Source organism: Paraburkholderia sp. Ac-20336, from assembly GCF_017105025.1.
GTDB lineage: Bacteria > Pseudomonadota > Gammaproteobacteria > Burkholderiales > Burkholderiaceae > Paraburkholderia.
The window spans coordinates 1-40,476 of the sequence record NZ_JAAGPS010000067.1; the positions used below are offsets into that span (position 1 = coordinate 1).

Sequence of the window (40,476 nt, forward strand, 5' to 3'; positions counted from 1 at the left end):
TCAACGACCGCGCCGCGGCGGCTCGCGAATCCGGCGACGCCGCCTTGCCCGATGAGCCCGACGTCGATCTGCTGTGCGGTCGCTTCGTCTACGCGCCGGGTTCGTCGGCGCTGCTGCTCGACGCGCTGCCCGATCCGTTGCACGTATCGCTCGGTGGCGCGCGGACGCTCGGCACATTGCAAACGGTGATCGCGCTGATGCGCGGCGAGGCGGAGCGCCGTCAACCCGGCGCGTTCGCGATCGTCACCGCGCTGAGCCACGCGCTCTTCGCGATGGCGTTGCGCGTATACGGCGAGCATGCGGCGCAGAGCACCGGCGTGCTCGCACTGCTGACCGACGCGCGGCTTGGCGCGTCGGTGCAGGCGATGCTCGATGCGCCCGAGCGTGCCTGGACGATCGCCGAACTCGGCGAGCGCGCGGCGATGTCGCGCGCGACCTACGCGCGTCGTTTCAACGAGCGCGCGGGCGTGACCGTGATGGACTTTCTCACGCGGATTCGCATGACGATCGCGAGCGATCTGCTGTTGCGCACGCGCCGCAGCGCGGCGGAGATCGGCGAGGCGGTCGGCTATCAATCGGAAGCGGCATTCGGCAAGGCGTTCGCACAAAGCGTCGGCATGACGCCCGGACGCTACCGGCGCCGCGCGCAAGCGGACGATGCTTCGGAAACCTGATGAGATGCCGCTGGGCGTCAGGGCATGCCGCGGTGCCGATGGCCGGGTTCGCCGCGAACCTCGCGGCGGCGCTGGCGTGCAACGCTAGCCGGATTGTCCGGATTTGCCGAACGCACGCCGTTCGAGCGAGGACATGAGCCATGCGACCAGCAATGCGCAGACGGTGCCGAGCGTCACTTCGGCGAGCCGCAGAAACGCTTTGTCCCACACGGGCCCGATGCCGGGCACGAGCAGCATGATCGTCGCGGTGACGCCGCCCAGCCGCGCCGCGCTGCCCACGTTGACGACCCAGCAGATCATGATCGCGACGGACACCGTTGCCGCATAGACCGCGAAATGACCGCCGCCCGCGAGCGTGCCGAGGAGACCGCACACGCCGCCGACCATTGCGCCGATGAACTGGTCGCGCGAGAGCTTGCGCGTGTCGATATAACTGTGCTGGCTGACCGCGATCGCGGTGATCGCGGCCCAGAACGCCTGTTCCGTATGCAGCGCGCGGCCGATCGCGAACGCGAGACTCGCGCCCGCCACCGCCTGCACGGCCATGAAGCCGCCTTCGATGAGCCGGTCGCCGAGCGGCAGCGTCTTGAGGAAAGCGAACAGGGCGTCGGCGGTGGACGTACGCGCGGATTGCCGTGAATCGTCGGAGGGAGTCATCGAATGAAGGCGCCTTGCCGCAGCATGGAGGTGCCGTATTCTAGCGACTCCGCTTCGGGGCGCTCAAGCTTGAGTTTGTGCGCGGGCTCGTGCGAAGGCGGCGGGCAGGGTCGTGGCGAGGTCGAGGTTCCGATGAGCCGCATATGGAGCGTTGGACCGGTGCGGCTCGCAGCCGGAGTGCCTGGTTTGGTGTACCGAGGTGGCTGGCGTGCGGTCCGCCATCAACGAGCAGTGATCCTTATCAAATCCCTGAGCGAGGTGGGTCGATGTGCCGACGATCGGGCAACGATCGCTCCTTCGACGTTCGACATTACCGATGTGCGAAATACACAAGATGCCCGATATCAACGCGGCTTCGATTTCGCTCCGCAATGTGCGAATAGCCCGCATCGCGTGACCTCGCGCGGCAGAACGCCTCGCCGGATATGGGCACGTGTTTTGCTCCCAACGCTTTAGCAAAGGGGGCCGCCATGCAAATGCATAACGAGCAAACGCCGATCGCGCGAACGACGAAGCACAAGGGGTTGCATGAGCGAGAGCGATGGTCTGCAAGCGCCGCCGCTTCGATGTATCAGCATGGTGTGTCAACAGGGAGAAAATGCATGACATTCCGGTATTCCCTACAAGTGTTGACGATGGCGCTGGCCGTGGCGGGCATCGGCGTCGCATCGACCGGCACCGTCCATGCGCAGGCAAGCGAGGCCCCGGCCGGCGCCGCGCCGGTTGGCGGCACGACACTTTCTCCCGCCGATCAGCAGTTCGTGCTCGAAGCTTCGACGTCCGATGCGACCGAAATCGCCGCAAGCGAAGTCGCGCTGAAAAATTCGCACGATCCGCAGGTCAGGAAGTTCGCAGGGCAAATGATCGTCGACCACACGAAGCTCTCGCAGGGCATGGCGGCGCTCGTCGCGAAGAAGGGCTTCAAGTTGGCGCCGTCGGCGGATTCGGCGCTGGTCGGCAAGCTGCAAACGCTAAAGGGCACTGCGTTCGATCAGGCTTACGTCGAGCAGATCGGCGTGGAGGCGCATCAGCGCGCGGTCGATCTGTTCCAGCAGCAAAGCGCGAGCGGCACCGATGCGCAACTGAAGGCCGCGGTCGCGCATGCGCTGCCGACCATCCGGCATCACCTCGACATGGCGCGTCAGCTCGCCGGCAAGATGAAGGGCTCGTCATGAACGCGACCCTGCCGCGGCCTGCTTATGAGGATTCCTTTATGCAGATCATTTTCCCCGATGAGCAACCCGTTTTCGACGGGGCGAATCTGACGGTTTGCTTCATCGCGCGCGTGCATGGCGAGCCGGTCGTGTGCGCGATTACCGCCGAGGCGCTCGAAGATCATTTCGGTGCCGATTCGGCGCTCGAACCGGCCTTGATGGAGGCGTTCGACAGGGGGCGCCAGCGCATCCGTTCGGTCTGCGCGGAAGCGCTCGACCAGAACGACGGAGAAGGCGTAGTGTTGCATAGCGGACTGTTCCGAGTCGAAGGCCTGGAGCCGGATCGTGGCGCTGCGGCATAGCGCGCTCGCGTGCCGCAGCGCCGTGCTTTCTCGATGCGCCATGCAAAGGCGCGGACAGGGGCCGCGAACGCCTTTCATCGATAAGGAGGCGATATGTCACTCATCGTTGCAGCACGCTTTACGACTTTTCCCACCGCGGAAAACGCCGCGCAAAAGCTCTTCAATACCGGGTTCGTCGAAGAAGACGTGACGCTGTTTTTCGTCAATCCGCGCGGCCAGCACGCGCATCATCCGATCGGCGGCAATATGGGCACCGACCCCGGCGCGCGCGACGCGCCCAAAGGCGCGGGAATGGGCGTGACGATCGGCGCGGTGATGGGCGCAGTCGTCGGCGTCGCGATCTTCGCGGCGTTTTCGGCCCCGCTGCTCGTTTCGCTGATCGCGGCCGGGGTCGGCGCGTATGCCGGGTCGCTGGCGGGCGCGATGTCGCGCACGCGCGAGCACGCAAAAACGGGGTACAGGGTGCCGTATCACGAAGAGTTGCGCGATTCCGGCGTGCTGGTCGCCGTGCACGTGTCGCAGGACAATCAGCTCGAAGCCGCGCGCGTGTTGCGAGAGGCCGGGGGCATGGCGATCGAAAAGGCGACCGGGCGCTGGCAGCAGGGACGCTGGGCCGATTTCGATCCTTCGAAAACGCCGGAGCCGTTCAATGAGTTTGTGGAGAAGCGGGCGTAGGTTGGGGCGGCGGTATGAATAGAACGGCTCGATGGATTCGGGCCGTTTTTTTGTGCAGCTGGGTGGTAGCTATCGCACGAATTAACTTATTGCCATCTCGTTAATAAATAAAAATGATGATCTTGGTGGGTGCATGAGATTTGATGATGTTTTCTTGATTTTAATTGTTGGAGTGTCTGATATTTATTGTCGAATTTTTATTTAATTGTATTTTTAAATGTCAATCGGACAATTCCTATTTGTATTTTTATTTTCTGATTCGTGTGCAATTAACTTTTATTAAAAGAATGAAATTGATGTATGCGGTATTTTGAGGCGGTTAAAAAAACACGCTTCCTAAAGATGAACAGGAATACTTTTCGGCTCGTCTATAGCCGGCTTCGGGATATGCCCGTTGCAGTTGCAGAAACGGCCATTGGCCACGGCAATGTATGTCAAGGGGAAACTCTTCCGTCCGTCTCAAATCGACGCATGACTCTTTTCGCGATGCGTCACGCAGTTTTTGCCGTGCTCGTGCTGTCCGGATTTACGCCCGAGTTTTCGAATGCGCAGATCGTGCCCTCGGGTGCGCATGCGCCAACGGTCATCCAGACGCAGAACGGTTTGCCGCAAGTCAATATCAACAAGCCGGGTGGCGCGGGGGTTTCGGTCAACACGTATTCGCAATTCGACGTGCAAAAGCCGGGCGTGATTCTGAATAACTCGCCGACCATCGTTCAGACGCAGCAGGCGGGGCAGATCAATGGCAATCCGGATCTGTCGCCGGGACAATCGGCGCGGATCATTCTGAATCAGGTCAATAGCAATTCACCGAGTCAATTGCGTGGTTATCTCGAAGTCGCCGGCAATAAAGCGGAAGTGGTGGTGGCGAACGGCTCGGGCATCGTCGTCGATGGCGGCGGCTTCATCAATACGACGCGCGGCATTCTGACGACCGGCACGCCACGGCTCGACGCCAGCGGCAATCTGACCGGCTTCGACGTGGCGGGCGGCAACATCACCGTGCAGGGTGCGGGGCTCAATACGCGCAACATCGATCAGGTCGATCTGATTGCGCGCGCGGTGCAGGCGAATGCCGCGATTTACGCCAATACGCTCAATGTCGTGACCGGCGCGAACCAGGTCGATCACGACACGCTGGCGGCCACGCCGATCGCGGCTAACGGCGCATCGCAAGGCGTCTCGATCGACGTGAGCCAGCTTGGCGGCATGTACGCGAACCGGATCGTGCTCGTCGGCAATGAGAAGGGAGTCGGCGTGTCGAACGCGGGCGTCATCGAGGCGCAGGCGGGCGACCTCACGCTGACCACGCAGGGCAAGCTGGTGCTCAGCGGCACGACGGGCGCAAGCGGCAATCTCTCGGTGTCGGCGGCAGATGGAGTCGACAACAGCGGCACGACCTCGGCGCGCCAGTCGGTGTCGATCAATACGTCCGGCGCGCTTGCCAATAGCCGCACACTGGCCGCGCAGCAGGGGCTCACGGTAAGCGCGGGCAGCATTGCGTCCACCGGATCTCTCGGCGCGGGCATCAACAGTGACGGCTCGGTTGCACAGTCGGGTGATCTGAATCTTTCTACAAACGGCGCGCTGTCGGCGACGGGCCAGAACATGGCGGGCGGCAACGCGACGCTGCGGGGCAGCGATGTAATGCTCGCCGGCAGCCGGACCATCGCCCATGGCGCGCTCGATGTGTCGGCCGCGCAAACGATCGATACCAGCGCGGCGACGCTCGACGCGGCGCAGCTTTCGCTCAGTGGTACGAACCTCGTCAATCACGGTGGCACGATCACGCAGACCGGCACCGGTGCGACAGTCGTCAACGTGTCCGGCACGCTCGATAACACCGGCGGCACGCTTCAGACCCATAGCGCGGATCTCGCACTTGAGCCCGTGACGCTCATCAACGATAAAGGCACGCTCACCAGTTCGGGTAGCGGCACGCTGTCGGTGCAGGGTGCTTCGCTGTCGAACAACGGCGGTACGCTCGCGACGAATGGCGCGCTCCGGGTCGATGTCGGTACGCTGGCGAATCGCGGTGGAACGCTGGCGGGGCAGTCTTCTGCTGCGCTCGCCGTCACTTCGCTCGATAACAGCGCGGGCGGTTATGTTGGCGCGCGCGATGTGTTGATCGCTGGCGCGGGCGTGCTGGACAACGCGGGCGGCACGATTCAGGCAGACGGGCAGCTTGACGTGTCGGCGCAGACGGTGTCGAACGATGGCGGCTCGATTGCGAATGGTGGGACGGGCGCGACGAATGTGAGCGCCAGCGGTGCACTCACCAATACCGGCAACGGACAGATCGGCGGTAACGGCGACGTGTCCGTGGCGGGCGGCAGCATCGACAACGCAGACGGCAGGATTGCGGCTGGTGGCGCGACGAACGTTCAATCTGGCGGCACGTTGAAGAATGCGGCAGGCCTGATCCAGGGGAACGGCGCAGTCACGGTCTCCGCACAAGGCGCACTCGATAACACCGGCGGCCAGATCGAAGCGGACGGCGTAGCGGCGACACTCACGGCTGCCGGCGCGTCGGTCGATAACACGAACGGACGTATCGCCAACGTCGGCACCGGCGCAACGACCATCGACGCGGCAACGATCACGAACGCGAACACGGGAGGCGTGAATGGCGCTGGCGTAATCGGCGGCAATGGCGACGTGACGCTTAACGCGCAGGCGTTGTCGAACACTGACGGCGCACAAACGCTGTCGGGCCATGACCTGACGCTGAGCGTTGCACAATCAGTCGATAACCGCGGCGGCTCGCTTTCTGCTACCCATCACCTCACGCTCGACCAGGCGGGCGCAACGGTTCTGAACCAGGGCGGATCACTTCATGCGGACGGCACGCTGGCCCTGAACATTGCGTCGCTCGATAACACCGCGGGCCGCATCGGCAACGACACAGGCAGCAGCGGCAGCGTTGCGATCCATACCGGCACGCTCGCGAACCAGAACGGCTCGATTGGCAGCGACCAGAACCTCGACGTCACGACGACCCGGCTAACCGGCGACGGCCACCTCGTCGCGGGCAACGACGGTGCCATCACGATCAACGGCGACTACACGCAGAGCGCGGCAAACCTGATCCAGGCGAATCACGACCTGACGTTCAGCGTGACCGGCGACTTCACGAATCAGGGCACGCTCGGCGCGGTCAACGCGTTGACGCTCAATGCCGCGAACATCGACAACCAGGCAGGTGCGGAACTCAATTCATCCAGCACGACCGTCAACGCTGCGAACGCAATCAGCAACGAAGGCCGCATCGAAGGCGATACGGTCACGACGAACAGCACGACGCTGACCAACACCGCAGCGATCATCGGCAATACGGTCACGCTGAACGGCAGCCAGTCGATTGTGAACACCGGTGCCGCCGCGATCATCGCCGCCGCTTCCGAGCTGAACCTGTACTCGCCGGGCGACATGTCCAACACCGGTGGCGCGAACCTGTTCAGCCTCGGCGACATCAACATCGCCGCCGACGCGACACGCGACGCGAATGGCCTGCTCGCGAACCGCAGCCATTCGCTCACCAACGATCAAGCGACGATCGAGGCACAGGGCAGCATCGAGATTGCCACCGATACGCTGACGAACTCGCGCCCCGCACCAACGGTCGAGACGGTAACGACCGATGTCGATACGGTCCATCAGACCAAGCGCAGCAAATACATGGCCTGCGCAACGGGCAATAGCGACAAGGGCTACTGCACGCAGCAGATGTGGGACAACGGCTACAGCGCGCCCGTCGATGCAACATACGCCAGCTCGCAGATCGTCTCGCAGACTTCGGGCCCGAACGCGACCGACAACGTGCTGGTCGTGAACGTCGACGGCCAGCCGCAGACGATCTGGTACAACGCGATCACGGACAACGGCAACGGTACGGTCACGGTCAGCTACTGGGACGGCTACGATCCGAACGTCAACTATCTGCCGTCCACGGAGTACGCAAGCCGCAGCGACGGACACAAGGGTTACCAGCGCGTCGAGATCGCGCGCGACACGACCACCACCACGCAGCAGGATCAGGTAACGGGCGCGCAGGCACAGCAGGCGCAACTGTTCGCGGGCGGCAACCTGACGCTCGCGAATGTCGGCACGCTGAACAACAGCTACAGCGCGATCGCGGCGGGCGGTTCGATCCGGATCGGTGCAAACCAGCAGGATGGCGAAATAGGCAACGGGACCGGCAATTATGGCGGCACGACGGTCAATAACACCGGGCAGACGCTGTACCAGTACCAGCGTCAGGACATCGTGTCGACCTATGCGTGGAACGAGAACATCACGCAGGATGTAGGCCAGGTTGTCGAACCGTCGATCGTGCTCGCGCCCGTGGCGATCGGCGGCACGGGCGGGACCATCATTGCGAACAACGCGGTGCAGATCAGCGCGACGGACGTGAATAACACCAACGTTGCGGCCGAGAACTCCGCGACCGGAGCGACGGGTGGCACGCTCGGCGCCAACCAGCTGATGAAGGGGACCCAGGTCAAGGCACCACAGACGGTTGCGGGCAGTAGCGGCTCGTTGAACCTGAGCCTGCCGAAGAGCGGACTCTATACGTTCGCGAGCGCACCCGATGCGTCGTATCTGGTCGTAACCGATCCGCGTTTGACGAGCTATACGGGCTTCATCTCGTCGGACTACATGCTCGGTCAGCTTGGCCTGAATCCGCAGAGCGTGGAGAAGCGTCTCGGCGACGGCCTGTACGAAGAACAACTGGTGCGCGAGCAGATCACCCAACTCACCGGGCGTGTCTATCTGCAGGGTTATACGAACAACCTCGACGAATATCAGGCGCTGATGACGAACGGCGTGAACGTCGCGCAGCAGTTCGGGCTCGAACCGGGCATCGCGCTGACGGCCGCGCAGATGGATGCGCTGACAAGCGACATCGTGTGGCTCGTGAACCAGACCGTCACGTTGCCTGACGGCACGACGCAGCAGGTGCTGGCGCCTGTCGTGTATCTCGCGCAAACGCATGCGGATGATCTTCAGCCGGGCGGCGCGCTGATTGCGGCGGATGACGTGGCCATTCACGCCACGGGCAGCGCGACGAATAGCGGCATCATCAGGGGCGGCACGCAGACGGTGTTGAGCGCGACCGACATCCTGAACCGGGGCGGCACGATCGCGAGCAGCGGCACGAACGGGACGACGATCGTCTCCGCGACGAACGATGTCGTGAATGCGTCGGGGCAAATTGCGGGCAACCGCATGGCGGTGCTGGCGGGCAACGACATCACGAATACGACGCTGGCCGATACGGTGGGCGTGAGCAACGCGGCCGGTAACAGCAACGTCAGTCAGACGCTGCTCGGCGCGCAAGGCACGATTGCCTCGACCGGCGACATGGTGATTGCGGCGGGTCACGATCTGACGGTGCATGGCGCGAATATCGCGGCGGGCGGCAACGCGCAGATCACCGCCGGCCACGACATCACGGTCGATGCGGTGCAGTCCGCCACCTCGCAATCGCTCGCGCAGAATGACCGGCATCACTGGGAAGCAGACAGCGTTACCCACCAGACCAGCGCGATTTCGGCAGGCGGCGACCTCGCGATACAGAGCGGCAACGACTCAACGTTCAAGGGCGCAACGGTGACGGCGGGTGGCGACATGGAGGTCGTCGCGGGCGGCAACCTGACGGCGACCACGGTGACCGATACCGCGAAATTCGACAACGTCGCCGCCGATGACAGGACCCGCCAGGAAGTCGACCATACGTACGACGAACACGCAGTCGGCACGACCTTCACGGCGGGCGGCAATGCGACGTTGGGGGCTGTGAGCAGTGACGCGAGCAAGGGCAACGTCACATTGACCGGTTCGTCGTTGACGGCAGGCATGATGGATGGCGTGGACAACGGCAGTGGTACGGCGACCATCGCGGCAACCGGCAACGTGACGATCAACGAAGCCCGCGAGGAGCACGATAGTTATCAGGGAGTCGAATCGAAGCGCGGCAGCTTTGTCAGCGGTTCGACGACAGATATGACGCAGAACTCGCAGGCCAGCATCGGTGTCGCGAGCACGGTGTCGGGCAACACGGTGACCGTACAGTCGGGCCGTGACCTGACGATTCAGGGCAGCAACGTGGTCGGCACGAACGACGTGAAACTCGCGGCAGCGGGCAACGTGTCGATTACAACGTCGCAGGACACGCTGAATTCACAGAGCACTTACGAGAAGCGCGAATATGGCTTCCTGTCGGGCCTCAATCCGCTGAACCAGCTCGATGGCGGCCTGCAGGGCTACTCCATCGGCACACGCACCACCTCCGACGCACAACAGGCCACGCAGGTGGCGAACACAGGTAGCCTGGTCGGCTCGCTGAACGGCAACCTGACCATTACCGCAGGCAACGACCTGCATGTGACCGGCAGCACGCTGCACGCAGCCAACGACCTGAATCTCGCGGGCAAGACCGTGACGATCGATGCGGCGCAGGACATCGCCACGCAGAACGAACAGCAGTCGTTCAGACAGACTGCGATTTCCGCGGGCGTCAGCAACCCGGTCATCGCGGCCGTGCAGACCGCGAACCAGATGCGCAAGGACGTCAAGCAGACGAACGGCGACGCGCGGCTCGACGCGCTCGCCGCCGCAACGACGGGACTGGCGGCAAAGAATGCTTACGACGCGGTCATGAGCGACCCGACGGCGGTCGGCGGCGTGGGAATCAACGTATCGCTTGGCACGAGCCACAGCAACAGCAACTCGACGGCATCGTCGAGTACGGCTGTGGGCAGCACTGCGTCGGCGGGCCATAACCTGACGATCGCGGCAGCCGGCGCGGGAGCGGACAGCCACATCGATATCATTGGCAGCAACCTGAAGGCAGGCAATGACGCCACGCTCAATGCCGAAGGCAACATCAATCTTCAGGCCGCGCAGAACACCGACAGTCAGCAGAGCACGAATAGCGGATCGAGCGCGAGTATCGGCGTGACGTTCGGCGTCGGAAAGGAGAACGGCATCTCGTTCCAGGCCGGCGTGTCCGGCACGAAGGGCAATGACAACGGCAGCGATACGACGTGGACCAATACACATGTCGACGCGGGCAACACGCTGACGCTGCAATCGGGCGGCGATACGAATCTCAAGGGCGCGGTAGCCGATGGCCAGCAGGTGATTGCCAACGTTGGCGGCAACCTGAATATCGAAAGCCTGCAGGACACGAGCACTTACGACTCGAAGCAGCAGAGCGGTGGCGTATCGGTGAGCGTGTGCGTGCCGCCGATCTGCTACGGCGCTTCGAGCGTGGCGGGCAACCTCGGCCAGCAGAAGCTGAACAGCAACTATGCGAGCGTGACGGAGCAGTCGGGCATCAGTGCGGGCGACGGCGGCTTCCAGATTAATGTGAAGGGCAATACGGACCTCAAGGGGGCCGTGATTTCCAGCAGCGATGCAGCGGTGCAGAACGGAGCGAACAGCCTGACGACCGCGACGCTTACGCATAGCGACATCGAGAACAGGGCTGACTACAGCGGGCAGTCGGTCGGGATCAGCGGCGGCTATGGCGGCGACATCGGCAAGAGCCAGGGCGGGACGGCGAACAATACGAATCCGGTGCCGGGTACGACGCTGCCGAAGAGCGGCGGGCTCGCGATGGCGCCGCCGATCGTCATGGGCGCATCGGGCGATGCCAGCGGCACGACGAAGAGTGCAATCAGCGGCGGAGCCATCACGATCACCGATGGTGCGAAACAGCAGCAGCTTACCGGACAGACGGCGGATGAAGCGGTGGCGAACATCAGTCGCGACACGTCGGACACGCTGGGCTCGATTGCACCGATCTTCGACAAGGACAAGATCGAAGCCGGGTTCGATATCACGAGCCAGTTCATCAATCAGGTCGGGACGTTCGTGAACAACCGCGCGAAGGAAGCGGACGCGGCGAAGGCGGCGGCGAATGATCCGAACCTGACGCCGGAACAGCGCGCGGCGGCGCAGCAGCAGGCCGATCAGCTGAATGCAGAGTGGGGGCCGGGTGGGTCGTATCGGCAGGTGCTGACTGCGTTGAGCGTGGCGGCGGGCGGGAATGTGACTGGCGGCATGGGCCAGTTCGCGCAGAGTGCGACGGTGGCGTATTTGCAGGAACTTGGCGCGAATGGGGTCAAGCAGATCGCGGACAGTCTGGGTAGCGAAGAGGCACGCGCGGCCCTGCATGCAATCGTCGGTTGTGCGGGCGCGGCGGCAAGTGGCCAGAGTTGCGGCGCGGGTGCGATGGGGGCTGCGGCGAGTTCGGTGCTGGGCAGCCTGCTCGCGCCAACCGATGGGATGTCGGCAGAGGACCGTCAGGCACGGGAGAATCTGGTGACGAGCCTGGTGGCGGGGATCGCCACGGCGTCCGGGACGAATGCGGCGACGGCGACTGGTGCAGCACAGATCGAAGTGGAGAATAATCAGGTTGCGCCGCCGCCACAGATGGCGCTGCCGCCGCCCTGGTTGTCCGGATTCAAGCTGCCCGGTTTCAAGGGCGAGACGGCGAGCAAGGGTGACGGGGTCATTGCGGACCCGGCCACGGAGCTTGATCCAACCATCAAGCCAGATGGGTCGTTGGTCTATCCGATGCCGGACGCGAAGCAGCTTGGCGACTGGATCACGGCGATCATTCCGGATCAGGTCAAGGGGCTGGTTGATTACATCACTACGGCGGCGGGTGGTGGCGATTCGAGCAAGGCCACAAACACCGTGAGCGGAGCGGATAGCGCCGCGAATGCTGCTAACAGCGGGCTGCTGAACAATCAACTTGCCGCAGAACAGATCGCGAATGGTCATGCGTTCGACAAGCACGTGATCGATCAGAATGAGTTTGGTGGTTCGATCACGACGCAACAGCAGTTTGCCGATCAGATAGAAAATATACTCAACAACCCTTCGGCGACGAAGCAACTGAGCAACGGGCGTTCCGCATATTGGGACGATTCTTCCGGTATGGTTGTTATCCGGAACCCGAATGCGGCGGACGGCGGAACTGCGTTCAAGCCGACGAATGGGAAAGCGTATTTCAATAACTTGAGGTGAGGTAACTATGAAGCTCAAACGAATTGCCGAGGATACTGAGATCGAGCTTAGTCTCGATGAGTTACTTGTTCTCAACGCGGCTCTTAACGAGGTTTGCAACGGCATTGACATGTTCGAGTTCGAAACACGGATCGGTGCCCCACGAGCTAAGGTAGAGCGTCTGTTGGCGGAGATTCAAGCCGCGCTTGATCAGGTCGAGAAGAGATAGAGGGTTCGTAAGCTGCCGGTGGAGGTGTTCGCGCACGGTCGAAATTTGTTGCCACAAACGACGGGACTGCAAACGACGGCAAAACAACTGCGGGTTCGGGTCGCAAAATCAACGTAAAGTGAAAACTATGGAACTCAATCGGATCAAGTTACTTCTTCACGGATTGGCGCTCTCGCATGGGCTGACGGACGCTGATTTGCATGCGTATAACCATACAACGGACGACTTCGAGTGGCATATCGACTGGAAAAAGAATTTGACGGAAACATTTGAAAGCAAGACGAAACGTCTTAAGGCCGCAATCAATCTATACGACGACGCAATGGCTAAGGGTGACTTGCTTACCGCAAGAGCGGGGTTAGTTCGTGCAGGAATCCAACTTCAAAGCTTGGCGAGTTTTTTTGATGGTATGACGCACGACGTGAAGAAGGCATATGGAGAACCCCACTTCAATTGGCCTGAGTTCCCTGACGGCAATTGGAAAATTCCTCCCGAGTACGATTTTAAAAGCTGATGACAACGGCGCAAGACAAACTTCTCCCATGCTCCCGCTGTAATAGCTTGAACCTTAGTAGTCTTGGGAACTATGAGATTTTTGACGTGCGCGGCTGGGAAGATGACCGGGTGCAGTCAGATTCTCCGACATTGCGGGTGGTACTAACCCGAACAGTTTGAATGAGGTGCGCGCCCTCTGGCAAGCAGGAAGGGCTAACTCAATGCAGGACTTGGTAGGTCCCGCATTGCGTGACATCAAGGCGGCCGGTGCGGGAGCTGCAAGCAACATCGATGTCGCCGGCAGAAACCTCACCGCAGGCAATAACGCCACGCTCAATGCCGAAGGCAACATCAACCTTCAGGCTTCGCAGAACACCGACAGTCAGCAGAGCACGAACAGCGGATCGAGCGCGAGTGCCGGTGTGACGTTCGGAGTCGGAAAATCGAATGGCATCTCGTTTCAGGCCGGCGTGTCGGGCACGAAAGGCAACGGCAACGGCGGCGATACGACCTGGACCAATACCCAGGTCAACGCGGGCAACACGCTGACGCTGCAATCGGGCAGCGATACGAACCTGAAGGGAGCGGTGGCGAATGGCCAGCAGGTGATCGCCAATGTCGGCGGTAACCTGAATATCGAAAGCCTGCAGGACACGCGCACCTACAACTCGAAACAGCAGAGCGGGGGCGTGTCGGTAAGCGTGTGCGTGCCGCCAATCTGCTATGGCGCGTCCAGCGTGGCGGGCAATATCAGCCAGCAGAAGCTGAACAGCAACTATGCGAGCGTGACGGAGCAATCGGGCATCAGCGCGGGCGACGGCGGCTTCCAGATCAACGTGAAGGGCAATACGGACCTCAAGGGGGCCGTGATTTCCAGCAGCGATGCGGCGGTGCAGAGCGGCGTGAACAGCCTGACGACCGCGACGCTCACGCACAGCGACATCGAAAACAGGGCTGACTACAGCGGGCAGTCGGTCGGCATCAGCGGCGGCTACGGTGGCGACATCGGCAAGAGCCAGAGCGGCACAGCGAGCAATACGAATCCGGTGCCGGGCACGACGCTGCCGAAGAGCGGCGGGCTTGCGATGGCGCCGCCGATCGTCATGGGCGCATCAGGCGATGCCAGCGGCACGACGAAGAGCGCAATCAGCGGCGGGTCGATCACGATCACGGATGAGGCGAAGCAACAGCAACTGACCGGGCAGACAGCCGATGAGGCCGTCGCGAGTATCAGCCGCGATACGTCCGATACGCTGGGGTCGGTTGCACCGATCTTCGACAAGGACAAGATCGAGGCTGGGTTTGATATCACGAGCCAGTTCATCAATCAGGTGGGCACGTTCGTGAACAACCGGGCGAAGGAAGCGGACGCAGCGAAGGCGGCGGCGAACAATCCGAACCTGACGCCGGAACAGCGTGCGGCGGCGCAGCAGCAGGCCGATCAGCTGAATGCAGAGTGGGGGCCGGGTGGGTCGTATCGGCAGGTGCTGACTGCGTTGAGCGTGGCGGTGGGCGGGAACGTGACCGGGAGCATGGGGCAGTTTGCGCAGAGTGCGACGGTGGCTTATTTGCAGGAGCTGGGCGCGAGCGGAGTCAAGGCCATCGCGGACTCTCTGGACAAGGACAGCACGGCGGCTGGCGAAACGGCACGTGCGGCCCTGCATGCAATTGTCGGTTGTGCGGGGGCGGCGGCGAGCAGCCAGAGTTGCGGCGCGGGGGCGATGGGGGCATCGGCGAGTTCGCTGCTCGGTACGTTGCTCGGGTCGACGGATGGGATGTCGGCTGAGGACCGTCAGGCACGGGAGAATCTGGTGACGAGCCTGGTGGCGGGGATTGCCACTGCGTCGGGGACGGATGCAGCGACCTCGACTGGTGTGGGGCAGATCGAAGTGGAGAATAATCAGGTCGCGCAGACGACATCAATGGCATCGCCGCCGCCGTGGTTGTGGTTGACGCACGGCACACCGGTCATCTCCCGACTACGGCGCAGCAGCGCCCAGATACGCCGGTAGCCGTAGGTTGGCAGATACGCCACATGTCCTCGAATTTCCTCGACCAGACCGGCATCATCGGTCACGCGGGCACGGCGACCATCCCGCTAATCGGACGGACGACTCCGCTTCACCGCCACGGCAGAGCGCGCCACGCCGAGAACTTCGCAGACCGTCTTCATCGGTCGTCCCCTGGCAGCAAGGGCGAGCGCGCAATCAGGTTTTTTGACCGGCCCCAATCCACGGCTTCTTTCAGGATTTCGACCTCCAGCGTCTTCTTCCCGAGTAGCCGTTGCAGTTCCTTGATTTCCTTGATGGCGGCGACCAGCTCAGATGCCGGCACAACGGTTTCGCCCGCCTTCACCGCCGCCAGGCTGCCTTCCTGGTATTGCTTGCGCCAGCCGAACACCTGGTTGGCGTTGACGCCGTGCCGACGTGCCACGGCCGACACCGATGCTCCCGGCTCCAGTGTTTCCTGCACGATGGCGATTTTTTCCTGCGCCGTGCGCCGACGACGGCGCTCCGGCTCGGTCAGAATTTCGATGCTTTCCACGTAATGACCAGGCTTATTGATAGGCACAAGACTATCCCTTATTTTAAGAGAGTCCTTGTGTCCTCAGATACGTGGGGCCGCTCCAGTTTGCTTGTTCGCTGCATTCGTTGTCGGGTTTGGGGCATTCATTCTTTCGGGGATTTGTCGAATTTTCTTGTATCTTGGAGACAACCAGTCCATGCGAACAATAAATGAAACTGTTGAGCGATTCTCCAACGAAGTTCGGTCCGTGGTTTAAGCGGTAGGGAGAGGCCTGAGTACTGGGGCACCTCCTGTTTGTGGCTGGCTATGCGGTCGCTGCCATAGTCGCCATATTCGCCAGTGTCTACGCGTGGCGCAGAGTGATCCGCCCGCGCTTTGTCGTCAACGGATGACTACCGCATCGTGCAGGCGTGCTGCGGGCGAAAGGCCACGATAAATAAAATAACTCTCGGCCGCCCGATCCTATTCGGCCGCGACCTTCAGATGGTTCTTCACGCCCGAGACACCCTTCACGTTCTGCACGACTTCCGCGGCCGCCGACTTATCGTCTGCCGAGGGCACCGAGCCCGTGAGCCACACGACGCCCTTGCGCGTCTTCACGTGGATATGCGTCGACTTGACGTTCTTCGCCGCGAGCAGATCCGCCTTGACCTTGGTCGTGATGGCGCCGTCGTCGATGTGCTCGCCGATGGTTTCCGATGACGCGGACGGCGCCGTCGTCGCGGTCTGTGCGGTGGCATTCAGGGCGAATGCGACGACAGCGATGCTGCTCGCGGTCTTCAGAAGCTGGATCGTCTTCATGGTTTCTCCTTCGGGTGTTGATGAGAATGGACGGTTTTGTTGCTGGTGACCGATCGTGGCCGAAATCGCTGATGATCCACGTAGAGCCGTTGCCACGACGACTCCATCGGGGCCTGTTTTTCGCCATCGCTCGACACCGAATGCGACGCTTGCAGGGACTTTTCTATTGGCCGAAGCTCACATCCGTCATGCCGAGTCGGGCCGCAAGCAGTGTGCCAACCACGTTCGTGCAGACGACTCATGCACACGTATCGCTGTCGAAAAAGCGTCGCGGCATCGGGTTCGTGGCCGAGGATGAGTGCATGAACGATACGCGTCGAGTTTCGCGTGGTCGTCCGATAACGTGGACCGGAAATTTCAGGGCGCTTGTAAAAAAGGGCGTCTCCCGCCTATGCAGATACGCGAGCCCGAATAGCCAAAGCGTAAATAAAACAGCAGCTTGAGAAACCTGGTACGACAGTTGCTCCAATGAGCGAAAGCAGCTTTCCTGGCCCTTGGCTGTTACGGCTATCAACGAACGGAATCTCACGCCAATGCCTTCCATCGAATTACGTACGAGGCAATCGCTTGCACTGACGCCTCGGCTTCAGCAATCGGTGCGCCTTCTGCAACTGTCGGCGCTGGAGTTTCAGCAGGAATTGCGCACGGCACTCGATACGAATCCGTTCCTCGAATACGATTCGTCGGAAACGGAAGACGTCGCGCTAGCCACGACGTCGCCGGCCGAAGAAGCGGGCGCGCTGCCCGCGGCCGATACGCTCGCCGCCGAACCCGGTGCGTTGCCCGCCGAAAACGCCGATGGCGACACGCTGGAAAGTACAGGTCAGGACGACATGCCCGGCGATTTTTCGGGCGACTACGGCGCTCGCACGTCGACACGTCAGAACGGCGATGCCGATGGCAGCGATCCGGCCGATTGGGCCCGCTCGCAGCCGACCTTGCGCGAGCAGTTGCACGATGCGCTGCGTCTTTACCGGCTCGACGACCGCGACCGCGCGGTGGCGCGCTTCATCATCGAGGCGCTCGACGACGACGGCTATCTGCGGCAATCGCTTGCCGATCTTGCCGACAGCGTGGCCGATAGCGTCGAACTCGAACCGGCCTTGACCGAGGAAGACCTGCTCGTCGCACTGCGTCTCGTGCAGTCGCTCGATCGCCCGGGGCTCGGCGCGCGTTCGCTGTCGGAATGCCTCGCACTGCAGATCAACGCATTGCCCGACGATACGCCCGGACGCGAGGTGGCGCGGCAGATCGTCGAGCATCATCTCGAACGTCTCGCGCGCCGCGAGCAGGCCGAATTGCAAAAGCAGATCGGCTGCGGCGCGGAAGAGTTGCGCGTGGCCTGCATGCTCGTGCGCAAGCTCGATCCGAAGCCCGGCAATTGCTATGGCCGCGCCGAGGACAACTACGTGGTGCCCGACGTGATCGTGCGTCAGGCGCGCAACAAGTGGGTCGTGTCGGTCAATCCGGCCGTGCAGCCGCGCGCGCGGATCCATCGCATGTATGCGCGGCTTTTCGCGCAGTCGGCGGGCGCGAGCCGTTCGCCGCTCGCGCAGCAGTTACAGGAAGCGCGCTGGCTGATCCGCAATGCGCAGCAGCGCTTCGATACGATTCAACGCGTCGCCGAGTGCATCGTCGCGCATCAGAAAGCGTTCTTCCAGTACGGCGAAATCGCGCTGAAGCCGATGGTGTTGCGCGACGTCGCGGACGAACTCGGTCTGCATGAATCGACGATCTCGCGTGCAACGGGCAACAAATACATGGCCACGCCGCGCGGCATTTTCGAATTCAAGCATTTCTTCCCGCGCGAACTCGGCACCGAAAGCGGCGGCACCTGTTCGGCCGCCGCGGTGCGCGCGCTGCTCAAGGAGATGATCGCCGCCGAGAACACGCGCGATCCGCTCTCCGACGTGACGCTCGCGAAGATGCTGGCCGATCAGGGCGTGCTCGTCGCGCGGCGCACGGTGGCGAAGTATCGGCATTTGATGAAGGTGCCGCCGGCGGAATTGCGCCGGCAGTTCTGATGGCAGGTTCAGGCGCAACGCGCCTGATCGCGCGTTCCTTACTATCATCGTCGGCTCGCGCGTGAGCCGCGCCACTCAGACTCCTCGTCATCCATCGTGCGCGCGAGGCCGATGCGCTCCCAGCCGGGGCAGCCCCAGACAGCCACAAACTCGATCTCGAAGCAGATGAGCTGCCACCCAAAAAGCCTGGCACGATGCCATGCGACCCAGTTCGCGAACAGCAGAATATAACGGCACTCTTCCTGCATGACCGGTTCGAACGCATCGATGAGTTCGGGCGGAAAGGAACCGGAGCGGCGTGCGAGTTCGAAAAATCCGAATGCAAAGAATCTGTCCACGCATTCGCCGTAGCCGGTCACGAGATAGGCTCACTCGGCGTCTTTCAATAGACATAGGGCGGCTCGCTGGCAAGCGTGATGCCGTATGCCCGCACATGCGCGATAGCACCTCTTTGCGGCGGCCTTCTTCCCATGCGTTGAGCGTGAGCGCGTTGGGCTGTTCCTGCGGCAGGTGCGGTACGCGAAAGCCGGGGCGGCAGCGTGGCATGCATCCTGTACCGGTTGCTCCATGGGCAACGCTCGGCAAGACGGCATCTTCGATTCTGCACGATGCACGACATACGTGCGAGGTCGCGGCGCGGCAGAAGCCATTTGTAATGTCGAACCCGTAACGACAGGACGGTTGACGTCGCGCGGACTTGCGTCAAGAATCGAGCGCCGGGTGCGTTCCTGAAGCGGATTGACGAGGCCTCATCCGGCGCTTCTTGCAGCGCTGCTTTCCGCACTTCTGCCCGCGCCTCATCCGGCAATTCCGGCGCGTCTCGACTCGTGGTTGGGGAACTTCATGATCCTTCGTTTCCGTGTTTCGTTGCACCGCTTCCATGCGGCGGGATGGCCGGTCGCGGCGCTGGCGGCGACGTTTTCCATCGTCACCCTGGCGTCGTTCAGTGAACGAAGCATGGCGGCCACCCCTGGCGATTTGCCGAATGCAACGCAAAGCGCGCAGGCGGTGGAGCGCGCGGCGTCCGGACCCGCCGCGAATCAGCCCACGCCCGGCAATGCGGGCGAGCCGAACGCCACGACCTCGCGCACCGGTACGGAGCCGCGCAAACATTCGGCTTCACAATGGAATACGCAAGCAGCAACGAATGCCTCGGACGCCACGGCAACATCGCATGCCACGGATACCACGGATGCCACACAACACGACGGCAAACCATCGACGCCCGCCATTCCCGTCCCGCCGGAAACCACGAGCGTCACCACGCATTCGCTGCGGCTCGATGGCCGCAAGCTCGACTACACCGCGACGGCCGGCAATCTGCTGCTGCATGACAAGACCGGCGCGGCCAACGCCAGTGTCTTCTATGTCGCCTACACGGTGCCGGGCAAAACGCCGGCGACGCGACCCGTCACCTTCCTGTTCAACGGCGGCCCCGGCGCCGGCAGCGTGTTCCTGATGATGGGCTCGTTCGGACCGAAGCGCGTACGCACCGCGAGTCCCGCGAGCACGCCGCCCGCGCCGTACACGTTCGAAGACAACCCCGACAGTCTGCTCGACACGACCGACCTCGTCTTTATCGACGCGGTCGGCGCGGGCCTGTCGAGGATCGTCGGACATGGCACGGGCAAGGATTTCTGGGGCGTCGACGAAGACCTCAACGCGTTCGCGCAGTTCATCGATCGCTATCTGACCGTGAACCAGCGCTGGGATTCGCCGAAGTATCTGCTCGGCGAATCGTATGGCACCGCGCGCGCCGCGATGCTCGCGTACAAGCTCGGGCAGAACAATATCGCGCTGAACGGCGTGATCCTGATGTCGTCGGTGCTCGATGCGTCGGCGTTCTCGCCGGGCTTCGATTTAAAGAGCGAGAGCTATCTGCCGAGTTTCGCGGCCATTGCGTGGTATCACGACAAGATCACGCCGAAGCCCGCGAGCTTGCCGGCGTTTCTCGACGAAGCGCGCGCGTTCGCGCGGGGACCTTACGCACAGGCCCTTGCGCGCGGCGATGCATTGCCCGATGCCGAGCGCGATGCGATTGCCGCGCGCGTTGCGTACTTCACCGGGCTCGACGTGGGCTATGTGAAGCGCAATCGTCTGCGGCTTTATCCGTCGCGTTTTCGCAGCGAGTTGCTGCGCGACCGCTCGCGCACCGTCGGCCGTTACGACGCGCGTTTCGAAGGCATCGACTTCGACGACGCCAACGAGCATCCCGACTTCGATGCGTCGGTGAGCGGTATCTCGAGCGCATTCGACGCGGCGCTGCATCGGCATTTCGCGGAAGACCTGCACTTCACGCCGGCGGACCGCTACGAGGTTTTCAACGACGACGCGCTGCGGCAATGGGACTGGAAGCATCGCGAGTGGTGGGGCGAGCGCTTGCAGTTGCCGTACCCGGCCGGCGATCTGGCCGAGGCGATGCGGCAGAACCCGCAGTTGCGCGTGATGTCGCTGAACGGCTACTTCGATCTCGCTACGCCGTTCTACGCGACCGAGTATGCGCTGGCGCATCTCGGCATCGATTCGCCACTGCGCGAGAACGTGCGCATCACGTACTATCCGACCGGCCACATGATCTATCTCGACGATGCCGCGCTGCATGTGCTCAAGCACGATCTGGCGGGCTTCTACGCCGCGCAGCCGCATTGAGTGTCCGCACGAAAGCGTGTCGCGCGCATGAAATCGGCGTGGAGTCGAAAGGTATAATTCCACGCACCGTGGGGCAGGCCGCCGCCGCTTGCTCCACCCACCGGTTTCACCGATCGCCGCCCATGCCATTCACCCCGATCCCGTCTTTTACGCGCAAACGCATTTCCGACGTGGTGTCCGACCAGGTCAAGCAACTGATCTCGGAAGGCACGCTGATGCCCGGCGACCGTCTGCCCGCCGAGCGCGATCTCGCGGCGCAGCTCGGCGTATCGCGGCCGTCGCTGCGCGAGGCGCTGATCCGGCTCGAAGCGGACGGCTATATCGAAACATCGGGGCGGGGCGGCTTCACGGTGGTCGACGTCACCGCGCCGATCATTTCGAAGCCGCTTGCCGAACTGCTGCTGCAGAATCCGCGTACCAGTGCCGACATTCTGGAGTTGCGCCAGGGGCTCGAAGCGATTTCGACCGTCTACGCGGCGCAGCGCGCGACCGCCGCGGACCTCGAGCGGATCGGCACGGCGTTCGAGGCGCTGAAGGCCGCTTCGCTGTCGCGCGATCGCACGAGCCTCGCCGAACTCGACGCCGCGTTTCACCTCGCGATTGCCGACTCCACGCACAACGTCGCGCTCGCTCATGTGATGCACGGGATTCATACGCTGATTCGCGAGGGTATGCGGCAATATCATCGCTTGATCGATTACGATGACACGATGGAAAAGCAGTTGATGGCTCAGCATCAGGCGATTTACGACGCCGTGATCGCACGCGATGCGCAAAAGGCGCGCAAGGCCGCCGAGCGGCATCTGGCGTTCGTGCGTGAAATCTATAAGGAAGACGCGGCAAAGCCGTCGCCGGCATAAATGCCCGATTCCCCGCGGCTCGCGCGTAGCGGCGAAGCACGCGGGCCAGAGCGCCACGGAACGGATTGACACCGATTGACACCACTCGTGGACTTTCTTATAGTCTTGGTCAGACCAACATGACCAAGTGAGCCGAAGTCGCCACGGCTGCCGGTGGCGGCCATGCCGGCCACGGTCCGATTGGCGTCATCCCCGCCTTTTTAAAAAGCCTATGAAAGTCGCGCTGTTTATCCCGTGCTTTATCGATGCGTTCTATCCGGAAGTGGGCATCGCCACGCTGGAACTGCTCGAACGCTTCGGCATCGAGGTCGACTATCCGCGCGAGCAAACCTGCTGCGGCCAGCCGATGGCCAATAGCGGCGCGCATGCCGACGCGGCCGCCACCGAGCGGCTTTTTGCGCGCAATTTCGCGGGCTACGACTATATCGTCGGGCCGTCCGCGAGCTGCATTCATCACGTGCGCGAACATCTGACCGCGCTCGAACAGACCGACGCAGTGAAGAAGGTGCGGGCGAGTGCCTATGAACTGGTCGAGTTTCTGCATGACGTGGTCGGCGCGCGGGAATTTCCCTGGGCCGAGTTTCCGCATCGCGTCGGTCTGCACAATAGCTGCAGCGCGCTGCGGCATCTGAAGGAGGCGTCGGTGTCGGAAATCAGGGGCACGCCGTTTTCGAAGCCGCGTACTTTGCTCGAAGGCGTGAAGGGCATCGAGTTCGTCAAGCCGGCGCGGCCCGACGAATGCTGCGGTTTCGGCGGCACGTTCTCGGTTACGGAAGAGGCGGTGTCGGTGCGCATGGGGCAGGACAAGGTGCGCGATCATCTGAATGCGGGCGCCGAGTACATCGTTTCGGGCGACATGTCGTGCCTGATGCATCAGCAGGGCTGCGCGGAACGCATGCAGGCCGAGGCGCGCTTCATCCATATTGCGCAGGTTCTCAATGGAGCGCGCGCATGAGCCGCATCGATCACGCCAAGGCCGCGGGCGCGTTCATCAAAAAGACCGAGCACGTCGCGTTTCACGATCGGCGTCTATGGGACTTGCGCGAGAAGCGCGACGCGCAGGCGCACGGCATCGCCGAATGGGAAACGCTGCGCGTGCTCGCGTCGGGCATCAAGGAACATACGCTGTCGCATCTGGCCGACTATCTCGAACAGTTTGCGGCGGCGGCCGAAGCGAACGGTGTGGTCGTGCATTGGGCCGCCACCGCCGAGGAGCACAACGCGATCGTCCATCAGCTGATGTCCGAGCGCGGCATGACGACGCTCGTGAAGAGCAAGTCGATGCTGACCGACGAATGCCGGATGCGCGAATACCTCGAACCGCGCGGTATCACGGTGATGGAAACGGATCTCGGCGAACGCATCCAGCAACTCGATCATCAGGACCCGAGCCATATGGTCGTGCCCGCCGTGCACAAGCTGCGCGCGGACGTGGCCGAACTGTTCGGCCGTACGATCGGCACCGATCCCGACAATAGCGACATTCACTATCTCGCCGAAAGCCAGCGCATGAATACGCGGCCGTATTTCGTGCGCGAAAAGACGGCCGGCATGACCGGCTGCAATTTCGCGGTGGCGGAAACGGGCACGGTGGTCGTCTGCACGAACGAGGGCAATGCGGACCTTTCGGCGAACGTGCCGCCGCTGCATATCGCGTCGATCGGCATCGAGAAGCTGATTCCGAAAGTATCGGACCTCGGCGTGTTCGTCCGCATGCTGTCGCGCAGCGCATTGGGTTCGCCGATCACGCAGTACACGTCGCATTTTCGTGCGCCACGTCCCGGCACCGAGATGCATTTCATCCTCGTCGATCATGGCCGTTCGGAGCGGCTCGCGATGGAGGACTTCTGGTACTCGCTCAAATGCATTCGCTGCGGCGCGTGCATGAATACGTGCCCCGTGTATCGGCGCAGCGGCGGGTTGTCGTATGGCGGCACCTATTCGGGGCCGATCGGCGCGATCATCAATCCGACTTTCGATCTGAAACGCTATAGCGCCTTGCCGTTCGCCTCGACGCTGAATGGCAGTTGCAGCAACGTGTGTCCGGTGAAGATCAATATTCACGAGCAGATCTACAAATGGCGCACGGTGATCGCCGAGCGCCACGAAGTCCCGTTCGTGAAGCAGGAAGTCCTGAAAATGGCAGGGCGTCTGCTCGCGAGTCCGACCTTGTATCGCGCGACGGTGTCGTCGATGGGCGGCGCATTGCGGCGCTTGCCGAATTTCGTGCTCTACAACCCGCTCAATATCTGGGGCAAGCAACGCGACTTGCCGGAAGCACCGAAGATGACTTTTCACGCATGGTACAAAAAGAATCGCGGAGGCGGCGATGACAACGCGTGAGGCTTTTCTCGCGAAAGTGCGTGCCGCGCAACCCGAGGCGCGGCCGCGTCCCGAGGTGCCGCTTTTCGAGTCGGCCGGCGGCGATCCGCGCGCGCGTTTCACCGCTGCATTGGAGGCGATGGGCGGCGCCTGCGTCGAAGCGTCGAGCGCGCGCGAGGTGAGTGCATTGATTTGCGAGCGCTTCGGCGCGACGGCTTCGGTTGCCTCGGCAACGCCCGAGATACCGGGCACGCGCGAGCTTGCCGCGGGCACGGCCCCGGCCTCGCTGCAGGACGTCGAGGTCGGCGTGGTGCGAGCGCGCTTCGGTGTCGCCGAAACGGGGTCGGTCTGGTTCAGCGAGCGCGAGTATGTGGTCAATGCGCTCGGCTATATCGTTCAGCATCTCGTGGTTCTGCTCGATCCGGCGCAATTGCTCGATGGCTTGCAGGACGTTTACCGCCGCGACGATTTTCGCGAGGCACGTTATGCGGCGCTCGTCACCGGACCTTCCGCGACCGCCGATATCGAAGGCGTGCTGATTCGCGGCGCCCAGGGCGTGCGCTCGCTGACGGTCGTATGGATCACGGCGTGAGGTATCGGGTGCTCGCGCCCGTCATGGGGCGCGGCACGTCTCACGCATGCGGCGACGCCGGCCCCGGATTGCCGGCCGGACCCGGCTCGACCGGTATCTGATCTTCCACCGGCGCGTCGCCCTTGCGGGACGCCTTGCTTTCCATCTGCCCATGTCCGGGCTCGTGCGGCGTGCGGGGATCGGTCTTCACCGCATGGCTCTCCGGGTCCCACGTCAGCAGATGGCGTTGCGGATTCGCGATCTCGATGCTGCGTTCGCTGAAGCGCTCGACGATGCGCCGGTTGAATTCGCGCTGCACGCCCCAGCGCGCCGTATCGCGGCATTGCATCTGACCGGCCAGCGTGACGGCCGAGCCGTCCACTGCATCGACGCCCCAGAACGCAAAGTCCGACAGGATGCCGTTCTGGAACTTCTCGTCGGTGCGCAGCGACGCGCCGATTTCCTTGAGCGTGTCGATCGCGCGCTCCACGTCCTGGCCGAACACGATGCTCACGCGCACGGCCGCATTGCCGAGTCCGCGATTGGTATTGTTCACGGTCGACACCGAACTGAACGGCACCGTGAACAGCGAACCATCGCTGCCGCGCAGCCGCACGGTGCGGATCGACAGATATTCGACGGTGCCCGACACGCCCGCGAGCGTGACCCAGTCGCTGACCTGCATCGCGTTTTCCATCAACAGGAAGATGCCGGTGATGAAGTCCTGCACGAGCTTTTGCGAGCCGAAGCCGAGCGCGACGCCGAAGATGCTCGCGCCCGCGAGCAGCGGCCCGATGTTCACGCCGAGCTCGCTCAGGCCGGTCAGCACGACGACGAGCGCGATCACGCAGAACAACGCGCTGCGCAGCATCGGCATCAGCGTGCGCAGCCGCGCGGCGCGCATCAGATCGCCGCGCTCGGTCCAGCTGTCGAGGCGCCGTTCGGCCGCCACGTTGACGGCTTCCCACACGGCCAGCGCAATCACCGCGGCCACGCCGATCGTCGCGAGCGCCGAGGCGAGCCGGTGGCCGATCGTGCCTGTGCGGAACAGATCGACGACGTCCACGCCCCATGCCTGCAACAGCGCGAGCGCGGTGACGATGCCGATGATCCAGCTCACGAGCCGCCGCAGCAGCGGGTAATAGCGGTACGCGTGCTGATGCACGAGCGAGCGCGATGCTTCGTCCTGCACATGAAAAATACGCGCGAGCGCGCCGAAGATCACGATCGACGCGAGCCGCGCGCCGACCAGGATCGCGAGCGTCATGCCGCCGACGTGCATGAGCGTGTGATAGCCGTTCTGCACGTCGAAGGCCCAGACGAACCAGAGCGCCATGACGATCACGACCGTGACCCAGGCCCATGCGTCGGCGAGCGCGTTGCCGAACATCTGCAACGATTCGTTCGTGGAGAAGCGCTGGCGGATGCGCTTGCCGACCGGCTTCGCGCAGCGCAGTACGAGGATCGAGATCATCACGTGGCCGACGAGCGCGACCACCTTCAGCAGCGCGAGATGCGCGGCGTCGTTCATGCCGAGCGCCTGCGCGACTTCGGCGAGCGCGACACCGGCGCCGACCACGCCGACGATGCGCGTGATCCACTGGAGCACGAACGCGGCCCACGCGTCGCCCATGCGCAGCAGCCGCAGACGCGGCGCGCCCGGCTGCAGGAAGCACGCGCCGACGATCACGATGCCGCGGCACAGCGTGTAGACGTCGACGAGCGAATCGAGCGCGCGGTCCTGCGGCGTACCGGTGTCGGTGAAGAACGACATCAGCGCGCCCGCCGCGCCGACGAAGACCGCGAGCGGCAGCAGCCGCAGCACGGTGATGAGCAGCGCGCGCGGCAGGCGTTGCAGCAGCGTCCAGTGATGCGTCGCGTTGCGCTTGCCTTCGGCCTCCTCGGCGGACGGCGTTGCTTCGGCGGCGGCCGGTCCGATGGCGACGGCCTGCGTCCCGGCTTCGAGCACGGGTGGCACCGGCGGCATGCGGGTCGGTACGTCGATCTCCTGCGGGTACGCGGCGCTGTCGCCGCCTTCATCCTGTTGCGTGCGCTCGCGACGCGCCGCGAGCGCCAGGTACGCGCGCCGCAATAGCCGGCGCGTCAGCCATTCGAGCAGCAGCGCCGGGATCAGCGCGGCGAGCAGCGACCACAGGACTTCGAACAGCACCGAGCGGGCCTGCGGATTGGTGAACTGCCAGTTCCACCAGGCGCGCACCGAGGCGACGTCGAGTAAGGCCGCGACCGAGCCGCGCAGCGACTTCGCCAGATACGCGGCCCAATACGCGCCACGGCGCGCGATCTGCGAGGCGAGACCGTTGGTTTTGAACGCGTCGGGTACGAGCGAGGCCGTGCCGCTGGCCGCAGCCGCAGCCGAGGCAGGGGGCGATGCAGCGGCTGGCGCGGAAGCGGGCGGCGCGCTCAGCGCGTCGGCGGCGGCGATCGCCTGCAGCGTAGCGGCGATTTGCGCGCGCCGCTGCGGATCGTCGAGTACCGCGAGTGCCTCGCGCGCCTGCTCCGGCGTCAGGCTGATCGCGGCAGCGGAAGCAGGCGAGGCGGCAGGCGTGGCGCAGAGGGCCGGCGCGGCGCCGGCAAGCAGGACAACGAAGAACCAGAGACGCAATAGTTTTTGCATGGGGTCTGAAGCAGATCTGAAGCGGCCGTAAAGCCAAGGGGATGCAACGAATGCGGACGATTGTGCCGGAATGCGGGACGTGTTTCAGCGACACTGACCAAGGACCGACACCCGCCGGGGCGCACAAGTTCCTCGCGCGGCGGTCCGCCGGACGGCCCGGAGCGCCTGGAGCGGGCAGAGACGGCGTGCTTGCCCGGGCTTACGGGCGAAGTAGCACGAAGCCTGCCCGGAGCCGGTTCAGGTGGAAAACAGAGGGGTGGAAAGGGCGTGGCGCGCTCGGGTAAACGGGCGTGACGGCGGCTCAGCAGCGTGTGGACGACCACTAGCGGATGCCGGCTCGCGGCACGAATCGCTACCCAGGAGTGGGGCAGGCCGAGGAGAAAATTCCAGCGATGCGACGGCGCGGCAAGTACGGTGCGACGATCTCAGTGCGGCGATCGCCACGGAACTCGATCACAGGACCCGATAAGCGTATGCAGTCAACCAGGCATGCGCCGTCACCGACAACAACACCAGGCGCTTTCAACCGCATGACCCTCGACCGGCCCGCCGCGCAAAAAAGCGCTTAAACCTCGCTCATGCCACGGACGATGCCTGCCGCTCCGCCTCGTCGTCGGCATCGGCGCCGCCCTGCGCGCCGCGTGTGCCGCCCGGCTCCTGATGCAGCCGGTTCGCATGCATGAGCCGGTACAGCGTCGCGCGCGAGATGCCGAGTTCGGCCGCGGCATCGGAGAGCTTGTAGCCGTGCCGCAGCAACGCCTGTTCGATGCCGTCTTTCTCGGCCTTGCTGCGGATTTCCGCGAGCGTGATGGCCGGGCCGCCATGCGTTTCCGGCAAGCCGAGATCGCTCGCGGTGATGAAGCGGCCCTCGCTCATCACGACCGCGCGGCGCACGCAGTTGATCAACTCGCGCACGTTGCCCGGCCACGGATAGTTCGACATCGCGACGATCGCGTCGCTCGACAGCCCGCGCAGTTTGCGCGCGCCGTCCTGGCGATACATGCTGAGCGCATAGTTGGCGAGCAGCTTGATGTCGCCGCCGCGCTCGCGCAGCGGCGGCTCGACGAGGCGCAGCACGCAGAGCCGGTGATAGAGGTCGGAGCGGAAGCGGCCGTCCTCGACCGCGCGGTCGAGATCGACGTGGGTCGCCGAAATCACGCGCACGTCGATGCTGATCGGGCCATTGCCGCCGAGCCGCTCGATCGTGCCTTCCTGCAGAAAGCGCAGCAGCACCGCCTGGCACTCGTGCGGCATGTCGCCGATTTCGTCGAGAAAGAGCGTGCCTTCGTGCGCGCTTTCGATGCGGCCGATCTTGCGTTGCAGCGCGCCGGTAAACGCGCCGCGCTCATGGCCGAACAGTTCGGCCTGCAACAGGCTCGGCGGGATCGCCGCGCAATTGATCGCGACGAAGGGGCGGCTCGCGCGCGGCGAGCGCTCGTGAATCGCACGGGCGGTCAGTTCCTTGCCCGTGCCCGATTCGCCCGCGATGAATACCGGCGCGTCGGTCACGCCGCATTTGTCGATGCGGCGGTAAAGCTGCTGCATCGGCTCGCTTTGCCCGACCATGCCGTGCCGGCCGAGCGAGGGCTCCGGCGCGATGCGCGGCTGGCGCAGGCTGGAGAGGCCGTGCGCGTGCCCGAGCGCGAACACGAGCCGGTCGTTGAGCCACGGCTGCGTGACGAAGTCGAAGCAGTAATCGAGGATAAAGCGGCTGACCAGTTCGTTCTCGCTCTGGCCCGGCACGATCTGCGCGACCCAGTTGGTCTGGACGCCGCACATGCACGAGGCCAGTGCGGAGAGTTGCTGCGAGGTGCAGTCTTCGGGCAGTTGCACGAGACCGACCTTGATGTTGCCGCGTTCGATCATCCGTTCGGCGGCGGCTGTGCTTTTCGCATGCACGGCTTGCCAGCCGGACGCGGCCAGAAATTCGACGAGCTTAGGGTCGGGCGAGTTCGCCACGCACAGAACGGTGCGCTCCGTGTCGGCAGGCGTGCAGGTGGTAGTCATGATTCCCCCGGTTCGATACAGCTGTCAGGACTGCTGTGCGACGTACTGGCCAGATAGGCCGTGCGCGCGCCAGCCGCCTGTGCCTTCTGCAGGCCGCTCCGGTTGCACGGTTCCGGAGCCGCCCTCAACGCGTAACGGTCAGAGACAAGCCGGTAGCGACGCACAGACGGCAGCGGCGGATCGCGGAAACGGGAGCGGCGTGGTGCGAACCGCCACGCACTCGATGCGGGATGAATCAGGCAATGGCGCCGCAAATAGCGTTCATTGCTGAAACTGCCCGGCGACTTTATCCCCGAATCGTGAAAACCACTAGAACCGATTGTCTCGCTCACTGCCTGATTTGTTTGCCTCGTTGACCCGATATCGGCGCTCTGATTGGCACATAGCCCCTTAACGATAAGCGAAAGCGACCAGGAGCGCCATACGAACATGCATGGATAAAGAAAGGATTTGCACGTTATCGGACTGACTTGAGCGGCTAAAGAATAAACGGTCAAGCCCACTTATGAGTGGCATCTAACATTAGATGACAAACTTCTAAGCATTTAGCGAAGTCACCGGTTCGCGACAGGCATGCGCGCGTGTTTCAAGCTTGCGACAGATTGGGCAGGCTCCGGCGGGCCGGTTTGCCGTTGCGCCGCGAGCGGTATCTTTGACCGGCCGCGCCGCGCAAGCCCCGCGCGGCCGGACCCGCGTTGCCCATGGCCGGGGGCGCGAGCCGGTAAATCGCGCCACGCGGAGCGTGATCGGATCACGAGGCTGCTTTATAGCGTGTCACGAACGAATCAATGCGCGCTATGCGGAGTGCGCGGACCGAAGGCGGGACGGCAAAAGCGCCGCGTCGGATCGCGAATGCCGACGATCGCACAAGGCTTTGACGGCACCGGCGGCGCTTGGAACGGGTGTTGGCATGGCCATTGCAACAGGACGCCCGCATAAAAAAGTTTTTGCCGCCGCTTCAATGGCACGGGGAAAGCCGGATTTAAAAAAATGGCGGCAAAAACAGGTTACTCGCGGACATGGCCGGGGAAGCCAATATCTGTTTGCGGTAGCGCGGCGGGGCCGAATAAAAAAGCAAGCGTCGGATAAAAAAGATGAGTGAAAGATTTTTGAAATCGGTCATTCAGAATCGAGCGACGAGAGGTATCGGACTCACCGTTTTCCTTTTCGGCTTTTGGTCAGGCCGACACGAAAAGGACGACGATAACGACAGGTGATGCGATTGCAACGTTTGCGAGCGACGCGCCGATCGAACGGAAGGGGCAGCGCCGGATCAGGACCTGGCCGGCGCGATGAAGCGGGGAGAGAGGCCACAGTCTCCGTAGAGAGACGGAGGTACGAGGTGAACTGGGTGCCGTGTCCGTGGTTCGACACGGGCACGGCGGCCCGGACGAGCGCCGGACTGTGCCGCATGGCGCAGTCCTGTCCGATATCGGGGGATGTCATGGAACAACTGATTCGCAAGCCGGCCGCCGTCCGCGCGGCCGGTGTTTCGAGGGCTCGCGGACTGGTCTGGCGGCGCCATGTGGTGGCGTCGCGGGCGCGCTTCTTTGCCGAGGCGCGCGTGTCGTCGGTCGATCTGTTGACGCTGGTGGTCGCCGATGCACTCAGGCGCAAGGCGCAGGCCGAGATCCGGCGCGACCTGCTGCGCGACGCCCTGTATGAAATGCCGCCGGCATGCGGGCGGCAAGCCGAACGGGACGTGCGGCGGCCATCGGAGGATGACGACGAAGGCGGCTCGTAGCGCGACGCCGATCGACAAAGCAGGTCACCCCTTCCGTACAAGAGTACAAGAAAGAGCTGCCGGAAACGCCCTCGCGGCGCCGCAGACACGCCATGATCGAGATTTTCCTGATTGCCGCCAGCACCGAAAACGCGCAGCGCGTCGTCGAGCGGCTCGACGACAGCGGTGTGCGTTACCGCCTGCGTACCGCCTACGGTTCGGTCCGGCAACTGCGCATGCATGCGCATCTGATCCGTAACGCCGACCTGCTGATCGTCGACGACGCCAATCTGGACGCGCACGGGCTGGACGGCATCGAGGAAACGCTGGCCTGCGCGCCCACGCTGCATTGCATGCTCGTGACGCCTGCGCCGTCGAGCGCGTTGCTCGGCGCGGCGATGCGCGTCGGCGTGAGTCACGTGCTGTCGTGGCCGCTCGAACCCGAGGCCGTCGGCGACGCGCTCGCGCGGATCGACGCGGCGAAGGGCGGCTGCGAGCAGCGCGGCGCGCGTATCGTGTCGCTCGCCTCGAGCAAGGGCGGCAGCGGCACGACGCTGGTCGCCGTCAATCTCGCCTGCGCGCTCGCGGCGCAGCGCAACCGCCGCGTGCTGCTGATCGACCTGAGCCAGCAATTCGCCGACGCCAGCCTGCTGCTGGCCGACCGGCCGCCGCCGATGACGCTGGCCGATCTGTGCGCGCGCGACGAGCCGCTCGACGCGGGGCTGTTCGATGCCTGCGCGATGCACGTGCGCCCGAATCTCGATCTGCTGGCCGGCGCGGGCGATCCGCTGAAGGCCGCCGAACTCCTGCCGGCGCAGCTCGAGCGCGTGCTCGCATGGGTGCGCGAGCGCTACGACGCGGTGCTGATCGACATCGGCCAGAGCCTCAATCCGCTAACGATCCGCGCGCTCGCGCATAGCGACGCGATCTGCATGGTCGTGCGGCAACATCCGCTGCACCTGCACGGTGCGCGCCGCATGCTCGATATTTTTCGCGAACTCGGACACCCGGCGAGCAAGGTGCGTGTCGTCGTCAATCAATACGAGAAGAACGCACGGATCAATCTGCCGATGCTCGAGCGCACGCTCGGCGCGAAGGTCGCGCATCAGTTGCCGCGCGACGACCGGCACGTCAACGACGCGTTGAGCCGCGGTGTGCCGGTCGTCATTGCCGCGCGCGACAGCACGCTCGCGCAGGGCCTCGGCCTGCTCGCGAACATGCTGTGGCCGGCCGGCGCCGAGCGCCACCGCAGCGTGCCCGGCCGTCTGCTCGCGGCCTGGCCCGAGGTGCTGCCGCAACTGAAGCCCGGCGTTTGAGGCCGCGCACGCCCGGGCGCTCGCGTGCATATCGGAGTAAGGTCAAACAGACCGGCGATTCCCGGTATATTGCGACGGTATAGGGGGGCGCCGACGATGAGACGGCCCCGCCGTCCAGCCACTCCAGCGAGACATTCACGTGAGCGCAGCACAGTCCACACCCGACGCGCAGGGTCGTTCCGACTTCGCGTCGATCCTGGCCAATCCGATTCTGAACACGGATTCGTATAAGGCATCGCACTACCTGCAATATCCGCCCGATGCCTCGGCAATGTTCTCGTACGTCGAATCGCGCGGCGGGCGCTATGAGCGTACGCTGTTCTTCGGCCTGCAGATGCTGCTCAAGGAATACCTGTGCCGACCCATCACCACGGCGATGATCGAGCAGGCGCGCGGGTTCTTCAGCGCGCATGGCGAGCCGTTCAACGAAGCGGGCTGGCGTTACGTGGTCGAACAATACGGCGGCTATCTGCCGGTGCGGATTCGCGCGGTGCCCGAAGGCTCGGTCGTGCCGACGCACAACGTGCTGATGACGGTCGAATGCGACGACCCGCAGGTGTTCTGGCTCGCCTCGTATCTGGAGACGATGCTGCTGCGCGTCTGGTATCCGGTCACGGTCGCGACGCAAAGCTGGCATCTGCGCAAAACGATTCGGGCGTATCTGTGCAGGAGCAGCGACGACCTCGCGCAACTGCCGTTCAAGCTGCACGATTTCGGCGCACGCGGCGTGTCGAGCGCGGAGTCGGCGGCGATTGGCGGAGCGGCGCATCTCGTCAGCTTCATGGGCTCGGATACCGTGCTCGGCGTGCTTGCCGCGAATCATTACTACAACGAAAGCATGGCCGCGTTCTCGGTGCCGGCGGCCGAGCACAGCACGATCACGTCATGGGGCCGCGAGCGCGAGATCGACGCGTACCGCAACATGATCGCGCGCTTCGGCAAGCCGGGCGCGATCGTGTCGGTGGTGTCCGATTCGTACGATCTGTTCGCCGCGCTCGACGCATGGGGCACGGAGCTCAAACAGGCCGTGCTCGATTCCGGCGGCACGCTCGTGATCCGGCCCGACTCGGGCGATCCGCGCACGATCGTATTGGAGACGCTGCGCCTGCTCGAAGCGTCGTTCGGCGCCGTGACGAACAGCAAGGGACGGCGCGTGCTCAACAACGTGCGCGTGATTCAGGGCGACGGCGTGAACCCCGATTCGATCGAGGCGATTCTCGTCGCGATGGACGAGGCCGGTTTCGCCACCGACAACATCGTGTTCGGCATGGGCGGCGCGCTGTTGCAGCAGATCAATCGCGACACGCAGTGCTTCGCGATGAAGTGCTCGGCGATCCGCCTCGGCGACACATGGCACGACGTGTCGAAGGACCCGGTCACCGATCACGGCAAGCGCTCGATGAAAGGGCGGCTTACGCTGCTGCGCCATCGCGTCACCGGCGAGTACCGCACGGTGACGCTACCGCTCGCGTGGGATGAACGCACCGTTGCCGACGAATGGGACGAGGCGCTCGTGACGGTGTTCGATTCGGGGCGCCTGTTGAGCGACGTGTCGCTGGCCGAGATCAGAAGCCGAGCGCATGAGGATGAGGTGTGAGATGCGCGTGGACTTCTTTGGTGATGTGGGTTCGTCATCGATCATGGCGGGGCCATGATGCGGCCAGATGATCCGTTTGCACGAATGACGGGCGCCGCGGCGAACGGCGGCGACGTGCTGCAATGGCCGGCCGATGCGCGAGTCGCAGAGTGTATGCGTGGCTGGTTGAACGAGGCCACGCGCGCGGACCATCCCGACACGCGGCTCTTCGCCAAACTGATCGCAGAGCGCGACGCACGCAACGAACTCGCGTTGCTCGGTTTGCCGCTGCCCGAATGGCGCGCATTGCTCGCGCGGCATTTTGGCCGCGCGACGAAATCCGCGTTACCGCAATCGCTGCCGCTCAGCCTCGAAGAACGCGCGCGCTTCATTCGCGCGCTCCACGCGCTGCTGCTTGCCCATGCCAGCGGCACGGTCCATGCAGACGACGCGCGCTGCCTCGCCACGATCATCGCGCACGCGTGCCTGCGTCCCGATCATTTGTGGCGCGACCTTGGCCTTGCCGGCCGCGACGAAGTCACGTGGATGCTCACACGCTATTTCCCGTCACTCGTCGCGTTGAACGTCGAGAACCTGCGCTGGAAGAAATTCCTCGCCGCGCAATGCGCGCTTTCGCTGGGGTTGCAACCGGGACCGGCGCCGGGTTGCCCCGGCTGCGAGGACTACGGGTATTGTTTCCCACCGCGCCGCTGATACCTCATTGACACGCCGCTGACACCCCGCTGAGGCCCACGGTCAAGTGGCGGCGCGGGGCGCTTCGTGTATGCTTGCGCGCATGGCCGACACCGCTAAGACCGCGAAATCCGCGAAACCCCAATCCGCTCCGGCGACGAAATCCGCGAAGGTGCGTCCCGAAGTGCGCTTCAGAATGCGCATCCGTCATGGCGAGTCGGTCGCGCTCGGACCGGGCAAGGTCGATCTGCTCGAAGCGGTGCGCGAATATGGCTCGATCTCGGCGGCGGCGCGCAGTCTCGACATGTCGTACCGGCGCGCGTGGCTGCTGATCGACGAGCTGAACCGCTCGCTGAAGTCACCGGCCACGCATTCGGAGCAGGGCGGGCAAAGCGGCGGGGGCTGCACGCTGACGCCGGTCGGCGAAACCATCATCCGGCTGTATCGCGAGGTCGAAGAGGAGGCGCGCCGTAGTTGCTCGAAGCAGATCGGCGAACTGGTGAAGCTGATCCGCTCCTGAGCGGCGCGCTCGCATGCCGCGCCGGGTTATGCCGCTGGGTTAGCCTCGATATATCGCGCCATGCCGCCTCAGGTGCGGCGCTCAACCATGCCGCAGACAGAACGACGAAGGCGGCACCTGGCGAAGTTGCGCGAGATGTTCGGGATGCAGCCGCGCCATCAATTCGACGAAGCTCGCGACGCTCGCCGTGCGCAACGGGTGATAGTCGATTCCGTGACGTTCGCAGACCCGCTTGAGCGTGTTCATCGAATCGTGGTCGACACAGTCCACCGGAAACACGACGATATCGGCGCCCGGCAACGCGGCGGCCAGCAAGCCCTTGCGATCCTCGACCCCGCCGTCGTGCAGCACCAGTTCGCCGCCGGCCGCATCGACGAGCCGTTTGAGCGCGGCGTTCGAGCCGGGCCGGCCACCCACGTAGACGATCCGCTTGCCCTGCACGCCGTCGAGGCTCGCACGGCGCGCGCCCGCGCCGCCGGCAGCGGGCGTGGCCGTGGCGTGCGTGGCTTCGGCGGCATCGACGGTGGCGCGTTCGAGCGCATCGCATTCGCTTTGCACGAGCTTCAACTGCGCGAGCGCCTGGTCGCGGCTGCCGCGTAGCGCGAGCGCGGCTTCCTGTTCCTGCTGCATGCGCTGCTCGGCCGCTTCGCGGCGGCTCGTCTGCAGCGCAATGCGTTGCTCGGCATCGGCGAGCCGTTCGCGCAGATAGGCCAACTCGGCTTCGAGGCCGGCGGCATCGGCGGGCAACTGGCGTGCCGCCTGAAGTTGCGCGATCTGCCCGTCGAGCGCGGCGACCGATTTATCCCGCTCGACGCCGAGTTCCTGCAGACGGTTCTGTTGCCGCTCGATCTTCTCCTTCAACGCGACGTTTTCCGCTTCCAGGGCGACGAGCCGCCGGATATCGGCGCGATTGGCCGCGCCGACCAGATGCGAGAGCATGTGCAGGTCGCCGAATGCTTTCTGGCGCACGGGCATCGTCGTGAGCGGATGCGTCATCAGCGCCCAGTAGGCGGGCGGGATATCGCCGTTTTTCAGCGCTTCGTCCCAGAGCTTCAGGAGTTCGAAGTCGTCGGCGGCCTTTTCGAAGCGGCGCACCGCACCCGCGTAGCGTTCGTCGAGCAGCTTGTGCAGCGCTTTCGCGCCCGCGCCGCCTTCGATCGCGAGTTCGACCGCCGTGTGATGGATGTCGAGGTCGCTCGCGTCGTGACGGTCGAGGTTCGTGAATTTCGGCACCAGCTTGCGCAATTCGTGCGTGCCGAGGCAGGTGCCGATGATCGAGCAGTGCAGATGGCTGTCGAGTTCGGACAGGCGCGCACGGCGCTTGACGGTGGGCGGCATGGCCTGCGACGGCGCGCAGCATGCGTCGATTGCGCGAATGCCGGTGCTCGCGAGTTCGTCGCCGGACAGTTTCAGACGCGAAGGCTGGGCAAGGGGAAACGGGGGCGTGTGCATGAAGGTCTCGAATCCGGTTCGTGTCAGTCGGGCCGCGTGCTTGCGCCCGCGTTTATCGTGCGAATGGCGCGCAGGGCGTCGCCTGCGATGTATTCGCGTCGATATAACGAGGGGCGAAAAAAAGCGTTCATGGGCGGCGTTCGTGCATCGGGGTATGAGTCGGCGGGTCAGTCGGCGGGGTGAACCAGCGTTGCTCCGGCGTGTTCATGCGGCGCTTCGGCGGCCACTGCCGCTGCCACGGTCGCGGTTCTCGCGCTTTGCGAGCGGCGCACCGCGGCGCGTTCGCGCTGGGCCGCGGAGCGCAGCACGGGACGAATCGCTTCGCCGGCCGGTCGCGCATGCTGTTCGAGCACGTGCCCGACGCAGAGGCCGACCATCGCGGCGTCGAGCCGTTCGAGTTCGGCCACCGCCTGGCGCAACGCGGGCAGATCGTTGCTGAGCGCGTCGGAGAAAATCGCATCGCGCAGATGCTCGGCGAGACGCGCTTCCTCGATCGTCGCTTTCAGTTCGCGCAGACGCGCGAAGGCGTTCGCGCGCGCCCGTCCGGCGAGGAGCGACAGCAACGGATTCAGCGCATGCGAGCCCGATGCGCCGATGGCCGCGATGCTCGACGGGTCGCCGCCGAGCATCGCGACGAAGCGCTGCACGCTGCCGTACAGGCGCCGGTAGGCGTCGACGACGTCGCGGATCGTTTCGGCCCGTCCGCGCCCGGACGCGGACTTCACCGCGACGATGGCCGACGATATCTCGTGCGCCACACGCTGGCCGTGCCCGGATTGAACGCGCGACCCGGGGGCCGGCAAAGTGGATCGACTGCGCACCGCTGAGGGCTCCTGCTGATTCGTTGCGCCTCGCCGTGGTTGCGGCAAAGCCTAGCGTAATATCCGTCAGGATATAACGAAAGCGGCCGTATGTGTTGCGGCGGACGCTGACGGTCGTGCGCTTTTGCTCGTAGACACGATCGACGCGAGTCTCCATGCGGAGCAGCGGTGCGTGTCAGCCCAGGTTTTTGACGCCGCGCGCGAAGCGCAGAAACGCCTTCACGGCCGGCGCCCGCTCGTACTGGCGGAACGCGAGCGCGATTTCCGAGGCAATCGGCTGACCGGCGATGTCGCGATACGCGACGCCGGGCAGCGCGATGCAATCGGCGAGTGTATGCGGCACGACCGCCACGTTGCCGCCGAGCGACACGCAGGCGAGTACGGCCGCGAGCGTGCCGGGGCGAGGGCCGAGACGCGGCGAAAAGCGGCCGCGCCGCGCGACTTCGAAGGTGCCCGATTCCTGTTCGGGCAGCGCGAAGCACTGGTCGCGTAACTGCGCGGGCCGCAGGCTCGCCGACGCCGCGAGCGGAGAGCTGGCCGGCAGCGCCAGTACGAATCGATCGCGATGCACGGTCACGGCCTGAATGCCGCTCGCGAGCGGCATCGGCGGGCGGATGTAGGCGGCGTCGAGCAGACCGTCGCCGAGCATGCCGGCGACTGCGTCCATCGGGACTTCCTGGATCGCCACCTCGACGCCGGGATGCGTGCCGCGAAATCCGCCGACCGCCTTCTGCAGGACGCCGACATACACCGCCGACGCCACATAGCCGACCTCGATGCGCCCCAGTTCGCCACGCTCGGCGAGCATCGCGCGCTGCCCGGCGCGTTCGAGATGGTCGAGCGCCGCGAGCGCCTCGGCGAGATAGGCGCTGCCCGCCGCGCTCAGCGCGACCGAGCGCTTGGTGCGGTAAAAGAGCCGCGCGCCGACGAGCCGCTCGGCTTCCTGGATCAGCCGCGTCAGCGACGGCGCGGCGATGCCGAGTTCGTCGGCGGCGCGCGCGAAGTGCAGTTGCCGCGCGACGCAAACGAAAGCGCGGATATGGCGCAATTCAAGTTGCCGCATGGTTTTTCGGTATTGCTTTCAGGGACAATTATTCTTCGATTCTATGTCAATGACAGACAATAATGACTTCGCTACGATAGTGTGGCTTTCGCTTCGTGCCCGCTTCGTAGCCGCTTTTTGGCCTGCTTTGCGCATCTGCTTCGTATCAGCCAGCTAGCGCGCTTTGAAAACCTTTCGTCCAATCGCTATCCGCGCCTGATCCGCCCTTAATCCGTTCCGAATCCGCCTGTATGTCACTGATCCCCGGCCGTCGCGCATCGTCTGCGCAGGAACCTCCCGCCCGTCCCGGCTTCGTGCTCGCCATCGCTTCGGCCACCTGCGCGTTGATCGTGCTCGACACCAATGTCGTCGCCGTCTCGCTGCCGTCGATCGCGCGCTCGTTCCACGCGAGTTTCGCCGACGTCGAATGGGTTGTCAGCGCGTACATGGTCGCGTTCGCGTCGTGTCTGCTGCCGGCGGGCGCGCTCGCCGACCGGGTCGGCCGCAAGCGCATGCTGCTGACCGGTCTCGCGGTGTTCCTGCTGGCCTCGCTCGGCTGCGGCCTCGCGCCTTCGGCGCTGGTGCTGAACCTCGCGCGCGCGCTCAAGGGCGTGGGCGCCGCGATGCTGCTGACCGCGGCGCTCGCGGTGATCGCCAACACCTTCCACGACCCCGTTGCCCGCGTGCGCGCGTGGGCCGTGTGGGGCACCTGCATGGGCGTCGCGACGACGGTCGCGCCGCTGGTCGGCGGCGTGATTACGCAATGGCTCGGCTGGCGCTGGATCTTTCTGCTCAATCTGCCGGTGTGCGCCGTGCTCGGCTGGTGCGCGGCGCGCGAGCTGCGCGAATCGCGCAACCCGTCGCCCGGTTCGCTCGACGCGGCCGGCAGCCTGCTGTTCGGGCTCGCGCTCGCATCCGGCATCTGGGCGCTGATCGAAGTGCCGTCGCATGGCCTCGCGAGCTGGGCCACCGGTGCGCGGCTCGCGGCGTGCGTGCTGCTTGGCGGCGCGTTCGTGCAATTGCAGCGCGTCCGCGTTCACGCGATGGTCGATCTTGCCCTGTTCCGGCAACCGCGCTTCGTCGCCGCGGTGCTCGCGATGTTCGGCTATGCCGCCTGCGCGCAGGTGATGATGACGTTCCTGCCGCTGTATCTGCAAAACGCGTTCGGTCTGCCGGCGATCGCCGCCGGTGTCGGCATGCTGCCGTTCGCGCTCGCGATGGTGGCGGGGCCTTACCTCGGCGCGCGCCTTGGCCGACGCGTTCCGCAAATGACCCTGCTGAGCGTGGGCCTGCTGCTGATCGCGCTCGGCAATCTGCTGACCGCGCTCGCGGCCGGCGGCGAGCGCTACGCCTGGGTCGCGTGCGGGATGGTCGTGACGGGGCTCGGCGCGGGTGTGCTGAACGGCGATACGCAGAAGGCGATCATGGCATGCGTGCCGCCGGAGCGTACCGGCATGGCGTCGGGCATCAGCACGACGACGCGCTTCACGGCGATCGTCATGTCGGTCGGCGTGCTCGGCGCGGTGCTCGCGGCCCGCACCGAGGCGAGCTTCCTCGCGACCACGCCGCTGACGGCTCCGGTACGGGCCGCGCTCGACGCCGGTTTCATGTCGCGCGTGATGGCGGGCGATGCGGCGCAGGCCACCGCGCGGTTGTCGCCGGCCTTGCAGG

General features: G+C 64.2%; 28 protein-coding genes and 2 pseudogenes. 21 read left to right on the plus strand and 9 right to left on the minus strand.

Going from position 1 to position 40,476, the window contains the following annotated elements; translation table 11 throughout:
- On the plus strand, positions 1 to 674 hold a 674-nt coding region (locus GXB81_RS19095), incomplete at its 5' end, for an AraC family transcriptional regulator (RefSeq protein ID WP_205990051.1).
- Positions 675 to 758: 84 nt separating this feature from the next.
- Here GXB81_RS19095 and GXB81_RS19100 read toward each other — a convergent pair.
- Positions 759 to 1,331, minus strand: a complete 573-nt coding sequence (locus GXB81_RS19100; protein ID WP_205990052.1) for an FUSC family protein — start codon at positions 1,329 to 1,331, stop codon at positions 759 to 761.
- Positions 1,332 to 1,933: 602 nt separating this feature from the next.
- Here GXB81_RS19100 and GXB81_RS19105 point away from each other — a divergent pair.
- From GXB81_RS19105 to GXB81_RS19135, 7 genes and pseudogenes are all read left to right on the plus strand, one after another.
- Positions 1,934 to 2,506 (plus strand): DUF4142 domain-containing protein, encoded by a 573-nt coding sequence (locus GXB81_RS19105; RefSeq protein ID WP_205990053.1) that lies wholly within the window; start codon positions 1,934 to 1,936, stop codon positions 2,504 to 2,506.
- Positions 2,503 to 2,847, plus strand: a complete 345-nt coding sequence (locus GXB81_RS19110) for a DUF1488 domain-containing protein (RefSeq protein WP_167041663.1) — start codon at positions 2,503 to 2,505, stop codon at positions 2,845 to 2,847. The genes GXB81_RS19105 and GXB81_RS19110 overlap by 4 nt, the downstream gene beginning before the upstream one ends.
- Positions 2,848 to 2,940: 93 nt before the next feature.
- Positions 2,941 to 3,522 (plus strand): hypothetical protein, encoded by a 582-nt coding sequence (locus tag GXB81_RS19115; RefSeq protein WP_167281802.1) that lies wholly within the window; start codon positions 2,941 to 2,943, stop codon positions 3,520 to 3,522.
- 342 nt (positions 3,523 to 3,864) lie between these two features.
- Positions 3,865 to 12,564, plus strand: a complete 8,700-nt coding sequence (locus GXB81_RS19120; RefSeq protein ID WP_205990054.1) for a hemagglutinin repeat-containing protein — start codon at positions 3,865 to 3,867, stop codon at positions 12,562 to 12,564.
- Positions 12,565 to 12,571: 7 nt separating this feature from the next.
- On the plus strand, positions 12,572 to 12,772 hold the full coding sequence (locus GXB81_RS19125) for a hypothetical protein (RefSeq protein WP_205990055.1): 201 nt from the start codon (positions 12,572 to 12,574) through the stop codon (positions 12,770 to 12,772).
- A 127-nt stretch (positions 12,773 to 12,899) separates the two neighbouring features.
- Entirely contained in the window at positions 12,900 to 13,286 is a 387-nt protein-coding gene (locus tag GXB81_RS19130) for a hypothetical protein (protein ID WP_205990056.1), read from the plus strand.
- Positions 13,287 to 13,521: 235 nt separating this feature from the next.
- Positions 13,522 to 15,174 (plus strand): annotated as a pseudogene (locus GXB81_RS19135) (hemagglutinin repeat-containing protein); the annotation flags it as partial.
- Positions 15,175 to 15,242: 68 nt separating this feature from the next.
- Here GXB81_RS19135 and GXB81_RS19140 read toward each other — a convergent pair.
- Positions 15,243 to 15,802, minus strand: a pseudogene (locus tag GXB81_RS19140) (transposase); the annotation flags it as partial.
- 453 nt (positions 15,803 to 16,255) lie between these two features.
- Positions 16,256 to 16,594: a BON domain-containing protein gene (locus GXB81_RS19145; RefSeq protein ID WP_167281798.1), complete on the minus strand. Its 339-nt coding sequence runs from the start codon at positions 16,592 to 16,594 to the stop codon at positions 16,256 to 16,258.
- A gap of 533 nt (positions 16,595 to 17,127) precedes the next feature.
- Between GXB81_RS19145 and GXB81_RS19150 the strand changes: the two genes are divergently transcribed.
- Positions 17,128 to 18,618, plus strand: a complete 1,491-nt coding sequence (locus GXB81_RS19150; protein WP_167041672.1) for an RNA polymerase factor sigma-54 — start codon at positions 17,128 to 17,130, stop codon at positions 18,616 to 18,618.
- A gap of 44 nt (positions 18,619 to 18,662) precedes the next feature.
- Here GXB81_RS19150 and GXB81_RS19155 read toward each other — a convergent pair whose 3' ends face one another.
- Entirely contained in the window at positions 18,663 to 18,977 is a 315-nt protein-coding gene (locus GXB81_RS19155; RefSeq protein WP_241016436.1) for a hypothetical protein, read from the minus strand.
- A 484-nt stretch (positions 18,978 to 19,461) separates the two neighbouring features.
- Between GXB81_RS19155 and GXB81_RS19160 the strand changes: the two genes are divergently transcribed.
- From GXB81_RS19160 to GXB81_RS19180, 5 genes are all read left to right on the plus strand, one after another.
- Positions 19,462 to 21,267, plus strand: coding sequence for a peptidase S10 (locus GXB81_RS19160; RefSeq protein WP_205990057.1), 1,806 nt, complete (start codon positions 19,462 to 19,464; stop codon positions 21,265 to 21,267).
- A 122-nt stretch (positions 21,268 to 21,389) separates the two neighbouring features.
- On the plus strand, positions 21,390 to 22,127 hold the full coding sequence (locus GXB81_RS19165; protein ID WP_167281794.1) for a FadR/GntR family transcriptional regulator: 738 nt from the start codon (positions 21,390 to 21,392) through the stop codon (positions 22,125 to 22,127).
- A gap of 211 nt (positions 22,128 to 22,338) precedes the next feature.
- Positions 22,339 to 23,082: a (Fe-S)-binding protein gene (locus GXB81_RS19170; protein WP_167041681.1), complete on the plus strand. Its 744-nt coding sequence runs from the start codon at positions 22,339 to 22,341 to the stop codon at positions 23,080 to 23,082.
- Complete coding sequence (locus GXB81_RS19175; RefSeq protein ID WP_205990058.1) at positions 23,079 to 24,470, plus strand: lactate utilization protein B; 1,392 nt, start codon at positions 23,079 to 23,081, stop codon at positions 24,468 to 24,470. The genes GXB81_RS19170 and GXB81_RS19175 overlap by 4 nt, the downstream gene beginning before the upstream one ends.
- A complete protein-coding gene (locus tag GXB81_RS19180; protein WP_205990059.1) occupies positions 24,457 to 25,041 on the plus strand; it encodes an LUD domain-containing protein in 585 nt (194 codons plus the stop codon). Before GXB81_RS19175 ends, GXB81_RS19180 begins: the two co-directional genes overlap by 14 nt.
- A 40-nt stretch (positions 25,042 to 25,081) precedes the next feature.
- On the opposite strand, the gene GXB81_RS19185 is transcribed toward GXB81_RS19180, so the two are convergent.
- Both GXB81_RS19185 and GXB81_RS19190 read right to left on the minus strand, forming a co-directional pair.
- Positions 25,082 to 27,655 (minus strand): mechanosensitive ion channel domain-containing protein, encoded by a 2,574-nt coding sequence (locus tag GXB81_RS19185; RefSeq protein WP_205990060.1) that lies wholly within the window; start codon positions 27,653 to 27,655, stop codon positions 25,082 to 25,084.
- 576 nt (positions 27,656 to 28,231) lie between these two features.
- Positions 28,232 to 29,662, minus strand: coding sequence for a sigma-54 dependent transcriptional regulator (locus GXB81_RS19190; protein ID WP_167041694.1), 1,431 nt, complete (start codon positions 29,660 to 29,662; stop codon positions 28,232 to 28,234).
- A 910-nt stretch (positions 29,663 to 30,572) separates the two neighbouring features.
- On the opposite strand from GXB81_RS19190, the gene GXB81_RS19195 reads away from it, so the two are divergent.
- From GXB81_RS19195 to GXB81_RS19220, 6 genes are all read left to right on the plus strand, one after another.
- Positions 30,573 to 30,764 carry a hypothetical protein gene (locus GXB81_RS19195; protein WP_205990061.1) on the plus strand — a complete coding sequence of 64 codons (192 nt, stop codon included), beginning with the start codon at positions 30,573 to 30,575 and terminating at the stop codon, positions 30,762 to 30,764.
- A gap of 342 nt (positions 30,765 to 31,106) precedes the next feature.
- Positions 31,107 to 31,406, plus strand: coding sequence for a hypothetical protein (locus GXB81_RS19200; RefSeq protein ID WP_240162681.1), 300 nt, complete (start codon positions 31,107 to 31,109; stop codon positions 31,404 to 31,406).
- A gap of 92 nt (positions 31,407 to 31,498) precedes the next feature.
- Positions 31,499 to 32,701: an AAA family ATPase gene (locus tag GXB81_RS19205; RefSeq protein ID WP_167281783.1), complete on the plus strand. Its 1,203-nt coding sequence runs from the start codon at positions 31,499 to 31,501 to the stop codon at positions 32,699 to 32,701.
- A 139-nt stretch (positions 32,702 to 32,840) separates the two neighbouring features.
- The gene (locus GXB81_RS19210; RefSeq protein WP_205990062.1) at positions 32,841 to 34,298 is read left to right on the plus strand and encodes a nicotinate phosphoribosyltransferase; all 1,458 of its coding nucleotides are present in this window, start codon (positions 32,841 to 32,843) and stop codon (positions 34,296 to 34,298) included.
- Between the two features lie 153 nt (positions 34,299 to 34,451).
- Entirely contained in the window at positions 34,452 to 34,991 is a 540-nt protein-coding gene (locus tag GXB81_RS19215) for a nitrogen fixation protein NifQ (RefSeq protein ID WP_205990066.1), read from the plus strand.
- An 82-nt stretch (positions 34,992 to 35,073) separates the two neighbouring features.
- The gene (locus tag GXB81_RS19220) at positions 35,074 to 35,490 is read left to right on the plus strand and encodes a LysR family transcriptional regulator (protein WP_205192809.1); all 417 of its coding nucleotides are present in this window, start codon (positions 35,074 to 35,076) and stop codon (positions 35,488 to 35,490) included.
- An 81-nt stretch (positions 35,491 to 35,571) separates the two neighbouring features.
- On the opposite strand, the gene GXB81_RS19225 is transcribed toward GXB81_RS19220, so the two are convergent.
- The 3 genes from GXB81_RS19225 to GXB81_RS19235 all read right to left on the minus strand — a co-directional run bounded on the left by GXB81_RS19225 (position 35,572) and on the right by GXB81_RS19235 (position 38,826).
- Entirely contained in the window at positions 35,572 to 36,942 is a 1,371-nt protein-coding gene (locus tag GXB81_RS19225; RefSeq protein WP_205990063.1) for a DUF2325 domain-containing protein, read from the minus strand.
- A 167-nt stretch (positions 36,943 to 37,109) separates the two neighbouring features.
- Positions 37,110 to 37,700, minus strand: a complete 591-nt coding sequence (locus GXB81_RS19230; protein WP_345889832.1) for a hypothetical protein — start codon at positions 37,698 to 37,700, stop codon at positions 37,110 to 37,112.
- 238 nt (positions 37,701 to 37,938) lie between these two features.
- Entirely contained in the window at positions 37,939 to 38,826 is an 888-nt protein-coding gene (locus GXB81_RS19235; RefSeq protein ID WP_205990064.1) for a LysR family transcriptional regulator, read from the minus strand.
- 230 nt (positions 38,827 to 39,056) lie between these two features.
- On the opposite strand from GXB81_RS19235, the gene GXB81_RS19240 reads away from it, so the two are divergent.
- A partial coding sequence (locus GXB81_RS19240) for an MFS transporter (RefSeq protein ID WP_205990065.1) occupies positions 39,057 to 40,476 on the plus strand: 1,420 nt, incomplete at its 3' end.

Coding starts and splice junctions, on each gene's coding strand:
- GXB81_RS19100 (WP_205990052.1), bottom strand. CDS start 1,331: ATGACTCCCTCCGACGATTCACGGCAATCCGCGCGTACGTCCACCGCC.
- GXB81_RS19105 (WP_205990053.1), top strand. CDS start 1,934: ATGACATTCCGGTATTCCCTACAAGTGTTGACGATGGCGCTGGCCGTG.
- GXB81_RS19110 (WP_167041663.1), top strand. CDS start 2,503: ATGAACGCGACCCTGCCGCGGCCTGCTTATGAGGATTCCTTTATGCAG.
- GXB81_RS19115 (WP_167281802.1), top strand. CDS start 2,941: ATGTCACTCATCGTTGCAGCACGCTTTACGACTTTTCCCACCGCGGAA.
- GXB81_RS19120 (WP_205990054.1), top strand. CDS start 3,865: ATGAACAGGAATACTTTTCGGCTCGTCTATAGCCGGCTTCGGGATATG.
- GXB81_RS19125 (WP_205990055.1), top strand. CDS start 12,572: ATGAAGCTCAAACGAATTGCCGAGGATACTGAGATCGAGCTTAGTCTC.
- GXB81_RS19130 (WP_205990056.1), top strand. CDS start 12,900: ATGGAACTCAATCGGATCAAGTTACTTCTTCACGGATTGGCGCTCTCG.
- GXB81_RS19145 (WP_167281798.1), bottom strand. CDS start 16,594: ATGAAGACGATCCAGCTTCTGAAGACCGCGAGCAGCATCGCTGTCGTC.
- GXB81_RS19150 (WP_167041672.1), top strand. CDS start 17,128: ATGCCTTCCATCGAATTACGTACGAGGCAATCGCTTGCACTGACGCCT.
- GXB81_RS19160 (WP_205990057.1), top strand. CDS start 19,462: ATGATCCTTCGTTTCCGTGTTTCGTTGCACCGCTTCCATGCGGCGGGA.
- GXB81_RS19165 (WP_167281794.1), top strand. CDS start 21,390: ATGCCATTCACCCCGATCCCGTCTTTTACGCGCAAACGCATTTCCGAC.
- GXB81_RS19170 (WP_167041681.1), top strand. CDS start 22,339: ATGAAAGTCGCGCTGTTTATCCCGTGCTTTATCGATGCGTTCTATCCG.
- GXB81_RS19175 (WP_205990058.1), top strand. CDS start 23,079: ATGAGCCGCATCGATCACGCCAAGGCCGCGGGCGCGTTCATCAAAAAG.
- GXB81_RS19180 (WP_205990059.1), top strand. CDS start 24,457: ATGACAACGCGTGAGGCTTTTCTCGCGAAAGTGCGTGCCGCGCAACCC.
- GXB81_RS19185 (WP_205990060.1), bottom strand. CDS start 27,655: ATGCAAAAACTATTGCGTCTCTGGTTCTTCGTTGTCCTGCTTGCCGGC.
- GXB81_RS19190 (WP_167041694.1), bottom strand. CDS start 29,662: ATGACTACCACCTGCACGCCTGCCGACACGGAGCGCACCGTTCTGTGC.
- GXB81_RS19195 (WP_205990061.1), top strand. CDS start 30,573: ATGGCCATTGCAACAGGACGCCCGCATAAAAAAGTTTTTGCCGCCGCT.
- GXB81_RS19200 (WP_240162681.1), top strand. CDS start 31,107: ATGGAACAACTGATTCGCAAGCCGGCCGCCGTCCGCGCGGCCGGTGTT.
- GXB81_RS19205 (WP_167281783.1), top strand. CDS start 31,499: ATGATCGAGATTTTCCTGATTGCCGCCAGCACCGAAAACGCGCAGCGC.
- GXB81_RS19215 (WP_205990066.1), top strand. CDS start 34,452: ATGCGTGGCTGGTTGAACGAGGCCACGCGCGCGGACCATCCCGACACG.
- GXB81_RS19220 (WP_205192809.1), top strand. CDS start 35,074: ATGGCCGACACCGCTAAGACCGCGAAATCCGCGAAACCCCAATCCGCT.
- GXB81_RS19225 (WP_205990063.1), bottom strand. CDS start 36,942: ATGCACACGCCCCCGTTTCCCCTTGCCCAGCCTTCGCGTCTGAAACTG.
- GXB81_RS19235 (WP_205990064.1), bottom strand. CDS start 38,826: ATGCGGCAACTTGAATTGCGCCATATCCGCGCTTTCGTTTGCGTCGCG.